The organism is Psychrobacter coccoides (assembly GCF_017498085.1).
In the GTDB taxonomy this organism is placed as follows: domain Bacteria; phylum Pseudomonadota; class Gammaproteobacteria; order Pseudomonadales; family Moraxellaceae; genus Psychrobacter; species Psychrobacter coccoides.
Window position 1 is genome coordinate 1 of record NZ_JAGBKM010000023.1, and the last position, 52,268, is coordinate 52,268.

48 protein-coding genes, 1 other RNA gene and 1 pseudogene are annotated in these 52,268 nt (G+C 43.1%); 29 read left to right on the top strand and 21 right to left on the bottom strand.

What is annotated here, in order from left to right:
* The 7 genes from J3492_RS11130 to J3492_RS11160 form a co-directional block, all read left to right on the top strand.
* Positions 1-898, top strand: an 898-nt coding sequence (locus J3492_RS11130; RefSeq protein WP_207992127.1) for a glycosyltransferase family 4 protein, incomplete at its 5' end; no start/stop codon positions are given.
* 6 nt (positions 899-904) lie between these two features.
* Positions 905-1,510, top strand: a complete 606-nt coding sequence (locus tag J3492_RS11135) for a sugar transferase (protein ID WP_207992128.1) — start codon at positions 905-907, stop codon at positions 1,508-1,510.
* Positions 1,511-1,672: 162 nt separating this feature from the next.
* Positions 1,673-2,857, top strand: a complete 1,185-nt coding sequence (locus J3492_RS11140; protein WP_207992129.1) for a type III PLP-dependent enzyme domain-containing protein — start codon at positions 1,673-1,675, stop codon at positions 2,855-2,857.
* Positions 2,858-2,983: 126 nt separating this feature from the next.
* Positions 2,984-3,967: an ATP-grasp domain-containing protein gene (locus tag J3492_RS11145; protein WP_207992130.1), complete on the top strand. Its 984-nt coding sequence runs from the start codon at positions 2,984-2,986 to the stop codon at positions 3,965-3,967.
* A 117-nt stretch (positions 3,968-4,084) separates the two neighbouring features.
* On the top strand, positions 4,085-6,037 hold the full coding sequence (gene asnB, locus J3492_RS11150; RefSeq protein WP_207992131.1) for an asparagine synthase (glutamine-hydrolyzing): 1,953 nt from the start codon (positions 4,085-4,087) through the stop codon (positions 6,035-6,037).
* A gap of 131 nt (positions 6,038-6,168) precedes the next feature.
* The gene (locus tag J3492_RS11155; protein ID WP_207992132.1) at positions 6,169-7,380 is read left to right on the top strand and encodes a DegT/DnrJ/EryC1/StrS family aminotransferase; all 1,212 of its coding nucleotides are present in this window, start codon (positions 6,169-6,171) and stop codon (positions 7,378-7,380) included.
* Between the two features lie 160 nt (positions 7,381-7,540).
* Positions 7,541-8,254, top strand: a complete 714-nt coding sequence (locus J3492_RS11160) for a GNAT family N-acetyltransferase (protein ID WP_207992133.1) — start codon at positions 7,541-7,543, stop codon at positions 8,252-8,254.
* A 32-nt stretch (positions 8,255-8,286) separates the two neighbouring features.
* On the opposite strand, the gene scpB is transcribed toward J3492_RS11160, so the two are convergent.
* The 8 genes from scpB to mrdA form a co-directional block, all read right to left on the bottom strand.
* Positions 8,287-8,832 carry an SMC-Scp complex subunit ScpB gene (gene scpB, locus J3492_RS11165; RefSeq protein ID WP_207992134.1) on the bottom strand — a complete coding sequence of 182 codons (546 nt, stop codon included), beginning with the start codon at positions 8,830-8,832 and terminating at the stop codon, positions 8,287-8,289.
* 40 nt (positions 8,833-8,872) lie between these two features.
* Positions 8,873-9,679 carry a segregation and condensation protein A gene (locus J3492_RS11170; protein ID WP_207992172.1) on the bottom strand — a complete coding sequence of 269 codons (807 nt, stop codon included), beginning with the start codon at positions 9,677-9,679 and terminating at the stop codon, positions 8,873-8,875.
* Positions 9,680-9,818: 139 nt separating this feature from the next.
* Positions 9,819-10,916, bottom strand: a complete 1,098-nt coding sequence (locus tag J3492_RS11175; RefSeq protein WP_207992135.1) for a tryptophan--tRNA ligase — start codon at positions 10,914-10,916, stop codon at positions 9,819-9,821.
* Positions 10,917-11,007: 91 nt separating this feature from the next.
* Positions 11,008-12,108, bottom strand: coding sequence for an LpxL/LpxP family acyltransferase (locus tag J3492_RS11180; RefSeq protein ID WP_207992136.1), 1,101 nt, complete (start codon positions 12,106-12,108; stop codon positions 11,008-11,010).
* 260 nt (positions 12,109-12,368) lie between these two features.
* Positions 12,369-12,755 carry a 30S ribosomal protein S9 gene (gene rpsI, locus J3492_RS11185; protein WP_207992137.1) on the bottom strand — a complete coding sequence of 129 codons (387 nt, stop codon included), beginning with the start codon at positions 12,753-12,755 and terminating at the stop codon, positions 12,369-12,371.
* Positions 12,756-12,765: 10 nt separating this feature from the next.
* Complete coding sequence (rplM, locus tag J3492_RS11190; RefSeq protein ID WP_207992138.1) at positions 12,766-13,194, bottom strand: 50S ribosomal protein L13; 429 nt, start codon at positions 13,192-13,194, stop codon at positions 12,766-12,768.
* A 194-nt stretch (positions 13,195-13,388) separates the two neighbouring features.
* The gene (rsmD, locus tag J3492_RS11195) at positions 13,389-14,111 is read right to left on the bottom strand and encodes a 16S rRNA (guanine(966)-N(2))-methyltransferase RsmD (protein ID WP_207992139.1); all 723 of its coding nucleotides are present in this window, start codon (positions 14,109-14,111) and stop codon (positions 13,389-13,391) included.
* A 19-nt stretch (positions 14,112-14,130) separates the two neighbouring features.
* Positions 14,131-16,098: a penicillin-binding protein 2 gene (mrdA, locus tag J3492_RS11200; RefSeq protein ID WP_207992140.1), complete on the bottom strand. Its 1,968-nt coding sequence runs from the start codon at positions 16,096-16,098 to the stop codon at positions 14,131-14,133.
* A gap of 554 nt (positions 16,099-16,652) precedes the next feature.
* Here mrdA and J3492_RS11205 point away from each other — a divergent pair.
* The 6 genes from J3492_RS11205 to adk all read left to right on the top strand — a co-directional run bounded on the left by J3492_RS11205 (position 16,653) and on the right by adk (position 23,570).
* Positions 16,653-17,984: a DUF445 domain-containing protein gene (locus J3492_RS11205; RefSeq protein ID WP_207992141.1), complete on the top strand. Its 1,332-nt coding sequence runs from the start codon at positions 16,653-16,655 to the stop codon at positions 17,982-17,984.
* Positions 17,985-18,191: 207 nt separating this feature from the next.
* Positions 18,192-20,213 carry a heme lyase CcmF/NrfE family subunit gene (locus J3492_RS11210; protein ID WP_207992142.1) on the top strand — a complete coding sequence of 674 codons (2,022 nt, stop codon included), beginning with the start codon at positions 18,192-18,194 and terminating at the stop codon, positions 20,211-20,213.
* A 1-nt stretch (position 20,214) separates the two neighbouring features.
* Positions 20,215-20,865 carry a DsbE family thiol:disulfide interchange protein gene (locus J3492_RS11215; protein ID WP_207992143.1) on the top strand — a complete coding sequence of 217 codons (651 nt, stop codon included), beginning with the start codon at positions 20,215-20,217 and terminating at the stop codon, positions 20,863-20,865.
* Positions 20,862-21,434 (top strand): cytochrome c-type biogenesis protein, encoded by a 573-nt coding sequence (locus tag J3492_RS11220; RefSeq protein ID WP_207992144.1) that lies wholly within the window; start codon positions 20,862-20,864, stop codon positions 21,432-21,434. Before J3492_RS11215 ends, J3492_RS11220 begins: the two co-directional genes overlap by 4 nt.
* Positions 21,431-22,714, top strand: coding sequence for a c-type cytochrome biogenesis protein CcmI (ccmI, locus tag J3492_RS11225; RefSeq protein ID WP_207992145.1), 1,284 nt, complete (start codon positions 21,431-21,433; stop codon positions 22,712-22,714). The genes J3492_RS11220 and ccmI overlap by 4 nt, the downstream gene beginning before the upstream one ends.
* Positions 22,715-22,913: 199 nt before the next feature.
* Positions 22,914-23,570: an adenylate kinase gene (adk, locus tag J3492_RS11230; RefSeq protein ID WP_207992146.1), complete on the top strand. Its 657-nt coding sequence runs from the start codon at positions 22,914-22,916 to the stop codon at positions 23,568-23,570.
* A gap of 208 nt (positions 23,571-23,778) precedes the next feature.
* Here the strand turns inward: adk and secB are convergent, their stop codons facing one another.
* The 4 genes from secB to rsgA all read right to left on the bottom strand — a co-directional run bounded on the left by secB (position 23,779) and on the right by rsgA (position 26,520).
* A complete protein-coding gene (gene secB, locus J3492_RS11235; protein WP_207992147.1) occupies positions 23,779-24,231 on the bottom strand; it encodes a protein-export chaperone SecB in 453 nt (150 codons plus the stop codon).
* 104 nt (positions 24,232-24,335) lie between these two features.
* Positions 24,336-24,599, bottom strand: coding sequence for a glutaredoxin 3 (gene grxC / locus J3492_RS11240; RefSeq protein ID WP_207992148.1), 264 nt, complete (start codon positions 24,597-24,599; stop codon positions 24,336-24,338).
* A 237-nt stretch (positions 24,600-24,836) separates the two neighbouring features.
* A complete protein-coding gene (locus J3492_RS11245) occupies positions 24,837-25,289 on the bottom strand; it encodes a rhodanese-like domain-containing protein (RefSeq protein ID WP_207992149.1) in 453 nt (150 codons plus the stop codon).
* A 127-nt stretch (positions 25,290-25,416) separates the two neighbouring features.
* A complete protein-coding gene (gene rsgA, locus J3492_RS11250; RefSeq protein WP_207992150.1) occupies positions 25,417-26,520 on the bottom strand; it encodes a ribosome small subunit-dependent GTPase A in 1,104 nt (367 codons plus the stop codon).
* Between the two features lie 213 nt (positions 26,521-26,733).
* Here rsgA and orn point away from each other — a divergent pair, with 213 nt between their 5' ends.
* Positions 26,734-27,321 carry an oligoribonuclease gene (gene orn, locus J3492_RS11255; protein ID WP_207992151.1) on the top strand — a complete coding sequence of 196 codons (588 nt, stop codon included), beginning with the start codon at positions 26,734-26,736 and terminating at the stop codon, positions 27,319-27,321.
* Between the two features lie 20 nt (positions 27,322-27,341).
* On the opposite strand, the gene J3492_RS11260 is transcribed toward orn, so the two are convergent.
* Together J3492_RS11260 and J3492_RS11265 are read right to left on the bottom strand one after the other, a co-directional pair.
* Entirely contained in the window at positions 27,342-28,172 is an 831-nt protein-coding gene (locus J3492_RS11260; RefSeq protein ID WP_207992152.1) for a UDP-2,3-diacylglucosamine diphosphatase, read from the bottom strand.
* 57 nt (positions 28,173-28,229) lie between these two features.
* Positions 28,230-28,745, bottom strand: a complete 516-nt coding sequence (locus tag J3492_RS11265; RefSeq protein ID WP_207992153.1) for a peptidylprolyl isomerase — start codon at positions 28,743-28,745, stop codon at positions 28,230-28,232.
* Positions 28,746-28,978: 233 nt separating this feature from the next.
* Here J3492_RS11265 and J3492_RS11270 point away from each other — a divergent pair, with 233 nt between their 5' ends.
* From J3492_RS11270 to J3492_RS11290, 5 genes are all read left to right on the top strand, one after another.
* Positions 28,979-30,709, top strand: a complete 1,731-nt coding sequence (locus J3492_RS11270) for a glutamine--tRNA ligase/YqeY domain fusion protein (RefSeq protein WP_207992154.1) — start codon at positions 28,979-28,981, stop codon at positions 30,707-30,709.
* A 115-nt stretch (positions 30,710-30,824) separates the two neighbouring features.
* Positions 30,825-31,838: a patatin-like phospholipase family protein gene (locus J3492_RS11275; protein WP_207992155.1), complete on the top strand. Its 1,014-nt coding sequence runs from the start codon at positions 30,825-30,827 to the stop codon at positions 31,836-31,838.
* A gap of 212 nt (positions 31,839-32,050) precedes the next feature.
* Positions 32,051-32,689, top strand: a complete 639-nt coding sequence (locus tag J3492_RS11280; RefSeq protein ID WP_207992156.1) for a peroxiredoxin — start codon at positions 32,051-32,053, stop codon at positions 32,687-32,689.
* Positions 32,690-32,946: 257 nt separating this feature from the next.
* Complete coding sequence (locus J3492_RS11285) at positions 32,947-33,606, top strand: glutathione S-transferase family protein (protein ID WP_207992157.1); 660 nt, start codon at positions 32,947-32,949, stop codon at positions 33,604-33,606.
* 82 nt (positions 33,607-33,688) lie between these two features.
* On the top strand, positions 33,689-34,576 hold the full coding sequence (locus J3492_RS11290; RefSeq protein ID WP_207992158.1) for an META domain-containing protein: 888 nt from the start codon (positions 33,689-33,691) through the stop codon (positions 34,574-34,576).
* Positions 34,577-34,599: 23 nt separating this feature from the next.
* Here the strand turns inward: J3492_RS11290 and ruvC are convergent, their stop codons facing one another.
* On the bottom strand, positions 34,600-35,184 hold the full coding sequence (gene ruvC / locus J3492_RS11295; protein WP_207992159.1) for a crossover junction endodeoxyribonuclease RuvC: 585 nt from the start codon (positions 35,182-35,184) through the stop codon (positions 34,600-34,602).
* Between the two features lie 134 nt (positions 35,185-35,318).
* On the opposite strand from ruvC, the gene J3492_RS11300 reads away from it, so the two are divergent.
* Complete coding sequence (locus J3492_RS11300; RefSeq protein WP_207992160.1) at positions 35,319-35,939, top strand: FxsA family protein; 621 nt, start codon at positions 35,319-35,321, stop codon at positions 35,937-35,939.
* Positions 35,940-36,065: 126 nt separating this feature from the next.
* Here J3492_RS11300 and ssrS read toward each other — a convergent pair.
* A non-coding RNA gene (gene ssrS, locus J3492_RS11305) (6S RNA) lies at positions 36,066-36,261 on the bottom strand.
* A 294-nt stretch (positions 36,262-36,555) separates the two neighbouring features.
* Between ssrS and gpmI the strand changes: the two genes are divergently transcribed.
* Positions 36,556-38,202 carry a 2,3-bisphosphoglycerate-independent phosphoglycerate mutase gene (gene gpmI / locus J3492_RS11310; protein ID WP_207992161.1) on the top strand — a complete coding sequence of 549 codons (1,647 nt, stop codon included), beginning with the start codon at positions 36,556-36,558 and terminating at the stop codon, positions 38,200-38,202.
* 167 nt (positions 38,203-38,369) lie between these two features.
* Positions 38,370-39,899, top strand: a complete 1,530-nt coding sequence (locus J3492_RS11315; protein ID WP_207992162.1) for a S41 family peptidase — start codon at positions 38,370-38,372, stop codon at positions 39,897-39,899.
* 31 nt (positions 39,900-39,930) lie between these two features.
* Here J3492_RS11315 and J3492_RS11320 read toward each other — a convergent pair whose 3' ends face one another.
* The 3 genes from J3492_RS11320 to J3492_RS11330 all read right to left on the bottom strand — a co-directional run bounded on the left by J3492_RS11320 (position 39,931) and on the right by J3492_RS11330 (position 44,416).
* Complete coding sequence (locus tag J3492_RS11320) at positions 39,931-41,535, bottom strand: sigma-54-dependent transcriptional regulator (RefSeq protein WP_207992163.1); 1,605 nt, start codon at positions 41,533-41,535, stop codon at positions 39,931-39,933.
* Positions 41,536-41,770: 235 nt separating this feature from the next.
* Positions 41,771-43,582 carry a sensor histidine kinase gene (locus J3492_RS11325; RefSeq protein WP_207992164.1) on the bottom strand — a complete coding sequence of 604 codons (1,812 nt, stop codon included), beginning with the start codon at positions 43,580-43,582 and terminating at the stop codon, positions 41,771-41,773.
* A 198-nt stretch (positions 43,583-43,780) separates the two neighbouring features.
* Positions 43,781-44,416, bottom strand: coding sequence for a response regulator (locus J3492_RS11330; protein WP_207992165.1), 636 nt, complete (start codon positions 44,414-44,416; stop codon positions 43,781-43,783).
* A 408-nt stretch (positions 44,417-44,824) separates the two neighbouring features.
* On the opposite strand from J3492_RS11330, the gene J3492_RS11335 reads away from it, so the two are divergent.
* Positions 44,825-45,901, top strand: coding sequence for a serine hydrolase (locus J3492_RS11335; RefSeq protein ID WP_207992166.1), 1,077 nt, complete (start codon positions 44,825-44,827; stop codon positions 45,899-45,901).
* Positions 45,902-46,046: 145 nt separating this feature from the next.
* On the top strand, positions 46,047-46,739 hold the full coding sequence (locus tag J3492_RS11340) for a thiamine phosphate synthase (protein WP_243453232.1): 693 nt from the start codon (positions 46,047-46,049) through the stop codon (positions 46,737-46,739).
* A gap of 143 nt (positions 46,740-46,882) precedes the next feature.
* On the opposite strand, the gene J3492_RS11345 is transcribed toward J3492_RS11340, so the two are convergent.
* On the bottom strand, positions 46,883-47,212 hold the full coding sequence (locus J3492_RS11345) for a TraR/DksA family transcriptional regulator (RefSeq protein ID WP_207992167.1): 330 nt from the start codon (positions 47,210-47,212) through the stop codon (positions 46,883-46,885).
* A 528-nt stretch (positions 47,213-47,740) separates the two neighbouring features.
* Between J3492_RS11345 and J3492_RS11350 the strand changes: the two genes are divergently transcribed.
* The 4 genes from J3492_RS11350 (at position 47,741) to ruvA (ending at position 51,824) form a co-directional block, all read left to right on the top strand.
* Complete coding sequence (locus J3492_RS11350) at positions 47,741-48,955, top strand: phosphoglycerate kinase (RefSeq protein ID WP_207992168.1); 1,215 nt, start codon at positions 47,741-47,743, stop codon at positions 48,953-48,955.
* A gap of 225 nt (positions 48,956-49,180) precedes the next feature.
* Entirely contained in the window at positions 49,181-49,612 is a 432-nt protein-coding gene (locus J3492_RS11355) for a hypothetical protein (RefSeq protein WP_207992169.1), read from the top strand.
* A 444-nt stretch (positions 49,613-50,056) separates the two neighbouring features.
* On the top strand, positions 50,057-51,094 hold the full coding sequence (gene fba, locus J3492_RS11360) for a class II fructose-bisphosphate aldolase (RefSeq protein WP_207992170.1): 1,038 nt from the start codon (positions 50,057-50,059) through the stop codon (positions 51,092-51,094).
* A 109-nt stretch (positions 51,095-51,203) separates the two neighbouring features.
* A complete protein-coding gene (ruvA, locus tag J3492_RS11365; protein ID WP_207992171.1) occupies positions 51,204-51,824 on the top strand; it encodes a Holliday junction branch migration protein RuvA in 621 nt (206 codons plus the stop codon).
* On the opposite strand, the gene J3492_RS13390 is transcribed toward ruvA, so the two are convergent.
* Positions 51,821-51,952, bottom strand: a complete 132-nt coding sequence (locus J3492_RS13390; protein WP_279381163.1) for a hypothetical protein — start codon at positions 51,950-51,952, stop codon at positions 51,821-51,823. The two genes, ruvA and J3492_RS13390, sit on opposite strands and share 4 nt — an antisense overlap.
* Positions 51,953-52,014: 62 nt before the next feature.
* Between J3492_RS13390 and J3492_RS11370 the strand changes: the two are divergent.
* Positions 52,015-52,268 (top strand): annotated as a pseudogene (locus J3492_RS11370) (RNA-guided endonuclease InsQ/TnpB family protein); the annotation flags it as partial.

A 52,268-nucleotide genomic window follows, 5' to 3' on the forward strand; every position in this document is an offset into this window, starting at 1 on the left:
TAGAATAAAGCCAACTTTCATGCTTTCTTATACTATCAAGCCTGTTATCTATGGAACATTAGCAGCAGCGCTTGCTCAAGTTCCAAATCGATATGCTTTAATAACAGGTTTGGGCTATGCGTTTCAAGATGTAGAAGAGACTAGCCATCGCAGCATCCTTCAAAAAATTGTTCAAAATCTTTATCAACGAGCATTATCTAAGGCAAGTAAGGTTTTTTTTCAAAACCCTGATGATCTACAATTATTCAAAGAATTAAAACTTCTAAAATCCAGTACACCTGCTGTTGTTGTTAATGGTTCTGGAGTCAATATGTCAAAGTTTGATGTAATGCCCCTGCCCCATGATGATGCTGGCTACCATAAACCATCATTCTTATTAATTGCTCGCCTACTCAATGATAAAGGCATTATTGAGTATGTCGAAGCTGCCCGAAAAATAAAACAAAAATACCCTGCAGTCGAATTCCACTTGGTTGGAGGGCTGTTTGATAATCCCGCAGCCATTAGTCAGCAGCAACTAGATGCTTGGTTAGAAGAAGGAGTCTTTGCTTATTGGGGAGAGGTAGATGATGTACGTGCTGCCATATCGGAATGCTCAGTTTATGTATTACCTTCATATCGTGAGGGTACTCCTCGAACCGTCCTAGAGGCGATGTCTATGGGGCGTAGTATTATTACGACTGACGCTCCTGGATGTCGCGAAACTGTAGTTGATGGAGAGAATGGGTTTTTAGTACCTGTAAGAGATGTCGATTCCTTAGCACAAGCAATGTTGCGGTTTATCGAACAGCCAGAACTCATGCTACAAATGGGTCAACGCTCACGCAAGATTGTGGAAGAAAAGTATGATGTACATAAAGTAAATGCATATATGATCTCTGAAATGGAACTGGAGTGATGACAAATGTTAAAAAGATTGTTTGATATTACTGCTGCCACTGCTGCTCTGGTTGTTTTATCTCCTGTATATGTCGCTGTGGCTTATAAAGTCAAAAAAAACCTCGGGACACCAGTCTTATTTCGGCAGGTACGTCCAGGTTTAGATGGAAAGCCATTTGAGATGATCAAGTTTCGAACGATGAAAGATGCTGTAGACTCAGAGGGTAACCCCTTGCCAGACGGTGAACGACTTACGGAGTTTGGCAAAAAGCTACGTGATACTAGTCTTGATGAATTACCAGAGCTATTGAATGTCATAAAAGGCGATATGAGTTTAGTAGGCCCTCGACCATTACTGATGGAGTATTTGCCACGCTATAATGAGGAACAAGCACGCCGCCATTTGGTACGCCCTGGGATTACTGGATATGCTCAAGTGAATGGGCGCAATTCTATAAGTTGGGAAGAGAAGTTTAAGCTTGATAATTGGTATGTAGAAAACAACTCAATGTTTCTAGATATCAAAATACTATTTAAAACAGTGAAACAAGTTCTCATTAAAGATGGTATTAATGCTGAAGGTGAAGTAACGATGAGTGACTTTATGGGCAGCCAAAATAAAGAAGGCTGATATTATCGAAGTACACACCTGTGTCTCAACATTGATTTTATTAGAGCCATCATCTCTAGACTATAGAGTTAGTAAAAAAAAGTCTGAGTTTGTTTATTAAAAATAAAGCTGATTAAAGTTATATTAAAAAATTGGATTTTCAGTATCGATTAAGGGGGTAGTATGCGTAAATTAGAAACACCAGCCTATATTGTAAAAGAAAAGGTGTTGGAGAATAGTATTAACTCTTTGAACTCTGCTTTATCTAATAATTTTAAAAATAGTATTTTTAGTTATTCCTTAAAAACCAACTCCTTACCTTACATTTTGGAAAGAGTTAAAAGTCATGGCGGGTTTGCAGAAGTTGTCTCAAGTGATGAGTATGAACTAGCAAGACTGGTTGGTTTTGATATAAATAAAATTGTTTACAATGGTCCTTTAAAGTGTAAAAACACTTTTATAGAAGCAGTAACAGGCGGTGCTATTGTCAATATAGAAACAAAAAGAGAGATTAAATGGTTGAATGAACTTCCTAAAGATCAGAAGTATTCAGTTGGTATTAGAATTAATATAGATTTGGCTGATATTTCACCAGATGATGCAAAAGAAAATGAAGATTACAGCCGATTTGGTTTTTCTTCTGAGAATAATGAGTTAGAGCAAGCGATAACGGATATTTTAAAATATAAAAATATAAAGCTAGTAGGGCTTCATGTGCATAGGACAACACTCTCTAGATCTGTGAATGTGTATGAAAGAGTTGCCAGTTATGTCAGTAATATCGCCAAAAAACACTCACTTGATCTTAAGTACATTGATATAGGTGGTGGGTTTTATGGAATCATGGAGGGCAAGCCAACTTTTGATGAGTACTTTAAAGCGATAAAAAAAGGCTTAGAAGCTTATTTCGATCTTAATCTTATAACTATAATAGTTGAACCTGGAAATGCAATCGTTGCATCAGCAATAGACTTTATCTCTGCTGTTATAGATGTAAAAAAAATTAGGGACTTTTACTTAATTACAACTGATGGGTCTAGAAATGATTTAGATCCCTTTTATAAAAAAAGTAAATACTTTCACTCGCTTATATACAGTGACTCAAAAGAATATCAAGTGCCTTTGCAAATAGTGGGAGGTGGAACCTGTTTAGAATACGATAAGATTTTTGAAGTAGAGAACCAGAACCTGCTTGCAGTTGGAGATGTCATAAAATATGAGTCAGTTGGTGCCTATACAATGACATTATCTCCATTATTTATTCGTTTTTTTCCAAACGTATACCTGAAGGATACGAATGGGTATCGATTAATTAGAAAGAAATGGTCTGCATCTGATTTTTACAATATCTATAAAACTGAAGAATAACAAGTTAGTTGTTTTTATGATGCGTTTATATTTTATATATAAATTATAAATACATAGAGTGGTGAATAAATAGTTTCCTACGCTATGAGATTATAAAATAAAACCTTGAAAAGGATTACCAGTATTATGAACATATTATTCTGTAGTGTTGGTCGTAGATCAAAGCTTCTGTCTAATTTTAAAGATAGTAATAGTGATATTAAAATTTTAGCAACTGACTGTAGTCCTTATGCACCTGCATTATATTTTGCAGATGAGCAGTTTATATCTCCTAGAGTGGACGACCCTTCTTATTTACCGTATATAACAGACCTATGTAAAAATAATAATGTACGCGCTATAACAACGCTTATAGATCCTGAAATAGAGCTTTTAGCGAAGAATAGATCTTATTTTATTGAAAATAACATTCTACCGCTTTGTCCTTCATATGAGACATCATTACTGTGTTTTGATAAATTCAAAATGTATGAGTTTCTGAAGAAAAATAATATTGATACGGTTTTGACTTACGATAATTTATCAGACTTTAAGGTTGGTTTAGAAAGTAAAGAAATAGATTTCCCTGTATTTATAAAGCCACGGACAGGTAGTGCAAGCGTTGGAGCTGAGAAAATCAGTGACATAAGTCAGCTTGAAGAAAAGTTTGAAGCCAATCCGCAATATGGTTACATTATTCAAGAGTTAATGGTTGGTGATGATCTAGATGTTGATGTCTACGTAGACTGTATAACAAATAAGCCTGTCGCAGCTTTTTCTAAAAGAAAAATTGAAACGAAAATTGGTGGGGCAAGCAAAACAATATCGTTTAAAGATGCGGCTTTATTTGAGCTTGTAAAAGAGATAGTACCCAATTTTGAGTTTTATGGTCCAATTGATATGGATTTCTTTTATAGAGATGGAAAGTACTATCTTTCTGAGATAAACCCTCGCTTTGGTGGTGCATACCTTCATGGGTATGGTGCTGGCGTTGATTTCTATAAAATGATAGTAAATAACGTGAATGGTATTGAGAATAAAGAAAGCTTTGGAGACTATGAAGAAGATATAGTGATGATGATGTATGACGATGTTGTCATTAAGCATAAGTCAGAACTGGCCAAAAGCTAGCTTAGATTTTCTGAGCCTTTTCTAACTATCATTGTATCTTCTTTCAATACGGTAACTGTTTTAAGAATTGGGCATTTACAATATCTATCATAATGATTAAAACGAGGTGACCTAGCCATGTGTGGTTTAAATGGTTTTTTCAATACCCAGACAGCAATGTCTGCTCAGACTGTAATATCCAAAATGAATACTGCTATATTTAGTCGTGGTCCAGATGATGGCGATAGTTGGCAAGATGAGGTTGTAGGTTTAGTTTTAGGTCATCGGCGGTTGGCTATTCAAGACTTATCTGCTGCTGGTGCACAGCCGATGCATTCTGCTTGTGGTCGCTATGTTCTTGTATTTAATGGTGAAATATATAATCACTTAGAGCTGCGTGAGCAGTTGATGACTGAGCAAAAGGCGCCCAATTGGCGTGGCCATTCAGATACAGAGACCATGCTTGCTTGCTTTATAGCATGGGGAGTTGAAAAGACGTTGCAAGCTATGGTGGGCATGTTTGCTATTGCTTTGTGGGATCGTCAGCAGAAAGTATTGAGCTTAGCTAAAGATAGAATGGGCGAAAAGCCACTGTATTGGGGTTGGCAAGGTCAAAGCCTGTATTTTGGCTCAGAGCTGAAGGGGCTTAAAGCACATCCTGCTTTTAAAACGGATATTAACCGTGATGCCATCACTTTGCTATTGCGTCATAATTGTATACCTGCACCTTATAGTATATATAAGGGTATTGAAAAGCTGCGTCCAGGTCACTTTTTGCAGCTTCCGTTAACAGACTTGAAAACAGCCCAAAAAACGCAACCACAAGCTTATTGGCGTTTTAATGATATAGTTGAAGCAGGATTAGCTAATCCATTTACAGGTAGTCCAGAGCAGGCTGTAGACGCTTTGGAATCGGCTCTTACTCGAAGTGTTGATGGTCAGATGCTCTCTGATATGCCGTTAGGTGCCTTTTTAAGTGGTGGTATCGATAGCAGTGCAGTGGTTGCGTTGATGCAAGCACAAAGTACGCTTCCAGTGAAAACTTTTACCATAGGTTTTGATGACAAAGGTTACAACGAAGCTACTCATGCGAAAGCTGTGGCAAAGCATATTGGTACGGAGCATACCGAACTTTATGTACGTCCTGAGGATGCTTTATCTGTCATACCTAAACTATCATCTATTTATTGTGAACCGTTTTCAGATAGCTCACAAATTCCAACCTTTTTGGTTAGTCAGTTGGCTCGTCAGCATGTTTCTGTTGCCTTAAGTGGAGACGGAGGAGATGAGTTGTTTGGTGGTTATAATCGATACTTGATGGGTCATCAGGTTTGGAATAGGAGTCGTAAGCTACCTAAGCCATTACGACTGTCTTTAGCGTCCGCTATTACTTCTTTATCACCGAAAAGATGGGATACTCTTTTTAATAAGTTTGGCTCAGTACTGCCCGAGCGCCTGCAACTAAACACCCTAGGAGATAAATTACACAAATTTGCAGGTGTGCTAGATATCAATAGTGAGCAAGATTTTTATCAGAGGCTAACCAGTCATTGGCAACAACCAGATCAGTTAGTTATTAATGCACAAGAACCAAAAACCTTAATTAACGATTCAAGTTGGCCTCAAACAGATAGCTTTCAGCATGCAATGATGGCTATGGATGCTCAAACTTATATGTCTGATGATATCTTAGTAAAAGTTGATCGAGCGGCTATGGCAAATAGCTTAGAAACAAGAGTACCAATGCTCGACCATCGTATTGTTGAGCTTGCTTGGCGCATGCCACTAGATTATAAAATACGCAACGGCGAGGGTAAATGGCTATTAAAACAAGTTTTATTCCGTCATGTACCACGAGAGCTGATTGAGCGGCCTAAGATGGGCTTTGGTATACCTATATATGATTGGCTGCGTGGTCCCTTACGTGATTGGGCTGAAGCTTTACTGGATGAAAACCTCTTGCGACAGCAAGGTTACTTTAATCCTGAACCTATACGCACTTTATGGAAAGAACACTTAAGCGGGATGTACAATCACCAATATCATTTATGGGATATACTGATGTTTCAAGCTTGGCTAGAAACACAATAAACTCTTTTTAAATAAAAAACCGGTAAAAGTCTCATTTATATAGGCTAATTTCTAAATGATACATTTGTTATTAAAGACAACATGTGAGTCATTGATTAAACATAACCAGAAATTACTTTCAAGGAAGACATATGCTAAACACTCCTTTTTCACCATGGCCAAGCTTTACCCAACAAGAAGCCAATGCTGTTAGCCAAGTACTGTTATCTAATAAAGTCAATTACTGGACAGGTACTGAGTGCCGTCAATTTGAAAAAGAATTCGCCGAATGGGCAGATAGTAAGTATGCCATTGCATTAGGTAATGGTACTCTAGCGCTAGATGTGGCTTTAATCGCGCTCGGTATAGGTGCAGGCGATGAAGTCGTCGTAACTCCACGTACCTTCATTGCAAGTATTTCTTGTGTAGTCAATGTGGGGGCAACTCCTGTCTTTGCAGACATTGATGAAGCAACAGGAAATATCACGGCAGAAAGTATAGCGGCTGTTATAACAGACAAAACTAAAGCGGTCATTTGTGTGCATTTGGCAGGTTGGCCATGTGACATGGATGGCATCATGACATTGGCAGACAAACATGATTTGTATGTCATCGAAGACTGTGCACAAGCTCATGGGGCGCTTTATAAAGGTCGTAGCGTTGGTAGTATTGGTCATATTGGCGCATGGAGCTTTTGCCAAGACAAGATAATGACTACTGGTGGCGAGGGCGGTATGGTCACTACTAATGATGAGCAACTATGGCGCAAGATGTGGGCATATAAAGATCATGGTAAGAGCTACGCTGCCGTATACGAAAAAGAGCATCCACCTGGCTATCGCTGGTTACATGAGAGCTTTGGCACTAATTGGCGCATGACTGAGATGCAAGGGGTTATCGGACGTATTCAACTTGAGAGAATGCCTGAATGGACCGCCAAGCGTACAGCCAATGCACATGCAATATTACAAGCTTGTAATCAATGGGTAGATAAAGGTTATCTGCATGTGCCACAATTAGAAACATCTAAGCAGTTTGCAGACTGTAAACATGCGTATTATAAGTTGTACGTCTATGTTAATACTGATGGCTTACCAAGTGAGTGGTCGCGTGATCGTATTATCTCAGAAATCAATCAGTTGGGCGTGCCATGCTTTTCTGGCTCTGCTTCTGAGGTTTATTTAGAAAAGGCTTTTGATGGGACAGGGCTGCGTCCTGAGACAAGACTACCTATTGCCAGAGCGCTTGGAGATAGTAGTTTAATGTTCTTAGTACATCCTACACTTACTGACAAAGAAATTGCAGAAACGTTACAGGCCATAAACATGACTTTTTCTAAGATGTGTAATACTACCGCAAGTTAGGTAGCATTGGTTTTGGTTATATTGGCATTTACCAAATTGGTATTTATCAAAAAGCTTGAAGATAGTTTGCCTAACTTTAATTAAAATCATTTAATATATGCGTTACTTTTTAACGGTAATCGTAAATATATGTAGTGTTGTAGGCAACTGGGAAATAATGATGAAAGTTACAAAACTATCTTCTGATTATGCTAATAAAATCAGTGAGTTATGCAACCAGGAACTTGATCAGCTTTATCTTTTGGGTACAGCCTATCAAAGTCCAAAGTTAAGTAACTATTTAAAGTTTATCTGCGAAGAAAAGCTAGAAGAGTTTTATGGGGTGAAGGACGGTGATGAATTGGTTGCAGTCATTCAGTATAGAAAACCTGACAGCTACTTGCATATCAATCACATGGTAGTTACTTCTTCTCATCAAGGACTTGGTTTGGGTAAGAAGCTGCTGTTTTGGGCATTCAAGCAAGCTGAGCTGAGTAATCTTGATGTTTCTTTAGATGTGGACTTAATTAATAAAAAAGCTTTTGATTGGTATTTGGCCAGTGGTTTTAAAGTTGCCAGTGAAACGAAAACTTCTATTTTAGACTTGAAAAGTCAAAACCCTAATACTATTGTATATCATGATAAAGAAAACCTTGCTAACTTTGGATTCTCTAATGCCAATATTGAAGGGCTTGAGGGCTTAAGCTTCTATTTTGTAGAGCCCAACACTTTATTGCTAAAAAATATCACAAAGCTAGAAAACGATACTTTAGATAAGTTGTATGATGCTGTCAATGGCTTACTGGTGGTGAATTCAGATGCCTTACCCGAAAATACTTTATCTGCTTCTATTTACAATAAAGTAATGATCGGCATGGTAAAACCTATGAATTGACAGTCAGGTTTTTTCATTAAACTTATAAGTTTTTAGTTTACTCCACCAATAGCTGCCAAGTCAGGCATTGGTGGCAGCTCGTCCAAGCTCGTCATTCCAAAAGCATCTAAAAACTGCGGGGTGGTATGGAGAAAGGCTGGACGACCGAGTGTATCTTTATAGCCGTCTTCTTTTATCCATCCTCTATCGAACAACTGTCGCAAGATATTGCTCGATAGCGTCACACCACGCACATACTCGATATCACTACGGGTTACAGGTTGTTTATAAGCAATGACACTTAGTGTTTCGAGTAATGCTTGGCTTAGGCGTTCTTGCCGCTGAGGGAAGATCCGTTGTATCAAGGCGCTATAACTGTCTGCTATCTGCAAGCGATAGCCGCTGGCGGTTTCGTGTAAGCGCAACACTCCAGTATCTAAGCGCTGTCGCAATACATCTAATGCTCGTTGTAACTCTGTAGTAGACAACGACAAATGCTGCTTGATGGCGTTTGCAGTGAGCGAGGTTTCGGAGGCATGTAATAGCACCTCGATCTGCTTACTTATATTTTCAAGAGATGGATTTTGAGTGTCTGTCATTAAAAATAGTCTCTATTAACAATCATTAAGCTAACAGTCATTAAGCCAGCCATTCCAAGGTTAGGGGTTCAATAACATGCTTACTTACAGTCTCATTATCAGTATTTTTAGGACTGTCTAAATGAGTGCTGACCAGCCCAATTAAATGACGCTTCATGAGTTCAAGTACAGCAATGAAACTGACTACAATGCCAACTTCACCTTGTTTTTTATCGAGCAGATCATAGAATGAGTGCGCACCTTTAGTGCTGAGCTGCCGGCTGATACTGGCAATACGATCAGCCAATGGCACAGTATCAACTTTAACAGTATGCATCTGATAGTCTGGCTGTAGTTGCATTTTAAGTAGGCTATCTACCAATAATGTTGGCGAGTAACTTGGGAGTTCGGCGTTCATAACGTCAGCACTGGGCATACTGACCATCGCTAAAAACACATCACGCTCCAGACGTACTAGGTTATCTAAGCGCTGACTGACCGTTTTAATCTGTGCGTACTCTTCAAGACGCTCAATGAGCTCCGCTTTTGGATCACGTTCATCATGTGGTATTGCAGGAGTGGGCAAGAGTAGCTCGGACTTAATGGCGATCAATGTTGAGGCCATCAATAGATAGTCACCTGCCAGCTCAAAATACTCAGTATCTAACTCATTGATATAAGACAGATACTGCTCAGTGATAGGAAGGATTGACATCTGAGTCAGATCAACGTTGTTTTTTTTGACCAGATACAACAAAAAATCCAATGGCCCTGCAAACTGTTCTAGCCAAATCTCAAAGGCTTGTGGTGGCACATAAAGATCATGCGGTAGCTGCTGCACTGGTGTTTGGTATATACGTATCGACATATCTTGCGCAGGCGTGGCTTTATTGGTGGATAAGCCAGAGACAGGGTTTGTATCTGGCTGATCATACTCAGAGTGCATACGCTGCTGTGAAGAGGATGTCGGCATGGTTACAGTTTGCTCTGTTTGCAAAACCATACCGTTATTTAAGTTTAGCGAGCGGGCGGATACCAATGGCACGACGGGTCTTATCCAACTGCTTGCGACTATGGCGACGAGCTTTATCTGCCCCCATGCGCAGAATTTCTTCTAGCTCTTTTGGATTGGCCATCAGCTCTTCGTAGCGTGCACGAAACGGCGCAATCTCGGCGTTTATTGTGTCAAACAGTGTTTGTTTGGCATCGCCCCAGCCAATACCTGAAGCGTACTGAGCACGCATTTTATCAATTTCTTCAGGGGTTGCGAAGGCTTTATAAATCTCAAAGATGGCCGAGTCGTCTGGATCTTTTGGCTCATCTGGCAGCTGTGAGTTGGTCACAATTTTCATGATGGCTTTATGCATCTGCTTTTCAGAGCTGACCTGCGGGTTTGGCTCGCCAAATAAAGGGATGGTATTGCTATAGCTTTTGCTCATCTTGCGGCCATCAAGCCCTGTGAGTAGCGGTATGTCTTCGTCCACAACGGCATCAGGTAAGGTAAATAGCGGCTTGTATCTGTGATTAAAGGTACCGGCAATGTCACGTGCCATCTCAATATGCTGTACTTGATCACGGCCGACGGGCACATGAGTGGCGTTGAACATCAAGATATCAGCAGCCATCAATACTGGGTAGCCAAATAAGCCCATGTTGATTCCTTGATCAGGATCGACATCACTTTTTTCCATATTAATATCGACAGCGGCTTTGTAAGCATGAGCACGATTCATCAGACCTTTGGCACATGAGCAGTTCAATATCCATGCCAGTTCTGGAATCTCAGGGACGTCTGATTGACGATAAAAAGTCACACGTTCAGGATCGAGACCACAAGCAATCCACGTCGCTGCAATCACTTTGGTAGATTCATGGATGATAGCGGGATCATAACAGCCAATAATGCCATGATAATCTGCCAAAAAGAAAAAGGCTTCATCATTGCTGTTCTGAATAGATTGAATGGCTGGACGAATGGCACCAACGTAATTCCCTAAGTGGGGGATGCCCGTTGGTTTGATACCTGTGAGAATGCGTTTGTTAGATTTTGCGTGGCCAGATTGGCTATCAGCATTTTGACTAGCAGAATTAAGGTTATTGCTCATGAAGAATCCATTGTATTTTGTTATAGATAAGAAGTATAAAGATGCAAAAAATTATAGCAAATTTTAGGGTTGTTTTTACGTCAAAAAACGCTTACTTGTAAATATCGGTGCGGCCTTCGGGACTATTTTTAAAACGACGATGGAACCACATCCATTGAGTTGGGTCAATACGAATTAGGCTCTCTAGGATTTCGTTGACACGAGTCGCATCAGCAACTTCATCATTGCTCGGATAGTCCTCAAGCTTTGGTGTGATTGTCAGGTGATAATGTGGTCGTTTGCCTTTAGGAAGGTTGTCTGGAGTCTGTCTGTAAGTGTGCAGCGCCATAACTGCCGGTGGCTTATCTTTGCTACCAAGTTTTGCCAACCGCCTCGACATCGTGATCGTTGCGGCGGGCACACCAAAGAATGGTGCCATCACGCCTTGTTTTAAACCGTAGTCTTGATCGGGAGAGTACCAGATAACATGTCCATCATTGATAGAGTGCACCAGACTGCGCATGTCACGGCTAGAGATTTGCTTACCAAAGATAGTGGTGCGACCATTATAGATAAACCATTCTAACAGCTCGTTGTTCTGCGGCCGATACATACAATCTGCGGCAAAAAACTGGGTACATAATCTACCCCCTAGATCTAGCATCGTATAATGCGCCCCTAGTAGAATAACCGCTCGTCCTTCATTCTGCGCATTTACTAAATGTTGCAGTCCTGATATAGAAAAAGTACGAGTAAATAGGTTAGGGCGAAACCAAGCGCACAAGGTCTCAAAAATACCAATACCTTGATTGACAAAGACTTGCTTTGCCATTAGCTCATGCTCAGCTTCAGACTTTTCAGGGAAAGCCAACTTTAGATTGGTTAAGGTGTCACGGCGCCGAGAGCCAATGGCTTTATAGCTTAAAATACCCAGCTTACGGCCGAGCCAAAACTGCCAACGTAATGGCAAATAAATCATAGGTACAAAAATCGCCAGTAACAACCAAATCCCCCAATATTTAGGCAATAAGAACTGCCATTGAAATGGCTTTTTATCAGCTTGTGCTGTGCTCTTATGCGTTTGAGTAATTGTAGGGGTACCAACAGGAATGGTAGGTGACTTAGGCAGCTGACTACTATCACCTGGCTTTGAGGATGCAGTACTGTTTTTTGATGAGGATTTATTAGGGTCAAATTGTTCGGGCGCTTTCATAGTATCCCTTTGCGCTATCAAGCTAATAATAAAAAGTTAATATCATCATGGGGTAGTAGGCAAGGCTTTGCAAGGTGATTTAGGTCTCAGCGGTAAGATAAGGCCCAACACTTATTGTACAATAAGGTCGTTAAACATAAAAAAACCTTATAAGCTGTAAGTAGCTTATAAGGTTTCGCAAATCTATGGCTTTGTCTCTAGCTGCTACTGCATATTTACAATAAGTACAGGAGCAGCAAGTAGATGAGCAATAGCTTTGATTAACGCTTTGAGAACTGAGGACGTTTACGTGCTTTACGTAGACCCAGCTTCTTACGTTCAACTTTACGCGAGTCACGAGTCACAAAACCAGCTGCTTTTAGGGCAGGCTTTAAGGTTTCGTCAGCTTCGATCAAGGCACGAGTGATACCATGGCGAATAGCACCCGCTTGACCACTAACACCACCACCGGCAACGGTGATGTATAGGTCATATTCGCTAGCAGATTCTAGTAGCTCTAGAGGCTGGCGAACAACCATGCGTGATGTTTCGCGGCTGAAATATTCATCAAGTGGCTTGCCGTTTACAACGATGCTACCAGTACCTTTTGCTAAAAAGACACGTGCAGTAGAAGTCTTGCGGCGACCTGTTCCGTAATTGCGTTCCATAAGTGACTCCTTAGATGTCTAGTTCTTTAGGTTGCTGAGCAGTATGTGGATGCTCTGTACCTGCATACAGCTTTAGCTTCTTGATCATGGCATAGCCAAGAGGACCTTTTGGAAGCATACCTTTAACTGCTTTGTGTAGAACATCTTCAGGCTTATGTGCAAGCAGCTTAGTGAAGTTGGTTTCTTTAATACCGCCTGGGTAGCCACTGTGACGATAGTATTTTTTATCTTGTGCTTTTTTACCCGTTACCGCGATTTTATCAGCATTAATGACAACAATGAAGTCACCAGTATCAACATGAGGCGTGTAACAAGTCTTATGCTTGCCACGTAAGCGGCTAGCAATTTGAGTGGCTAAGCGACCAAGGGTTTTGCCGTCAGCATCGACGACATACCAGTCATGGGTCACTTCAGCTGGTTTTGCACTAAGTGTTTTCATGATAAAACCTTAAAATTAAAATTCGTTGAGAGTTTGTCTGGGAACGGGGCTCTCAAAAAACAGACTGCACATTATAAGCAGTAGTGCTTAAGCTTGCAAGCTGCATTGTGGTTTATTTTTGTCTGCTGAGTATAAAAGTAAGCATATAGATTGATTTCTAGCAGATTTTGGCACTTCTTAATAGAGTTGGCCAATTATGACGCTGTAAGCCGATAAAGTCCAGCGACAACTTGTCCCACTTTGGTTTGTTTAACACATTCAAAGCGGATACGGCTGGGTTTCGTTTGCTCCAAAGCGTTCGCTTGCTGATGGATTTCGTCAGCCAGCTGTTGCAGTTGGGCCTCAAGCGCCTTGTCTGCTTCCAAATAAATTAAAGTATTACTATCAATAAGCGACTTACTGATAAGGGCCGTCAAGATAGGCTGCCACAAATCCTGCGCATAAGGCGGATCAATAAATACGATATCAAAGTGATTTTGTAGCAACTGGTCTTGCTTCAATACTTGCTGGGCGGTGCCCTGAAGGATTTGATAAGAGGTGGCCTCTAGATGTAACCGTTCAGCACTTTGTTGTAGCATCTTATGCTGATCAAGATTGGGCTCAATAAAGGTGGCGTGCGCTGCACCACGTGATAGTGCTTCAAAGCCCAGCACACCACTGCCGGCGCAGCTATCAAGTACACGAGCATCATGAATGTCGGCCAACAACCAATTAAATAAGGTTTCGCGCAGACGATCTGGGGTCGGGCGTAGACCGTCTGCGTCAATAAAATCGATACTACGCCGTTTATACATACCGCCGATGATACGTACACGACCGGTAGCGCTTGATCTAGGCTTGGTCGTGGTTTTTGTCTTCAGCCGGTGAGATTTTGATTTTGAGTATTTGGATTTTATAGGCGGAGACTTTTTTTTCATGGCATTTAGGTCTGTTTTATTATTCAATATTATCAGCTGTGGCTTGCTGCTCTTTTAGAGCTTGTTCTTTGTCACGTAGCGCATCTCGTTCGGCTTTTTCGAATGCTTTTTGGCGTTTGATTGCCTTTAGCTCTTCAGCACTCGGTGGGGTAATAGGGTCAGTATCTCGTTGCAGTACCCAGTAGTCAAATAGAGCTCGTCCAATCGGTGCAGCAACAGCGCTACCACCACCACCGTTTTCGACCAGTACCGCCAGTGCGATTTGTGGGTCTTCTACGGGGGCAAAGCCATTAAACCAAGCATGATCCCAATGACGCTTATCTATCGCTGATTTATCGTAGCGCTTACCCTGAGCGATAGATTTTACCTGTGCTGTGCCCGTCTTACCAGCGATACGATAGTGCGGCGTATAGATACGGCGAGCTGTACCCCGCTTTATCGTTTCTTCCATAGCGTCATGCATGCGTGTCCAGTCAGAAGGATTTCCATCAAATTCAATTTTGCCATCTGGCTTGCTAATGATATCAACATCGGCTGCGCCGTCACTACTTTTTAGAAGGTGAGGCGTGATATGTTGGCCTTTGCTGGCAGTCATGGCAGTTGCATTGGCGACTTGTAGTGGAGTAGCTAAGAAATAACCTTGGCCAATACTGACTGAAATGGTTTCGCCTGGTAACCATTTTTTATTATAGGTCTCTTCTTTCCATTTGGGAGAGGGCATGATGCCTGACTTTTCATGGGGCAAGTCAATGCCGGTTTTTTCACCAAAGCCAAAGCGTACCATCCAATCATGCAAACGTTGAATCCCCATCTCATAAGCCAACTTATAATAATAGGTATCAACTGACATGACGATAGACTTTTCAAGATTTACTGAGCCATGACCGCCTCGTTTCCAATCACGGAACCGATGACTGTCTCCAGGTAGACTAAAGTAACCGGGATCATAAATAGAAGTGTTCCAGTCACGTAAACCATAATGTAGTGCACCTAGACCTTCAAAGGGTTTGATGGTAGAGGCAGGGGGATACATGCCTTGCAGCGCACGATTGTATAGCGGTTGATCGATATCATCTCGTAGAGCGCCATAATCTTTGAAGGAAATACCAGAGATAAAGGGATTGGGGTCATAACTTGGGTTACTGACAAATGCCAATACATCACCAGTTTTGGGGTCTATCGCTACGATTGCGCCACGCCTACCATCGAGTTGCTGCTGAGCTACCGTCTGTAAGCCATAATCTAGGCTCAGGGTAATGTCATTCCCTGCTATAGGTGGCTCAGTCTCTAACTGCCGTAAGATATTGCCATGAGCATCGGTTTCAACGGACTGATAGCCTGGCTGGCCGAGCAATATGTCCTCATAATGTTGTTCAATACCAATCTTACCGATAAGGTCAGTACCAGCATATCGACTTTTATCAATGCGCTTGGTTTCTTTGTCATTGATGCGCCCGACATAACCAATCACATGAGCAAACAGCTCATCATAAGGGTAAGCACGAGTTAATTTACTCTGAATGGTGACGCCGCGAAAAAAAGGCTGGCGCTCACTAAACTGTGCCAATTGTTCGTCAGTTAGGTCAATTTTGACAGTGACAGGATCATTATTGCTTTTGTTTAGACGGGCTAAAATGTCGGTGATGTCTGTATCACTCAACTCGAATATCGGCGCCAGTAAGTTTAACGTGCGCTCAGGGTCCTCTACTGCATCAGGGCTAAGCATGGCAGTAAAGACAGGCTGATTATCAGCCAGTAAAATACCGTTACGGTCATAAATATAGCCACGACTTGGTGGGGCTGATATCAACTTAATACGATTATTATCTGCTTGTGTTTTATATTTTTCATGTTCATAGACTTGTAGATAGCCATAGCGCAGCAGTAATCCACTTAAACCCAAAAAAATCAACAAACCAAAAATAAGGATACGCCGCATAAAAATGCGCGTGTTTTGATCGGTATCTGAGGTAAGTGTCTTATTCATATAAAGCAGTACCAGTGAGCGTGCTGAGGGGCAATATAGACCTGAATTATTAGAGGGTCAAGAGGGTTTAGCAATATAACATTATAGGAAGGAGATAACTGATGGTTTTTATGGTGTTGGCTCGTTTTTTTACTATATTATTTTTTACTATATTAAGAGTGTCTTTATTGGATCTGCTGATGAATTATAACAGACTAAATAATAAGTGATAAAACAAAACAATCAAACGTGCTGCGCTTATGAGGTTGAATCAGTGTGCTTTTTTGAGCGATTTTCATACTGCAAGTACGATAAGTAGCAAGTAAATGACATATTAAAGCATCACACAATATAGGCAAACTTTAAATCTGTTATCAATAGTCACAACTTGCAGGCGTTACTGATGTGCTAATAAATGGCAAGTATGTTAAAATCAGGCGATTTATTTACTGGCATCTTGAATGGGTAAGACGTCCATTTACAGACGTTTGCCAAGCGGCAATAGCGACACTGCTGATAGCTTAAACAACCATAACCTATATAACCACAACGATTACTCAGGGGCATACAGAGTCATGGACGCAACTTCAATATGGCAGATGTTCGCTGAACACCCAGAGTTTTTTGCGATGCTGACCATTCCGCCTGTGACTGCCTTTGTGACTTGGGCACACGTGTGGATGGCTTTAAAAATGCTGTTTTATCCCATTAGATTTTGGGGTATCCGCATTCCCAACTTTCCATTTTTCGGTTTGCCTGGGCTGGGCTGGCAGGGCATTGTGCCACGTAAAGCGGGCAAGATTTCAGGGGTGATCGTCGATCAAACGCTCTCCAAGCTTGGCTCACTTGATGAATTTGTTCAAGCGATGGAGCCTGAGCAAATGGCGATGTTTATCACTGATACCGTCGATAAAAACCTAGAGTCCTTGATTGACGAGATCATGCTTGAGCGTTCTGATGTGCTGTGGGCCAATACCCCTTATGCCATAAAACGCCGTATTTATGCCCAAGCTCATGACGTGTTACCTGAGATCATGCAATCAATGGTGACAGACCTGACGTATCGTGTTGAAGATTTGGTCGATATGCGGCAGATGATCGTTAATAAGATGGAAGGCGACCGCCGCTTGATGGTCAATATGTTTTTGAAGGTCGGTCAAAAAGAGATTGATTTCATTTGGCATATTAGTGCGCTGATCGGTTTGGTGTTCGGTATCATTCAGATGTTTATCTTTTTAATAGTGCCGCAGCATTGGACCGTGCCATTTTTTGCCGCTATCTGGGGACTGTTGACCAACTGGATCGCCATTTGGATGGTGTTTAATCCTATCGAGCCGCGTCTAATACCTTACCTTAAGTTTTTCTCAAAGGCTAAAGGCTTTCCGTTTATTAAACTGCAATGGCCGCACATCGCACATTTTCGCTGGCAAGGCGGCTTTATGAAGCGCCAAGATGAAGTGTCGGACGTGTTTGCTGAGATTGTGGTCAATGATTTGGTGACGCTTGAAAATATCATGAATGAGATGATGTATGGGACGCGTGCTGCGCAGACCCGTGAGCTTATGAAGTCACATCTTTATCAGATCTTAGAGTCGCCTGTGGTTCGAACCACGCTACGCTTGAGCTTGGGTCGCCGAGAGTTTGGTCAACTTAAAAACACAATTATCGATAAATCTATCAGCGCTACTATGGTGCCCATCCGCGATCCTGATTTGAATAAGAGCCGTGCCAGTAAAATATTTGGTATGTTTCGTGATCGATTGCGGGCATTATCTCCCCACGAGTTTCAAAACTTACTGCGGCCAGCATTTCGTGAAGATGAATTGACGCTCATTATCTTGGGTGGTTTGACTGGGTTTTTAGCAGGTTGGTTGCATTTGGTTTTGGTGTTTTTTCCAATGATGTAATCGCATGAAAATAAGCTTAAATTAAATATGTCTAAAACTTAAGTTTTCATGGGTTTTCTACATTGCAGATACAGAGTAGAGACGCCCCAGTGACAAGTTGGCGATAATGTACGTCAATGTAAATTTTTTGTATTTAAACCATAGCCACATTTAAACCGAAATCATATTTAAACGATGACCGTATTAAGGTAAACAAGGTTAGACCATATGTTAATCACAGAATTGGGTTATTTTGCCTTGCTCGCCGCCTTTGTGCTGGCGATTTTGCAGGTAGTGTTACCAACCGTTGGGGTCATGCATGGCCAAGTTTCATTGCAGCGGTTGGCGCCAAGTTTGGCTTGGGCGCAATTTGTGGCAATGACATTCTCATTTGCCACCCTGATGGCGGGCTTTTACTATAATGATTTTAGCCTTGTGTATGTTGCACAGCACTCAAACAGCTTACTGCCTTGGTACTATAAGCTGTCGGCAACATGGGGTGGTCATGAAGGCTCATTGTTATTGTGGATGACGATCATGGCGACATGGTGTGCACTAGTGTCCTACTTCAGCCGTGGTCTACCATTGTCGATGCGTGCACGAGTATTGGTCATTTTAGCGGGTGTTCAGGTGATGATGATGGCGATGATGATTTTCACCTCATCACCATTTGAACGCACTTTACCCAATCTGATTGTTGATGGTGCTGACCTAAACCCACTGCTACAAGATCCAGGGTTGATTTTCCACCCACCGATGTTGTATATGGGTTATGTGGGCATGGTGGTGCCATTTGCGTTTTGTATGGCTGCACTATGGGCTGGACGTTTGGATGCTGTATGGACACGTTGGTCACGCCCTTGGGCGTTAGCGGCTTGGGGTTTCTTGACGATCGGTATCTCTCTTGGTTCTTGGTGGGCGTATTATGAGCTTGGCTGGGGTGGTTGGTGGTTTTGGGACCCTGTCGAAAACGCCTCATTAATGCCATGGCTTGCTGGTACGGCGTTGATACACTCTTTGGCTGTGACCGAAAAGCGTGGGGTGTTTAAAGCGTGGACCATTATGCTGGCTATTTTTGCCTTTGCCCTTAGTTTGCTTGGTACTTTTTTGGTACGCTCTGGCGTCATTACCTCTGTGCACTCGTTTGCGGCAGACCCTACTCGTGGTCTGATTATCTTAATTATCCTAGGTATCATCGTGGGTGGCGGGCTATTGATGTTTGCGATACGTGGCTGGCGCTTGACGGTTGAGAGCCAATATCAGCTGCTATCACGTGAGTCGTTTTTAGTCATTAACAATGCCATTATTTTGATTGCAACTCTAGTGGTACTGCTGGGTACGCTTTATCCTATCATTGCTGATGCCTTTAGTCTTGGTCAGGTGTCTGTAGGCCCTCCATACTTTAATGCGTTGTTTGTGCCTTTGACGTGGCTGTTGTTAATTGCTATGGGCATGGGCTCTAATATTCGCTGGAAGCAAGACAAGCGTCCGCTGCTTGGTGTTGGTATCGCCATTGCTGCTAGTAGTATTGTCTTGGCGGCTATTATTGCTTACTTCACCAGTCCATCTGCTATGTTTAATATTGGCGTGACCTTAGCGATTAGCTTTTGGGTGTTGCTGTGGATGGTGGTTGATTTTAGAGACAAAACAAAGAACGCACCCAGCTTATTGAAAGGTCTAAAACAGCTACGTCTTAGCTACTGGGGACAGCAAACGGCACACGTTGGGGTGATTGTTGCCTGTATTGGTGTGGCTTTTGTCACCAGCTTAGATATTGAGCGTGATGTGGCTATGGGGATTGGTGATACGGTGCATGTACAAGGGTATGACTTTACTGTTTCAGACTTCCATGAAGTCAAAGGCAGTAACTATGACGGCATGCAGGCACAGATCGATATCAGCAAAGATGGCCGTGAAGTCACTACTTTATATCCTGAAAAACGCACTTATATCATTAGTATGATGCCGATGACAGAAGCGTCAATTGACGGCAAATTCATGCGAGATTTGTACGTAGCGCTAGGGGAGCCGATCGCAGATGGCAGTGACCAGTGGGCAGTGCGTATCTATGTCAAACCCTTGATTCGTTGGATTTGGCTGGGCTCTATTATTATGGCGTTAGGTGCATTGCTGAGTATGTTTGATAGACGCTATCGCATCAAAAAAACCAAAGGAATGCGTGAAATAACGATTGATCATGCGTTAGATCCAGCAGCTGTAGATTCAGTCACGACTGTGAAGGAGAGGTAGTATGAGCCCATCACAAAATACTCCTGACCCAAGTAAAAATGCAAATGGCCATAAAACGATGAATAAACAACAAATAAAAGTATGGTTTTTGATTCCACTCATTGTGTTTTTTGGTTTGGTGATCATACTGTATATGCGTTTGGGTAAGCCTACAGATATTATACCGAGTACTGCGCTTGAGCGTCCGGTACCGGCGTTTGAGCTGCCACTATTGTCGGATACATCACGCATTATGACCAATGAAAATTTGCCTGATGAGCCTTTTTTGATGAACGTGTGGGGCTCTTGGTGTCCCACTTGCATCATCGAGCATCCGTTTTTGATGGAACTTGAAGACCGTGGAGTTAACCTCGTTGGGGTTAATTATAAGGATGAGATTGGTGATGCCTTTACCTATCTGAATCAAGGCGGGGATCCGTTTTCGATGTCAGTACAAGATTTATCGGGTCAGTTTGCCTTAGACTTGGGATTAACTGGCGCACCTGAGACCTTTATAGTCGACGGTGAGGGCATTATACGCCAACATATCGTTGGTGAAATCAATGAAGCCAACTGGCAAGGCCGTATCGCACCTTGTATGATGGTGCTCAATGATGCGCACAAAAACAATGTCAGCTTAGATTCAAGTCAGCTTGCGGAGGCTTGTCAATGAACACAACCTATACTCAGCCCTTTTCGATAAAGTTTGCTGTAGTCTGGCGCTTAGCAGGTTTTTTTCTGGCCTGTCTGTTAAGTATCAGCAGTCATGCTGCTATCGATGTCTATGACTTTGATTCAGAACGACAAGAAGCTCAGTACCGAGGTCTTATTGAAGAGCTACGTTGTCCAAAGTGTCAAAACCAAAATTTAGCCTCTTCTGATGCGCCTATTGCGCAAGATCTTAAGCAAAGAACTTATGATTTGGTAAAAGATGGGCGTAGTGATACTGAAATTCGTAATTATATGCAAGAGCGTTATGGTGACTTTATCAGCTATAAGCCGCCCGTGCGTCCATCGACGTGGGTATTGTGGTTTTTTCCACCATTACTATTGATAGTACTTGTTATTGGTTGGTTTTGGCAGACTAAACGCCGTCAAGTGGTGGCAAGTGGTAAAAGCGGTGCGACAGTAGAGGATACTGTAAAAGCGCTTACGCCTGATGAGAGAGCGGAGCTCGATCGCCTGCTTGCTCGTACTGATACTGCCGATCATGACATCACAAGCACCGAGGACAAAAAATGACCCTGTTTTCTACTTTTGGCTTATTTGTTGCCCTAAGCTTATTCATCGCCTTAATATTGGCGGTTATTGTCATCGCACCTTGGATGCGTGCAGCACGACTAAAAGCCAATCCCGTCGATAACCAACTGCTAGATATCAACGTAGCCGTCTTTCGTGAGCGTCTGGCAGAGCTACAAACAGATAAAGAAAGCGGTACGATTGATGATATCCATTATCAAAATCAAAAACTTGAGCTTGAGCGCCAGCTGCTAGATGTTCAACGCCAAGTCGCTACGATGACACCCCCTGGTATCAAAAGCCGTATGATGGTTTTTGTTTGGGTTCCTCTATTAGCCGCCTTAGCGTACCTATTGGTTGGTGATCGTCAGCCAGTATTTGAGTTTTGGGAAGCCAAAGACACTGTCGGTCAAGTGGCTGATGATTTACTTACTGGTAAAATTGATCAGCCACCTGAGTGGGCAATTGGGCAAGATGGCCGTCATCTGATTACTGCTATGCAGGCCAATGTCCATCATCACGCTGATGACCCCAATCGCTGGATGCGTTTATCTGAGCTGTTTTTATCACTAGAAGCGACAGATTCGGCGTTAGAGGCGTTGTCTCGTGCTTATCGTTTATCACCAAATAACGAAGAGATTGCGACCACATATGCGCAAATCAGCTTTTTTGCCAATAACGGGCAATTAGATGCAGATGGTCGCCGTGTCTTACAAGATGTCCTGCGCAATAACCCACAGCATGAAGGAGCACAGATGCTGATGGCCATGGGGGAGGCACGAGCCAGTAACTTTGAACAAGCAGAAAGCTGGATTCAAAGACTACGTGAGAGTATCGCAGCCAAGCCTGGAGATCATACGCAAGCACTGGCAAGCTTGGATGAGTTAAGCGCCAGTGTTAGTGCGCAGCAAGCGCAAGCGGCAGAAGGAATTGATGTGACCATCACGGTCAACTCTAGTCTCTTGCCACTTATTCAAGGTGATGATGTGCTATTTGTAGCGATTCGTGATGTCAATGGTGGCCCGCCTTATGCCGCCAAGCGCTTACCCATCAGTGTCATCAAACAAGGTGAAGCCAATGTCAGCTTGAGCGACCTTGATGCCATGATGCCTGAGCGTACGATACAGTCAGCACGGGCCGAAAAAACACAGTTGGCCGTTATCGCTCGCATCAGCCATAGTGGTAATGCTGGAGCAGAATCAGGCGATTTGTCTGGCAACCCAGTAGTGATTACCAGTGATCAAAATCAGGTCAATGTTGAAATCAATCAACAAATACCTTAATGCTAAGAACCTATCATAAAAGTAGCGCTGTGGCTTGATATTGCAGCGCATGCTTATGTGATATGAACAGGTAAGTCATTTGTCCGTATAAAGCTTATGATAAAAATACTTGAGCTTTATAAAGGCACAATGTAAGGTAGTCATGGCATTTGAGCAGTAAACCAATCCCTAAATCCCATCTATTGAGGAGAGACGTATCATGATGCGTATTATTTTGCTAGGACCACCTGGCGCGGGTAAAGGTACCCAAGCACAATTTATCTCTAAAGAATTCGACATTCCACAAATTTCGACAGGCGATATGCTACGTGCAGCAATCAAAGAAGGTAGCGAGCTTGGCAAACAAGCTGAAGGCGTTATGAATGCAGGTGGGCTGGTCTCTGATGATCTTATTATTAACCTAGTAAAAGAGCGTATCGCTAAGCCTGACTGTGTAAACGGCTGTATTCTTGATGGTTTCCCACGTACAATCCCTCAAGCCCAAGCGCTTGCTGACGCTGATGTTGCGATTGATCACGTCATCGAAATCAGTGTGCCTGATGACGAGATTGTCAAACGCTTATCAGGTCGTCGTCAGCATCCAGGCTCAGGTCGTGTATATCATGTCGACCATAATCCACCAAAGGTCGAAGGTATCGACGACGTCACTGGCGAGGCGCTGATTCAACGTGAGGATGATAAAGAAGCGACCATTCGTGATCGTCTGGCCACTTATCATCAGCAAACCTCAGCTTTGGTTGGTTTCTATCAGGAGAAAGCCAAAGAGGGCGAAAACGCACCAAATTACGATAAATTCGATGGTACGCAAGCCATTGATGAAGTTAAGCAACAAATATTAGCCGTTTTAAAAGGCTAAATATCGGCTTTAAATAGTTGATGTCGTTATTGGAAGCCCTGTTTATTAGCAGGGTTTTTTTATATCTGGGTTTTATATTTAGTGGTTGTTACGTGTAATGGTCAACCGATAAATCAGCGAAATAGCTGCACAAAAAAAACCGTCTACTTATCATAAATAAGTAAACGGCTATTAGACGGCATCTGCTAAGGCATCCGTCAGTCAAAGCTTACGCATTACCTTGAGCATCGACTTGCGCTTGTTGCTGGCTCTGTGCGTAGGCTTGGTCAAAATTCACTGGAGCGAGCAATAACTGCGGGAAGCTACCACGAGTGACGATATCACTGATGACTTCACGAGCATAAGGGAAGAGTACGTTAGGGCAGTAGGCACCTAAGATTTGTCCGATCTGATCTTCTGGAATATGCTTGAGTAAAAAGATACCGGCTTGATGCACTTCAGCGATAAAAGCAGTCTCTTCAGCATTTTTAGCGGTCACACTGACCGTCAATACCACTTGATAATGGTCTTCATCTAGCTTTTCAGCATTGCTGGATAAATTGATGTCTAATTCAGGGTTCCATTCTTTGGTAAATACACCCGCACCTGGCACCTCAAGCGACATGTCTTTGACATAAATACGTTCTAAAGCCAGTTGTGGTTGTGCTTGTTCTTCAGCCATGATAATTCCTCAAATATTAATAAAAGTAATCGCATTGTTAGCGCAATAGCAATAAATGGCTCAATGCTCATTGTTATCAGTCAATAGTTGTCTAGGCTAGTAGATTAGCCCGCTAACATCTCATCTAGTTTACCTTGTTGGTTCAGCTGATTCAGCTCGTCAAAACCGCCCACAAAAGTATCACCCACAAAAATCTGTGGCACAGTGCGATAGTTGTCGGTTTTTTGCATCAAGGCTCGGCGCTCATCGCTACTCATATCATGCATGCCGATCTCTTCATATGCAACGCCTTTAGATTGTAAAAGCTGTTTTGCATGTGAACAATAAGGGCAAATAGGAGTGGTATAAACCTTAACAGGGACAGTCATGAAATATCCTTAGTTGATTTTGAAAGTATTTAAAGCGCCATTGATCTTATTATAAAAGGTTCAATGACCAGTATGTGTTTTATAGTGCTAACTATACAGTGGGGATATGAGTGCCGAATTCAAGCGAGCCGCTCTAAATCCTTGTAAAAGAGTAACAGCCATTATATAAAAAAGACACCGTTTTATTGGGTGTCTTTTGATGAAGCGCTAGGTAGCAGTTAGAGCCTGTAGTTATGGTTATTTATGCAAGCTGGGTTTGCTTTTACCTTTTTTAGGCTGCGCATCTTTTAGACCCACTAATGGCATGCCAGCCCCTTGCCAGCCACCAATACCGCCTTCTAGGCGATAGACGTTTTCTTTGGCGATCATCTGTACGGCTGCTCCTGCCTGTATACCCATATCACAAATGATGATGACCGGCTGTTCGATAGCACGTATCTCTGCTAAACGGTCTTTAAGCTCAGTAAAAGGAATGTTACGACTGCCTTGGATGTAGCCTGTAGTGAACTTCTTTTTGGCGCGAATATCAATAAGCTGCGCATTTTGAGAGTTGACCATCATGCCAAGGGTATTGGGCGATACTTTTTTGCCGCTGCGTTTATTTTCAATAGCAAAGAACAACACCGCCAAGACAGCTAAAATACCAAATAAAAATGGGTGGTTGCCCACGAATTCAAATGCACGATCCAAAGCAGACCTCCAAGGTTTAAGTGTTCTATTGGGCTCAAAATCAAGCCTAATAGACAGGAACAAGGCGCTATTATACCGATTAGCCTGTCCATAGTAAACGCACGATGATTACTCTAATGGTCAGGCACTAATAAGGCTTGGTATCAGCTTCAGCTTGTAAAGTCACTAGGTTTTCAACACGGCGCTGGAGTACCTGTCCGTCTTTGACCGCCTGCCATAGCGCACAGCCTTTACTATTATGAGTATGTTTACAGTCACGGAATTTGCAGTCCGCTGATAAAGGGGCCAGCTCAATAAAGCCTGAAATAATATCGTCAGGCGTCAGATGCCAGATACCGTATTCACGGATACCTGGCGTGTCGACGATACCGCCTTGAGCTAAGTCCTCTGGATTAAAGGGTAATAAGCGACTGGTGGTGGTGGTATGTTGACCCAACTGAGAGTTTTCAGAGATGATATTAACGCTTTGCTCAGACTCTGGCAGTAACGCATTGATAAGACTGCTTTTACCAACCCCAGATTGACCTGCAAAAATCACCAGCTTGTTATCAATATAGTGTTTTAACTCGTCGAGGCCCTGTTGCGTCGCAGTATCAGCGATATTTTCTGGGCAGTCAACAGAAGTTAGGACACTATCATAACCCAGTGCTGCATATTGCGTCAGCAGCGCCTTAGTATCTGCATCATCCTCTTGTGCCAATAAGTCTGCTTTGTTGAGTACCAATAGCGGCTGTACGCCAGCATGGTGGCAGACCACTAGATAGCGATCGATTAAAGTCGGAGCAGCCGCAGGTAGCGGCGCAAATACAATAGCGAGAATATCGACATTGGCGGCGACAGGCTTAAGTTTATGATAACGGTCCGGTCTTGACACGAGAGAGGTACGTGGCTGTACAGATTCGATACGTCCAAACCCAGTATTAGGGTCAGCAGTCCAGCGCACACGATCACCTGTTGCGAGCATAGGCAAATTGGTACGCACGTGACAGCGCCATATATCACCCAGTTCAAGCGCTTGCCAAAACGGCTCAGGATCGTCAGGCGCGATCTCAGGCTGAACCGGTATGACAGCAGGTAAACTGGTCATTTGAACCTCTAGTTGTTTACCATAATGGGCCATGACAATGCCATCCATCAAGCTGTCATCGATGCTGTCTTGGTTGGACTGTTGTTGTTTATCGATGCGACGAATCTGCTGTTTGGTCAGTTTGCGTTGCCGAATGAGTGCCATGGGTGTATACCTATAATAAAAATATTGCTAAGTGTAGCGTGAAAATTTGTTAACATACAGCCTAAAGCGAGCGCACCAGATAGAGGTTTTGTAACGTTTAGGGGTTTTTGCAAATGAGCTTATAGAGTAGCTACTCATGCGCCCATTGATATAGTATACCTACTATTTACCCATGATTTCATTTATTCAAATTGATTGATTATAGGATATTTTATGACTACCACTGACCATCCCAACAAAATTAAAATCAAAAACCAAGGTAAAAAAGGGTTGGTATGGATTGATTTAGAGATGACTGGGCTCGATACTTTAAATGATGAAATTATTGAGATTGCCACGGTTGTTACTGATGAGGATTTAAACGTACTGGCAGAAGGCCCTGTGTTTGCTATTAAAGTATCCGATCAAGTGTTAAACAAAATGGATGAGTGGAACACCAAGCAACATGGGCAGTCCGGGTTGGTTGACCGTGTACGCCGTAGTACGGTGACACTGGCAGAGGCTGAAGCGGAGACCATTAAGTTTTTGAGTAAGTGGGTCGATAGCGGCAAGTCGCCAATGTGTGGCAACTCAATCTGTCAAGATCGGCGATTTTTAGCACGGCAAATGCCTGAGTTGGAGCGGTTTTTTCACTATCGCAATTTGGATGTGTCGTCAATCAAAGAGCTGTGTTTTCGCTGGCGTCCCGATATTTTAAAGAACTTTGAGAAAGGAGGGAGTCATTTGGCACTAGATGATATTCGTGACTCTATACGTGAGCTTAAGCATTATCGTCAGCACTTTTTTAAATTGATGGATTAGGAGTGTAATCTAAGCAGACTCTACACCAAAGCCTGAAACTCAACCAAACCAAATTCTGTACCATCATAATCTTCTATTGCTGTACCAATGACCGCGCTGACTTTAGGTTGGCGCATCTCTTCATCTAACAACCGCCAATCTCCCAGTACGTAGCGTTTTTTATCTTTGGTCGCTTGATGAACGTGTGGACGATGGGTATGGCCATGTAATAGAGCATCATTATTTGTCAACGCCGTCTGTACGGCCGTATCATTGACATCCATAATATAAGTGGCTTTATTGGCATTACTGCGCTGGCTTCTATCACGCATTTTATCCGCAATTTTTAGGCGTTTTGTCAGCGATTTATTGAGCAAATACCATTGCGTTAGACGGTGGCGCATGATTTTACGAAAAAACTGATACTTTTTGTCATCAATACAAAGCGCATCACCATGCTCGAGACGATAGTGTTGCTGACCCACAGCTAAGCTATACGGTTCATCAATCAGCTCGCCCCCGAATAAATTACAAAATGGCTGACCCAATAAAAAGTCACGATTGCCATGCATCACCAAAATCTCACAGCCAGCTACCCGCAGTTGTTTTAATTTGACGATCAGGGGGGTGAGCCAATGCGTTTGGCGTGCGGCAGCTGACAGCGTCAAATATGCGTCATCACCGATCCAGACTTCAAACCAGTCGCCTAAGATAAATAGGCGTTTGAGCGCAGGTAGGGCGAGGCAGTCATCAAGTAGCGCTAAAAAAGCCTGCACTAAGGCAGGCTCCTCGGCCGATAAATGCAAATCGCTGATGAATACTTGCCGTACCTCGTGAGGGCGGGTCGTTATCAGATGATTGAACGTTTGCATTTATCATAATCCTTGTCATTTATTATCAGACTATAAGTAAAGCTTACTTATCACGACTTACTTAGAAACGATGGTCGCAGAGTTGATAACCACTGGCTTTTTTGGCACATCAGCATGCATACCGAAGCGACCGGTTGGTACGCCGCGCATTTTGTCGATCACATCCATACCGCTGGTGACTTTACCAAATACCGTATAACCCCAGCCTTGCATGTTTTTGCCAGAATGGTTTAAGAAGTCATTGTCTTTGACGTTGATAAAGAACTGGCTGGTCGCTGAATGTGGATCTTGCGTACGCGCCATGGCGATGGTGCCTTTGTCGTTCTTTAGGCCATTGTCCGCTTCGTTTTCGATGGGGGCGTTGGTCGCCTTTTCATTCATGTCAGCGTCCATACCGCCGCCTTGAATCATAAAGCCGTCGATGATGCGATGAAAAATCGTACCGTCATAATGGCCAGATTTAACATAGTTTAAAAAGTTTTCGACCGTTTTTGGCGCTTTTTCTTCGTTGAGTTCGATAACGATTGCACCCATATTGGTGTCTAGTTCTACTACTGGTGGCATGTCTACCATGTGATATTCCTTTTTGATTGTAGCGCCTAAATAGCACTATCGTGAGTGGGGGTTAAAAAGTTATGGCTAGTCTAACGGCTTTTTTGTCGTCTGTCATGTATCAGGCTGTTAATGCGTTTACGAAACCTGATAGAATAATGCAACGTTATCTTTTATCAGACTTTTTTAGTTATCATTTTTGAGCGTGATGATGCACGCTACAAACTGAATATTTGCGCTAGGAGCAATGAGCAATGAGTGAGCACTCAAACAATAATGTACAAAAAAACGATTTTATACGTAACATCATTCGTGATGACGTCAATGCGCAAAAATATCAGCAAATTGTGACACGTTTTCCACCTGAACCAAACGGCTATTTGCATTTAGGCCATGTCAAATCCATCTGCCTGAACTTCGGTATCGCTGAGGAGTTTGGCGGGATTTGTAACTTGCGCTTTGATGACACCAACCCAACGGCAGAAAAGCAAGATTACATTGATAATATCGAGAACGATGTAAAATGGCTTGGGTTTGAGTGGGCAGGTGAGGCACGTCATGCCTCAGGTTACTTTGATCAACTGTATGCATGGGCATTGCAGCTTATCGAGCAAGGCGATGCCTATGTGGACTTACAAAGTCCTGAACAAATTAAAGAGAACCGAGGCTCATTTAATGAGGTGGGCACACCCTCGCCGCAGCGTGATGCCAGTGTCGCAGAAAACTTAGCCCTTTTTAATGATATGAAAGACGGTAAGTTTGCCGAAGGTGAAGCGGTGCTGCGTGCCAAAATCGACATGGCCAGCCCCAATATGAATATGCGTGACCCTGTCATCTACCGAGTGATGCATCAAGCGCATCATCAAACCGGTGAAAAGTGGTGCATCTATCCCATGTATGACTTTGCTCATCCTTTATCGGATGCTATCGAAGGCATTACTCACTCGATCTGTACATTAGAGTTTGAAGATCATCGTCCGTTTTATGATTGGGCGGTAGAAAAAATCGGCTTTGATTTGCCGCCGCATCAGTATGAGTTTAGCCGTCTTAATGTCGACTACACTATGACCAGTAAGCGCAAGCTCAAACAGTTGGTCGATGAAGGGGTGGTGAGCGGCTGGGATGATCCACGTATGCCAACCATCGCTGGCATGCGTCGTCGTGGTTATACACCAGAGGGTCTACGCGACTTTTGTGAGCGTGTCGGTGTGACCAAGGTAGATAGTGTGGTTGATTTCCGTCTACTAGAATTTAGTATTCGTCAATCACTCGAGACCACCACAGCTCGTGGCATGGCGGTACTCAAACCCTTAAAAGTGACCATTACCAACTTCGATGAAGCGGTCAGCAGCTGGGAGTCACAAAAGGCCGATAGTGTCAATGCACGCTGGGATGAAGATGCTCAGACTCTATGGCTCAAGCAGCCAAAACATCCTAACGTCGATATGGGTGAGCGTGAGATTCCATTTACTGAAACCCTTTATATCGACCAAGGCGACTATGAAATTGAGCCACCAGCAGGCTATAAGCGTCTGTCACCAGAAAAACCAGAAATCCGCCTGCGCAATACCTATGTGCTGGCCGTGACTGAGCATATCACTGATGCTGCTGGCAACGTGACCGAACTTAAAGCGACGATTGATCCAGCGACGCTCGGCAAAAATCCTGAAGGTCGTAAGGTCAAAGGCGTGATTCATTGGGTATCGGCCAGCCTTGGCGTACCTGCGACTGTACGTATGTATGAGCAGTTATTCAGCGCTGAAGACCCAAGTAGTGTCAGTGATGTCCATCAGGCACTCAACCCTAATTCTTTGACCGAGCTTGCAGCAGTGGTTGAGCCGTCACTTGCCAACGCTGATGCTGGCACACGGTTTCAGTTTGAGCGTGAAGGCTACTTCATCGCCGATAGTGAAGAGCACACCAGTGACAAGCCAGTATTTAACCAAATTGTCAGCTTACGTGACAGCTATAAGCCGGCTTCATAATGGTATAACAGTAGGTTGCTTTACGGTGTCATAGCTGTCTTATATCGTCTTGTTGGTCATCTTAGAGGGCCAACAAAGCCGATAACTTGAACGAATAAAGAAGAGTACAGAGATTATGGTTAAAAAGTCGATTAATCTAGCATTGCAAGGTGGTGGCTCACATGGCGCCTTTACTTGGGGCGTACTGGACTACTTTATGGAGGATGGGCGTGTCAGCGTAGAAGGGATTACGGGCACGAGTGCAGGAGCGATGAATGCAGCCATGCTGGCACATGGGTATATGGAGGGCGGCGCTGATGGTGCCCGTGAGGCGCTTGAGACCTTTTGGCGACAAGTAGCCTACTTGGGGAGTATGAGCCCTGTTAAGCGCAGCCCTTTAAATATCTTGACAGGTGACTGGGACTTGGATAACTCGCCCGCTTACCTGATGCTTGATCTGTTTAGCCGTATGGCGTCTCCTTATCATACCAACCCTCTAAATGTTAACCCACTACTTGATTTGGTGGACTCTACTATTGACTTTGACAAGGTTAGAGCGTGCAGTCAACTCAAGCTATTTGTAGCGGCGACCAATGTGCACACAGGTAAAATAAAAGTGTTTAACCGTGAGGAGCTGACTGCCGACATGTTATTGGCTTCAGCGTGTCTGCCCACTTATTATCAAGCGGTTGAAATTGATGGTGTGCCGTATTGGGATGGTGGTTATGTGGGCAATCCGCCCCTGTATCCGTTGTTTGATACCACTAAGTCCAGAGATGTCATTATCGTTCAGATTAACCCTATTGAGCGTAATGAAACTCCAAAAAGTGCGCAAGAAATACAAAACCGTATCAATGAGATCTCATTTAATTCCTCATTGCTCAGAGAGCTGCGGGCGATTGAGTTTGTGACCCGCCAATTGCGTGAGGACAAACTAGATACGAACCGCTATTCAGAGATACTGGTACACCGTATCGAAGCCACCGAGCAGATAAACCCATTGTCAGCGTCTAGTAAAATAAATTCAGAATGGGCCTTTTTGACTCATTTGCGTGATATTGGTCGGGCGTCAGCTAAGGCGTTTCTTGATCAGCATTATGACAGCTTGGGTAAAGCCTCTACTTTGGACTTACGGCGTGAGTTTTCTTAACGGCTCTTATCTACAAACGGAATAAGCGCATTACAATCTCTCACAAGACATTCATAACCAATTTGCTAAGATAGAATGGATTTTTTGCTGACGTACTCTGATTTGTTTGCTACTATCTGAGTGCGTTGATAACAAATAAAGCGTGTGATTATATCCAAACACGCCCTATATAATGGTTTTATAACTAAAGTTTTATAAACAAGGAGTTAAGCATGGCACATTTACGTTTAGGTGATACTGCACCAAACTTTGACGCTGCAACGACAGACGGCGATATTAACTTTCATGATTGGGCAGGTGATAATTGGGTGGTATTTTTCTCACATCCAGCAGACTTTACGCCTGTATGTACCACTGAGCTTGGCCGAGCGGCTGCGCTAAATGGTGAGTTTCAAAAACGCGGTGTAAAGCCAATCTGTATCTCTGTCGATAGTCTAGAAGATCACCATGAGTGGGCTTCAGATATCGGTGAAACTCAGGGTACGGCGCTAAACTTCCCAATCATCGCCGATCCAAACAAAGAAGTCGCCGAGCTATATGACATGATGCATCCAAATGCAGACAGCACCCATACGGTACGTAGTGTATTTGTCATTGATCCAAACAAAAAAATTCGTCTAACACTGACTTATCCCGCCAGTACGGGTCGTAACTTTGATGAGATCATCCGTGTTATTGATGCACTACAGCTCTCTGATGAATATAATGTTGCGACACCAGTTGACTGGGAAGATGGTGATGATGTTATCATTCCCCCAAGCGTAAAAAACGAAGATATTCCTGCTAAATATCCTAAAGGCCATACTGAGATTAAGCCTTATTTACGTACCACACCTGCACCAAACAAATAAGCTGGCACGTTAGGCTTAGGCACAAAAGCCCCATAACACTAAGTTATGGGGCTTTTTTATGGCTTTTTATCTGGCTATTTTTACCATACTCCTAACAAGCTGCTATGGGGTTTTGCTATCATGATGAGAGCAGTGCTGATATCGAGTATTGCTAAACCCATAAGCCGTGTTTTTTTAATACCTTAACTATAATAATAGTCACCGACAAAACCCAGCTATGCTCAGCTGCTGTTTGACTTTTTTACAAGGAGTTTGCCATGAAGACACTATACGTCACCCGTACCGCACCCAATCCACGTAAGGTGCTTATTTTGTTAGCCTCCAAAGGCATCGATGTCGATGATATGGCTGATATGAGGGTAGTGGATATTGATTTTGCTGCCAATGAGCAAATGTCAGATGAGTTTACGCAGATGAACCCAATGCAGACGGTTCCTGTATTAACATTGGATGACGGCACTATACTCAGAGACTCACAAGCCGTGTGTGAATATCTTGATCGTGTCTATGGTGAGCGCTCAGTCATGGGCAATGATGTGGTACAACGTGCGCAGGTCTGCTCTATGCGCCGTATTGCTGAGTTTGAGGTGTTGTATAACTTGATGTTAGCATTTCAACACAGTCACCCTTCTAAAGCAGAGCGGGTTGAGCAAGTACCAGAGTTTGTCGCCCCTTCTATATCTCGTGCGGTCAAAGCCATGGCTTATTTTGAGACCTTATTAGAAGGTCGAGAGTATTTGGTCGGTGAGCAGCTAAGCTTTGCTGATATAGTGCTGTATTTAGGACTGGATTTTGGCAAGCTGCTGAAAGTAAAGCCAGATGAGCAAGGCGAGAACTTGGCACGTTTTTATCAAAGGATGAATGAGCGCTTTAGTATTCAAAAAATGGCAAAAGCCATGCCTACAGATGCTCAATAATATATTACTCAATAATAATGCCTTTAGTCTCCAAATGAGGCTAGAGAAGCATTGATAGATTTGCAATACAATAGGTGTCATTATGAAATCGATTCTGAAACTTGGATTGTTGTCTGGTTTGTTAGCGACAAGTATGCTCTTAAGTGCCTGTAACGGTACTTCGACCGCAAGCGATGAGCAGGCCAAAGACAAACAAGCTGATATCACTGAAGAAGCTGTGGTGACTGAAGATGTAGCAGAGTCTGCTCCAGATAGCGTAAGTGTTGAGCAGCAAATGATAAATGAGCTGGTGCGTTATCGTTGGACATTAGCCGAAGCAACTGATAACAGCATGCAACCGCTGACGTCACTAATGGATATTAAAGAGCAAGTCACCTTGACGTTTAATCATCGTCAAGGCCAAAACACAATCAGCTATAGTGTAGGGTGCAATCTGATCAATGCCACGTATCGATTACAAGACCAAACGATGTTAACTGAAAACAGCATGAGTACTGAAATGCTGTGCGAAGATCTAAACCAAGCTGAGGATGAGCTTAATCAATTGATGCAAGGTGAGAGCCAGTTGACTTTGGCCAAAAGTACACCGCCTACCTTGACTCAAGTTACTCATGACGCCAACACCTTGGTGTGGCAAGGTGCGTTGACCGCACAAGCGAAATACAATACCAAAGGCGAGACGATATTTTGGGCAGTACGCTCTGCCACTCAGCCTTGTATGGGTAACAGTACACAGTCCTGTTTACAGATCAAGCCGATTACTTATGATGATCAGGGACTAAAGACACATGAAGGCGAATGGACAGAGTTTGCAGGAACCATTGATGGTTATCAGCACGATACTGCGCATGAGCAAGTATTGCGTCTACAGCGTTATAAACTAGATACTAGTGGTGCAGCAGCTAATAGCTCAGCGGAAAACTACGCTTATGTCTTGGACTCTGTGATCGAAAGCAAAGTGGTTGAATAGCCCAGTGCCGCTATAAAAGATCGTTAGCGCAAACTGCCCAAGTCTTCCTCGGTTAAGCGCCAACGTCCTTTTTTCTTGGAAGCACCCCGCCCGCGCAGGGCACTATTAAGTATGAGCTTATTCATGGAATGGCTTGAGTGCGCATGGCAAATGGCGCAGGCAAGCCCATCAGCCGCATCCTGCTGTGGTACCACTTCTAAAGACAATATACGGCAAACCATCTCTTGTACTTGGTCTTTAGCAGCAGCACCATAGCCACACACGGCTTGCTTAATCTGACGGGCGGTATATTCAGACACCTCTAAATCTAACGCCACCATGGCTGCTATCGCCGCCCCTCGTGCTTGTCCAAGTTTGAGCGCTGAATCAGGGTTTTCTGCCATAAATACCTGTTCGATAGCCGTATGAATAGGTTCATTGGCATATTTTAAATGATGCTCAGTGATGCGTGTTAACCCGTTAAAAATACGCTTGAGACGTTCAGGCATCTCTTTAGTTTCGGTGCGAATGGTCCCTGCATCAATAAAGGTGAGCTTATCCCCTGTTTGCTGAACGATCCCATAACCCGTCATACGAGAGCCCGGATCAATCCCGATTATAATTGCCATAATTTTCCATATTTCTTAAAAATCAATCTTAAGTTTGATAGTATAGCAAGCCATCCCCATATACATGACAAGTTAACCAATTTAATTTGCATAGCACTTCATTTATTCAGTTTAAAAATATAGGACGACACTTTATGGGTCAGATAGTCGGTATAGCCATTGTTTGGTTTATTATAGAAATGCTGCTGTGGTACTTAATTGCACAGTTTATCAGTGGCTGGTGGGTTTTTATTTGGTTTATTATCGCCGCTGTTATCGGTATTTCACTGATTCGCAAAGGTATGGCTGCTCTCAATCCGATGGCGCAGCAGATGAAAGCTGGTGGCATGATGAATCCGGCTATGCGCCCTCAAGAGTCCACTATGATTAAGAGTGTTGCCATGGCCGTGGCTGGTATCTTATTGCTGATTCCAGGCGTGCTTAGTGATTTATTGGCGCTGTTGGTGATCCTGCCACCAGTCCAAAAAAAGCTCAAAGATATGGCCAACAACTATGTCATGAATAACCAGCAGAAAATGATGGAGATGATGGCCAAACAGATGGGTGGACAAATGGGCGGTCAAAATCCATTTGGTGGTATGGGTGGCCAAAACCCGTTCGGCGGTGCAGGTGGTATGGGTGGCCAAAACCCCTTTGGCAATCAGCAGCAAAACCCATTTGGTGATGTCTATAAGCAAAACACGACCGTTGATGGTACGGCCAAAACTGTGCCGAAAGATGTCAAAAAGATTACCAAGTCAGCCAATGATGAATAATTTTAAATCGACCGCAATACGATCATAAGGGTATAAGGTTTATATACAGTCAACATAATAAAAGCCCCTCTCGCCAATGACGAAAGGGGCTTTTATTGGAAGTTACTAAAAAGCTAACCACCGAATTTGACAACCGAAGTGCCGCCGTAAGATGGTGACCCATGAACCGTGAAGTTCAAGGCGGATACGTCATTGCCTCTATAGGTTTCCTGATACACCGCAAGCGGTGCAGGCATACACAACGAAGCAATAGATAGCGCATCCTAGTAAAGCATTATCGGCTCAGGGAATAAACATCTACTAGCCAACACTTCAGAATAGTTTTATCTTAACCAATGATATTGATGATTGCAAGTCTGATTTACGTTTGTATTTTAAAACCAACCTTTACGCCAGCATTGAAACGAGCATCAGCCATCATTCCCATTTATAACCTGAGTAGAGTGTTGTCATTTGTATAATGGCTTAGTGATAAGCCTATTAATAATAAGCCTGCTTTGTGTTAAAAAGTGTTGAATTTTTAGCTATTTTGAGATATGTGGTAAGATAGGGAGCTTTCAACACCTTAAATAAGTTTAGTACAGTAGGCGTTCATTCACATGAGGAGCGGTAATCTATGACCAATAAGCAGCAACAATCAAAGAATATTAACGACAATCAAGCACAAGATGGGGCAACACAGAATAAAAAAATACCAAATGTCTTGATGATATTAGATGGTTTTGGCCATCGTGAAGATGAAAAGGATAATGCCATTGCCGCTGCTAATACGCCAAATTTAGATAAGATTTATGAGCAGTATCCACATGGGTTGATATCAGCCTCTGGTGAGGACGTGGGTCTACCAGACGGGCAGTTTGGTAACTCAGAAGTTGGGCATATGAATCTGGGTGCAGGTCGAGTGCTGTACCAAGACTCTACTCGTATCTCTAGTGAAATCGTTAATCGAGAGTTTTATAAAAACGAAGCTTTAGTCGATGCTGTCAAGGCTGCAAATGACTTGGATGGCAACGTACATATCATGGGCTTGCTCTCTGATGGTGGTGTACACTCACATCAAGATCATATCGAGGCGATGTGTCACTCAGCATTGGTGCATGGTGCAAAAAATGTGTTTGTACATTGTTTCTTAGATGGGCGTGACACCCCACCTAAGTCCGCTGACAAATACATCAGTCGTCTAAAAGATCATATCAATCAATTGAATGCTCATTATGAGGGTGGCCGAGTAAAAATCGCAAGTATCATTGGTCGCTACTATGCTATGGATCGTGACAATCGTTGGGATCGAGTACAAAAGGCTTATGAACTACTTACCGAAGGCAAAGCAGATCGCCTAGCAACACGGGCGGACGGAGCGGTGCAAGCGGCTTATAAAGCACGTGAGACGGATGAGTTTGTCAGCCCAACGACAGTGATTGGCCGTGATGAGGTCCCTTATACCGTTGATGATAATGATGCTCTGATTTTTATGAACTTCCGTGCTGATCGTGCACGTGAGTTGGCTCAAGCTTTTGTATTACCAGATCATGAGTTTTCAGGATTTTCTCGCCATAAGCAGCCCAAGCTTGCAGCATTTGTTATGTTGACCAAATACTCAGATGAGCTGGCTGACAACCCCAAAACCAGTGTTGCTTATCACCCAGCGTCATTGTTAAATACATTGGGTGAGTTTTTGCAAGATGCAGGAAAAACCCAGCTGCGTATTGCTGAAACAGAAAAGTATGCGCATGTCACGTTTTTCTTTAGTGGCGGACGTGAAGAAGAGTATGAGGGAGAAACCCGCATCTTAGTCCCATCTCCAGATGTGGCTACCTATGATTTACAGCCTGAAATGAGCGCCCCTGAAGTTACGGACAAGCTGGTCGCTGCTATCGAATCAGGCAAATACGATGTGCTAATCGTAAACTACGCAAATGGTGATATGGTTGGTCATACCGGTGTCTTTGAGGCCGCTGTACAGGCAGTAGAAGCACTAGACGTCTGTGTGGGTCGTATTGAGTCTGCGGTTCGTGCTGCTGGCGGCAACATGCTCATCACTGCAGACCATGGTAACTGTGAGCAGATGCAGGACTATGAGAGTGGACAAGTACATACCCAGCATACAACCGAGCATGTGCCACTGATTTATGTGGGTGACAAAAAGGTATCGGTACGCAGTGGTGGCAAGCTTAGTGATATTGCGCCAACTATTTTGACCTTGATGGATATCAATCCACCAGCTGAAATGACAGGTAAAAATCTCTTGGACTCTGCTTCCTGATATTTATACTTCAAATTAGAGAGGTTATTAGGGCGTGCTGAACATTCGATCATGGTACAGACAATGTCTATTTTTGAATGTTCAACAAGCCCTATTTTTCTTGTTTATAATGACCGCCTCAAACGGTGCTAATATTTCCCTGTTTCTGATTTAATACGAGCCTTATTATGCGCTTATTTGCTCTAAAGACAGCCACCAAGCCAACTGCTTTAGCATGGATACCGCCTGCTTTTTTTAGAATGGTATCTGTATGTAGGAGCGCAGCTTTAGGCTTGGGCTTACTAGGTTTTGTGGCTGGCATTCATGCGCAAGCAGCCAGTCCTGACTCAGGCAATACTGCTAAAGGTCATGACAATCCCACAGCAGATTTGCAGCTCATTGATCTCAATGCTAGTGAGGCGCCGGTAAATAAAAGTCTTGACGATCTGTCTGAGATTGATATGGTGAGTGCTGCCGATGAGACAGAGGGGTGGACAGATGATATAGATGCTCAAAGAGACCTGTCAGCGTTAGATGATTCAGACGTCAGTTATGCTGAAGTACCCGAAGACGTTGCACAAGTATCTTTGAGCGCCATCTCACCTGAAACACTCAAGACATTTGTAGCGGCCATAGATTTAGTGCGCAAAGAGTATATAGAGCCAGTCAACGATGAGACGCTTTTTAATAACGCCATGAGTGGTATGCTGACCAAGCTCGATAGCCATGCTGAGTTTTTAGACGCAGAAGCGTACGAGAATTTGCGTGCCTTTACTCAAGGAGATGTGGGTGATATCGGAGTAAGTGCTGAGTATCACTCGGATGAAGGACATTGGGTAATAACACAAGTGCTCCCCGACTCTCATGCCGATAAGAAAGGTATCGTGGTTGGTGATTATCTCCATCAGATTGATGAGTTTAAACTGGATGAGTACAAGCAAGCCAATGATATCAAACAACTGCTAAATGGTATCGCTGGTACGCAAGTTGATGTTATTACTTCTAAAGCAGGGCGTCGTAAGCGTACCGTGACGCTGCAGCGTAACAACAGCCACCCACAAACTATAGATATAAAGCTAGTCGATAGGATGGCTGTGATTAAGCTGCCTGCTTTTCAGGATAACAGTCGTGAACAAATTTTACATAGCTTAGCAAGCCTAGAGGCTCCTGTTGCTGGCATACTGCTTGATTTACGTGACAATCCAGGTGGTGTATTGACATCAGCTGTTAAGGTCGCAAGCTTATTTATGAGTGATAAGGAAGTGGTGCAGGTTAAGAGCCGGCAAGACCCACTACATATTTTATCCACCCAAGGCAATGCGGTACTCAAGCCATTACCTGTCGTTGTTTTACAAAACCGCTATTCTGCATCGGCAGCAGAGGTGGTAGCAAGCAGTCTACAAACACAAAAGCGTGCAACCATCGTCGGTGAAGTCAGTTATGGTAAAGGCTCGGTACAATCGGTACTGCCACTGAATGATGAACAAGCTATTAAGCTCACAGTCGCACACTATCTAACCCCAACAGGTAGAGACATTGACAAGGTCGGTGTACAACCTGATGTTTCTTTGTCTGGTGAGCAAAACATGTGGGAGCACCAAGCACTTGAGCTCTTGAGTCAGCAGCTACACTCATCTGGTATACGTTTTGTACGAAAGGGTCAGGCTGAGCAGGATGCGTCTACCCAAAACAGTATTCAACAAGAAACTGCACCATAAAGTCAGTTAAAAGCATCCGGTCTTGCCAAGCTCAATCTTCATCAATCTCAAGCTTTTTCATACGATAGCGTAATGAGCGAAACGTCGTACCTAGCAGCTCTGCCGCCTGAGTTTTATTGCCTTCTGTTTCCTCCAGTGCCTGAATAATCAATTGCTTCTCTTGCTCTTGTAGATAGGCTTCTAAACCTTGCTTTGGCAATGCCACCTCAGAGCGATCTGGTGATGATGATCGTTGATTGTCATCATTATGAGATGATGATGGTTGCTTGATATGAGTGGCATGAGCACTGGAGGCTTGTATGGCAGATATATTATATTGCTGATTATGAGTACGGTAGGGATGTAAGTTACTGGTCGTATATCTGGTACTATTATGAGCTTGGTCACTTGCCATCACAGGACTTTGACGACTGTCTCTTACAGCGGCATCGCTTTCAGTATTGTGTTGAGGCGCAGTATCATCACTTAAGGGTGGTAGACCTAAATGCTCACTATCTATGACTGAGGTTTCAGCTAAGGTGATCGCTCGTTCTAATATATTGCGCAGTTCCCGAACGTTTCCAGAAAACTCATGGGCTTGTAGGCGCTGGCGGGCAGTATCTGTTAACTGTGGCGGGAGATCTAACTGCCATTCACTAGCGATCTGTGCTAAAAAATACTCTGAAAGTACAGGAATATCATCACGACGTGCTTTTAGTGTTGGTAGCTTTAATTCGATAACATTAATACGATAGTACAAATCTTGCCGAAAATCGCCACATTTGACTAAGTTATTAAGATCTTTATGCGTGGCAGATAATATACGAATATCGACAGGAGTCTCTTTAGTATCGCCAATAGCACGGACTGTCTTTTCTTGAATAGCACGCAGTAGTTTGACTTGCATGGCCAAAGGCAAGTCTGCCACCTCATCCAAAAACAAAGTACCTCCATTGGCCTGTTGGAAAAGCCCTTGCTTATCTGTCACTGCTCCAGTAAAGCTGCCTTTTTTATGACCGAAGAACTCTGACTCCATCAGCTCTGAAGGGATGGCACCACAGTTGACGGGTACAAAGCTACCATCACGGCGTGGACTTAAGTCATGAATAAGTCTGGCGACCACCTCCTTACCTGTCCCTGAAGCGCCTGATAAAAATACCGGTGCTTGCGATCGAGCCAATTTAACAATGGTCTTTTTTAGCGCCTGCATTACTGTGGAATCGCCAATCAAGCGACTGTCTAACAAATCCTGCTCTGGCGTACGTTCATCTGATGTTTGGGTTGCGTTGTCTTGTTGGACGACCTTAAGTGCGTTTTCGACCAATTGGCGTAGTCGTGGTAGCTCAAGTGGTTTATTGACAAAGTCAAAGGCACCAAGTTTGAGCGCTTCAATTGCCAAGTCCATACTGCCGTGAGCTGTGATGACAGCGACAGGGGTGTCTGAGTGTCGATTGATATGCTTTACCAAGTCTAGACCAGAGCCATCTGGCAGCTTTAAATCAGTTAGGCAAAAATCGTAATCATTGTCATCCCAGTAAGATTTTGCTTGCGATAATGTGTAAGCAACATCACTTTTTATGCCCATCTTTGTCAGCGTAATTTGCATGAGTCGGCATAAATCCACCTCATCATCGACGACCAGTGCGGTTGCTGCCATTTGTTATCTCCTGCCTTAAATAAATAGTGGCTAATAAGTCGATCTATGAAACATAAAGACTAATTGCAGATTATATTGACTGTACTTCTTTTATCCAATACTCACTATAAATAGATATTAATATAAAAGCGACGTTAGGTACATTGAAAGCCACCTTAATCGGTGATTTCGTTTTATGTTTAGTGTGTGTTTTAAGCTTTTGCTCAACAGCAATCAGCTGATTTGATGAAAGTAGTTATTCAGTAGAATACGTGCCCTTAGGTACAATCAGTCTAAAGCAGGTTTTTTCATGCTGCTCGACATAGAGCAGTCTAGCATGGTTTGCCTCACTAAATGCTTGAGATAAATACAAACCCAATCCTGTACCGTTTTTGTCTGTGGTAAAGAATGGGTCAAATAAGTGTTCAATATCATCTACACTGACACCTTTGCCGTCATCCAACACGTCGATTATGACATCATCATTTACATGATATATCTCGACTTCGACATAGGCATGCGGATGAGATTGACTGCTATAAAATAAACCATTATTAATAAGGTTGATCAAAATTTGTTCCAGTTGATGGATATCAAACTCTATGACGGGTTGTTTAGAGATCTTTAGAAAGACATCATGATTACGAAAGTGGTTTTCTAAAAGCAGTGGTACCCAGACGGCAAGCTCTATGGTTTTTTTGTGAGGAGACTGTTGCCGCGAGAGCTTAAGAACATCTTCAATGATACGATTGACACGTTTGGTCTGCTCAAAAATCATCTGATACAGCTCAATATTGGCATCACTATTACTGGTGCTGGTGGGCTGTAGGGAAGTGTCGTCTGCTTGATTGGAGTCGCTAAAACCCTTGCCTATAGGGTCTGAGCTGTCAAAAACATCCTCCATCAGTAGCTGACTGGCTTGTGAGATAGCGGCTAGAGGATTACGAATCTCATGAGCAATACTCGCTGTCAGCTGTCCCAGATAGGCAAGCTTTAATTGTTGTGCGTTGGCCTGCTCACGGCGCAAGTCTTCGAGCAAGACCAATTGACTGCCATCCTTTAACGGGATGACTTGTACCCGCAGCTTACCTACCAATGAGGTATCAGCTGTTTTGGGCAACTCATATATGAAGCTGTGAGTTTGTTCAGGAGCGACAGATAGGCAGTTGTTGAGTAGCTTGTCATGAAGCTGCCCCAGCTGCTGCTCAAACTCAGTGAGTGGGTTATGGTGGTTTTTAAATTTCCGCTGTCGCTGTCGCAAATTACCAGGCTCTTGTAGATGCTCGCTAGAATATATAGGTACGGAGAGTGACATCGAGTCCTGTACTTCAGTCATGCCGAGCAGCTGATAGGTGGCGTGGTTTGCTAAGACAATATGTTGTTGGTCGATAACCATCACACCATTTAGCATATGACTGATGACTTCTTTATTAATGGCATTCAAGCGCTCGACTTCTTCTGCTTGCCGTAGAGCGAATCTTTCGACTTGTACCAAGCGTTGAGAGATAGACCAGCTTAAAAGACCCACAGCTAAAAAGCTTGCTGACATCAGTAAGGCGTCCCCTAAGTTGGTCAGACTAAAACTGTTGGCAATAGCATAAAAAAACTGCTGATAGATAACAAAGATAATCGCCAGTAGGGTGATAGCAAGGGCTTTTGCACCTCGCAATAACATAAAACTTGCTGCAACCACGACCATATAAAGCATGGTCAACTGTAAATCTGGTGCACCACTAGTATACAATAGCAAGCTTAATATCACGACATCGAGCACCAAGCCAAGGGCCAGTTGCTGCCTTTGCTGTTTAGTTGTTACATAAAAGAGTGCAAGTAAAATCAGACTGATAACTAAATAAAAGGCTAGAGCGGTTTGCTGTACCAAGCTGGGTAAAAACTGGCTAGCGTCTGATTTTGTTTCGATGTATACCATCAATAGAAAAAAAGCACTAAGTACCAACCGATAAGTATTATAAATAAGTCCAAGCTTACGCAGCTGTTCTACAGGTAGGGTATCCCCGTGTTGTAGTAATCTAACAATGGCAGTAATTTTTTTGGCAGCAGGTTTCATGTAGCGCTCAGTATAGTTTGGCTAAATAAGTAGGGATGTATAGCGGACTGAATAATAGCAAAATATATTTATCTAATAGCGTATAAAAAGCCATTTAGCCGAAATATATCGAGCAATAATACTATAGAGAGTGATTAAAAATAAGAGTGGCTTGGTGAGTTATATCTTTAGCAGGTTATATCATTGAAGTATAAACTTCTAAGGCTGTATTAATCCATGGCGTATGGCCAAATGAGTCAGTTTCACATCGCTATCAACACCAACCTTTTCATAAATACGATAACGGTATGTATTGATTGTTTTTACACTCACAAACAGCTGATCTGCAATTTGTTGCGGGCTTTGGCAGTTAACCACCATCATGGCCACTTGTTTTTCACGAGCGCTTAGTAAATCAAAAGGGGAGTTGGCATTGTCTGATAACAACACCTCTGCCAATTGTTCTGCAACATCTTGACTAAAATAGCGTCCTCCTTGATATATTTTTTTGATAGCCAGTATCATCTCATCAAGCGGTGTGCCTTTAGTAATATAGCCATTAACACCAGCTTTGATTAACATTGAAGGGTATGGCTGTGCTGCCATGCTACTTACTGCCAAAATCTTGATACCCATATCCAGCTGAATCAGACGTTTGGTCGCCTCTAAACCACCGATATTAGGCATATTGACATCGAGTAAAACGACATCTGGTTTTAGCTGCTTGGCCAGCTTGAGCGCCATATCGCCGCTGTCGGCTTCACCGACCACTTCAATATCAGCGCTGTCAGCTAACATACGACTGATGCCCATACGTACTAAGTCGTGATCATCTACTACCAATACTCGAATCATAATTGAACTCTTTATTATTTAATAATCGTACTGCTTATATGGTTATACAAACCGTCATTTATATCATACTCATAAAAGGTATTGCATAAAATATCTATCAACCCAGTTGCAAAATAATTCATATAATGCTTGCTGATATCAGCAGAATCTGAGAAAGTAAGCTATAAATAAGCCATATTGCTCAAATGTTAATCAATATCACACAAGCCTAAATAGAGTGTAGCAAAGATTAACAATTCACAATAAAGCTTGAGAAGTCAAGCTGATAGATTAAACTAAAACGCAAACCATGATACACTAAACGTACAAAAACTCTATCTGAACACCTTTAATCATACTTAGATATACAATACGTGTTAAGCGTTTACAATTTTAGTTACTGATGCGATAGCCATAGCAGGGGGAATAATGAAAAAATTACCATTAACCAAACAGCAGTTAGTCGCTGCTATGATTTCTTTGAGTTTGGGCAGTGTGGCACAGGCTGCGCTCAGTATTAACAATAACACTGTTTCTGATTCTAGTGCTCGTATTGGTTGGGGCGGTGCTGATAGCTTAACCGAAGCCCGTAATATCATGTATAGCAGTAAAACAAACTCCTCTGCTATCAGAAAAGTGGATAACGGTTATGGGACAACCAACCTAACCAATACAAACAGTTTTGGTAGTAGCAATAACAGCTACAATACGACGTATCGCGGCAGCTTCGGTAGCAGTGATATGATACCGATTAGTACAAACTCCCGTAGTGTGGTCGTGGTCGATGCCCAAACAGGCGAATCTATCTATGAAAAAGACGCAGATATCGCACGTCCGATTGCCAGTATTACCAAGCTGATGACTGCTATGGTAGTACTAGATAGCGGTCTAGATATGCGTGAAGAGATTATCCTTGATCCAGAGGATTTTGTAGGTCCTAAACGTGCCAGCTCACGTCTGAAGTCCGGCGATCGTATGAACCGTGCTGAGCTATTGCTGATGACCTTGATGAAGTCAGAAAACCCTGCTGCAAAAAGCCTAGCGCGTAACTATCCAGGTGGCTATTCTGCTTTTATGCGTGCTATGAATCGTAAGGCTAAAGAAATAGGCATGACCACAGCTTACTTTGGTGATCCAACTGGCCTTGATAAGCGCAATGTATCGTCACCAAATGACTTGGTAAAAATGGTACGTGCTGCTGGCGAGTATGATGTGATCCGTCGTTTTTCTACCACTAAGAGCTATGACTTCTTTGTTGCCAACTATTCGAGCGGCAACCGTACTTACAAGGCCAATAACACCAGCAGCTTAGTGCGTGCCGGAAACTACCCAATTGGTATCTCAAAGACAGGCTTTATCAATGAAGCCGGTCGTAGCGTGGTCATGGAAACTCATGTCAACAACCGTCCAGCTATTATTGTTATTTTAGGGGCCAATAGCTCTGCCACCCGTTGGGGTGATGCCAAAAATATCTTAACCAGTCTGGCGACTCGCCGTACCGTATAAGTACTTTATGATCTCATTAGCGTTTGATGTGATTGAGATCTGTTTAAATGATCAACGTATGCCAGTAAGGTTTTAGTGATACGAAAAAGGTCGTTATCTATGATAATGGCCTTTTTTTAGCTTTTTTAAAATGTAGAGGGTTTATATGACGATGCCATCGACCTTAAATAAAATAGCGGCACCTATACTGTATTTGCTGACCAACGATGATGACTTTAATCTATTGTACGCCAAGCTAGAGGTTGCGCTTGCTACAGGGGTAGTTGGGTTATTACAAATCAGGCGCAAGCAAGTACTGGCACTGTCTGATGGGAAGGTTAAGCTGTTTGAAGAAGCGCAAAAACTAGTGGCATTGGCAGATCAGTATTCAGTACCTGTCGTAATCAATGATGACATTGCTTTGGCGGCAAAGCTGGGCGTTGGTGTGCATTTAGGCCAAGGCGATGGCGATATTGACAAGGCAAAGCAGATGTTAAGCCCTAATCAGATTATTGGGCGTACTTGTCATGGTGATATCACATTGGTAAAAAAAGCACAGCAAGAAGGCGCAACTTATGCCGCAATGGGGGCGATTTTTACTTCTACAACCAAACCTCAAGCCCATACCATCTCATCTCAACAGCTCACAGAAGGCTGTCAACAGAGTATTGATATCTGTGTGATAGGTGGTCTAACTGCTGAAAATATCAATCAACTAAGCCCGCTTCCACTAACTTATATCGCAGTAGTGGGTGATATCATGGATTTACCGATAGACGCCATCGAAGGGCGCTGTCAGCAGTGGCAACAGGCACTTGAGAATTGGCAGCTACCTACGCCACAAAGTCAAAGTCTGTAGAGTGTTTAAAGATAATACTCATAAAGACCACCGCTTGAGTGACTCAAATACACAGCGTAAAAGATACAGATTGTGAATGCAGCTACTTCGACGCCTATCTTTAGTAGCGATAAAAAAGTGCTTTTATAAATGTGAATAAAGATTTATTCGGCATGTTTCATACATAAGGTGGCATACGGTAGGGCTTCTAAGCGTTTAACTTCTATATCTTCACCACATACCTCGCACTCTCCATAAGTACCGTTTTCGATACGGCTTAGAGCATTCTCTACATAAATAAGGCTTTGACGGGCTTCACCTAATAAGGTTTTGCGCATATCGTTTTGACGATAAGAGATGGCTTGGTCATCCCAGTGTTCACTCAAGTCATCTTGCGGATGCTGAATGTGGTCTTCGATCTTATCGATGCGAGTTTGGTACTCTTCTTTGAGCTTTAGTAGTTCTTTTTTTGCAATATCAAAATCAATACTCATGATAATCTCCTAAATTGATACTTTTTCTGATGATTTGATCGTTCTCCACTTTATTATTGAGCGTCTATAATAACGTACTTAAACCCGTCAGACAGCTGAGATTTTGTCTAAGCCATTATCGATAGCTACGTTATTGATAGGCACTGGTTAAGATAATATTGGAGAGCGACTATTGGGTATTATTGTTATTTGATGCTTTTATCATAAGGGGAATAAATGCCGTGCGCCACCACAAAATGTTAATGAGCGCTTTATGGTGTATGTCAGGTTTTAAATAATAGATTTCCGACAAACGGTTATGAATGGTAGATGTACTGAATAACATGAGGCTATTTGATACTTCAGACGAATGCAATCATAGGCCACAGTGATAGTAATGCGTGTGGGTCATTAAGAGCTGGCAAATAGTCTTATTTAAAAAGCCAACGTTATGATAAACTCTTGCCTAAAATACGCGCTATATGACAGCTATCAAGTGTCGTAAATAAACTTAGTAATCGATATATACACATAGGAGTGGGACTGACAATGAACTTTTTGCGTATGAGCGAGCTGACGTTGACAGACAAAGTAGTACTGATTCGTGAAGATCTCAATGTGCCTATTAAGGACGGAAAAGTAGCAAGCGATGCCCGTTTAAAAGCGAGTCTGCCAACGATCAAGATGGCTTTAGATAAAGGCGCTGCAGTGATTGTTTGTTCGCATTTAGGCCGCCCAACAGAAGGGACGGTAGAAAAGAGATACTCTCTTGCTCCGGTTGCTGATTATTTAACGCAGCAGCTAAACGAACAACTCACAAAACCGGTGAGTCTGAGCGGTGACTATTTAGAGACAGGGGTCGATATCAAGGCTGGCGAGGTCGTATTGTTAGAAAACGTACGCTTCAATAAGGGTGAAAAAAGCAACGATACGACATTAGCAAACGCTTATGCGGATCTATGTGATGTGTTTGTGATGGATGCTTTTGGCACAGCACATCGTGCGCAGGCTTCTACCGAAGGCGTGACACAAGCGATGCGGCAGGCTGGAAAAACAGTTTGCGCAGGGCCACTCCTCGCAGCAGAGCTCGATGCTTTGAGTCTAGCGCTAGAGACTCCCGCACAACCGATGCTCGCAATAGTAGGTGGCTCAAAAGTATCTACTAAACTTGAGGTGCTGCACAGCTTGGCTGAGGTGTGTAGTCAAATTATTGTGGGTGGCGGGATTGCCAATACTTTCTTGGCGGCACAAGGCCATAGTGTCGGCTCATCTTTATATGAAGCAGACTTGGTAGAAACCGCCCGTAAAATCATGGAAAAAACCGAAATATTACTGCCTGAGTATGTCGTGGTAGCGGACAAAAACGAGATCAATTTTGATGATTTTGTTGGTTCGCTATCTCAAGTAAAAGCAACCGTTAAAGCAGTAAGCGATATCGGCGCTGATGATATGATCCTGGATATCGCAGCAAAGAGTGCTGAGCAACTGGCTGCTGCTATCTTAAATGCCAAAACGATCTTATGGAATGGTCCGGTCGGTGTTTTCGAAGTCGATGCGTTTGGTACTGGTACTGAAGTTTTGGCAACAGCGGTACAGAATAGTACAGGGTTCTCAATCGCTGGTGGCGGTGATACTTTAGCAGCGATTGATAAATATCAAGTTGCTGATGGGGTGAGCTATATGTCGACAGGCGGCGGTGCTTTCTTGGAATTTGTTGAAGGTAAGACGCTGCCAGCGGTAGCAGCATTACAAGTTGAAGATTAATACATAGCTTAGAAATAATAGATATACAAAAACTAAACCAATGCTGTTATAGTTTACAAATGACATTATCTATGTCATGTAGTATTAGGAATCGTAATTAATGACTATTATCAAGTAGTTATTATTTGTTAATGTGCTATAAACAATTATTGCATGTGTGATTTGCTATCTATAAAATAGCGCTACCTTGTATTTTTAATATGTATCATTTATTAGAGGTTTATTATGTTAAAACGTCATTTACTACTTGCTAGTGTCTTGGCTGGTACTTTTGCAGTTACCGCTTGTAGTCAACAAACTGAAGAGCAGGCTGAAGTGGCTGCCGCAGAAGCCGAAGTGGCTGCTGAGTCAGCTGGTGACGATATTGCTGCCAATACAGATGCCGCTGCTGCAGAAGCAGAAGCTGCTGCGCAAGACGCTGAAGCTACTGCACAAGAAGCAGGTGCTGAGCTGGCTGACAGTGCGGAGACTGCGGGTGCTGTCGCTACTGGCGCTGCTATCAATGCTGGCGAAGCCATCACTGAAGGTGCTAATAAAGCGGTTGAAGGCGCAGCCTCAGCGGTCGCTGACGGTGCTGATGCGGTCGAAGGTGCTGCTTCTGATGTTGCGGCCGATGCTGAAGCAAATGCCGAAGTTGCTGAAGACCAACAGTACTAAGTTAATATTTAGCAGCTAACTATATTAGTAGCTCATGATATATAGTCAGTATGACATAAAATCGACACACTGATATGAGTATTAGCCCTATATTCGTCTAATAGCGATGTCGCTCTAGTACGGTTAGCCTATCCTTATAAGCCTCACTGTCATAAAGCCCTGGTCATGACCAGGGCTTTTTCTTTTTTTGACCATTGTAAATGGCTTTAACCTCATGAGCAGTGGTAAACAGCGGTTAAATACTCTGCTAATCGCTACGAGAGCTGATGAATATTTGCTATAATCACGGGGCAATAAAACTGAGTGTATATTTATAACAGCTTTTATTATTTACCGTTATATCTAGATGTCATTATTCAGGCAGCTTGAGGATTCACCCGCTGGCGGCATTTTTTTATTGCGATTCATTTATCATTAAGTTACTTTTTAACCTGAGAGCGTTTTATGGCTTTAATCTCTTTACGTCAACTTTTAGATCATGCCGCTGAGCATAGCTATGGTGTACCTGCCTTTAATGTAAATAACTTAGAGCAAATGCGAGCGATTATGATGGCGGCAGATGCCTGTGATTCACCGGTCATCGTACAAGCCAGTGCTGGTGCACGTAAATACGCAGGCTCAGCGTTTTTACGTCATTTGGTGACTGCTGCTATTGAAGAGTGGCCACATATCCCAGTCGTTATGCATCAAGACCATGGTATGTCTCCAGCTATTTGTCAGCGCTCAATCCAGCTTGGCTTCTCATCTGTAATGATGGATGGTTCGCTCGGTGAAGATGGTAAAACGCCCATGGACTATGATTATAATGCCCGTGTTACCCGTGAAGTAGTCAAGCTAGCCCATGCTTGCGGCGTGTCTGTAGAAGGTGAGATTGGCTGTTTGGGCAGTTTAGAGACAGGTATGGCCGGTGAAGAAGATGGTTCTGGCGCTGAAGGCGTACTGGATCAAGAGCAGCTACTCACCAGCGCTGATGAGGCTGAGCAATTTGTAAAAGACACCAATGTAGATGCCTTGGCAATCGCTATCGGTACCAGTCATGGCGCATATAAGTTCACACGTCCACCAACAGGCGATATTCTATCTATTGAACGAGTAAAAGAGATTCATGCCCGTATTCCCGATACTCATCTAGTCATGCACGGCTCCTCATCAGTACCGCAAGAGTGGCTAAAAGTCATCAATGAGCATGGTGGTGATATTGGTGAGACGTACGGCGTGCCAGTTGAGCAAATTGTTGAGGCAATCAAGCATGGTGTACGTAAAGTAAATATCGATACGGATTTGCGTTTGGCATCAACAGGCGCTATCCGTAAATTTTTGGTAGACAACCCAAGTGAGTTTGATCCACGCAAGTACTTTAAAGCCTCTATGGTAGCGATGTCAGATATCTGTAGTGACCGCTTTGAAGCATTTGGCTCTGCAGGTCAAGCCCACAAGATTCGCCCGATTAGCCTCGAAGCAATGGTAGACTTTTATCAATAAACTATGTTGTTGATAAACAATTGGTTTTACGGCATACGTTAAGGCGTGAAAGAACACTCAATACGCCTTAATGAATGCTTTAACGAATAATGATGAGAGAGAATAAGTGATGATAGGGTTGATTATTGGTCAAGTGCATTATCTGATGGCGCCGACAGCCTGTATCATGACTGCTTCTGGTGTAGGCTATGATATTGAGTTGCCGCTACCTTCATTTTGTCAGTTGCAGCTTGAACAGCAAGCCAGTATTTGGACGCATTTTCATGTGCGTGACGATGCCCAGCTGTTGTATGGGTTTATTGACCGTAAAGAGCGGGATGTGTTTCGGCAGCTCATTAAAATAAATGGTGTCGGGGCTAAGATGGCATTAGCCATGCTGTCGGCCATGTCTCCTGCTGAATTAAAGATGCATGTTGAGCAAGAATCGGAAGCAGCATTAACGCGTATACCTGGTATCGGTAAAAAAACCGCCCAACGCTTATTGATCGAGCTCAAAGACAAGCTTAAAAATATCGAAGTGGACAGCAGTGGTCTTGAACCAGTTCAGCAGCCAGTCGCTGTGTCTCATGAGGGTAGTGTCATCGCTGAGGTGGAAGGTGCTTTGATTAGTTTAGGCTATAAAGAAAAAGAAGCCCAACAAGCCATTAAAGCTGCTAAAAATAATGGCGATGTCTATGAAGATACGCAAAGCTTGTTAAAAGCGACCTTACAGCAGTTGTCTGGTTTTTAGTACTGTTCATGATAGCAGGGCAGTACTGATTTGGTTTTATGTGCAAATAAGCGACACTGGTTGTCGCTTATTTTATCATCCAGCGCCGTAAAACCACGTCCTTCTAGAGCGTAGATATCAGGCGTCATCTGTTGTCACCTAAGATTGAACATGCCTTGATAACCAAACGCATTGAGATCATAATTACTCCATGAAAACGCTCAAACTACGCATCAAAGACAAACATGCCACTCAGCTCAATATCTTAGCTGGAGCGGTTAACTTTGTCTGGAATTACGTTAATGAGCTTAGTTTTAAACATTTACAGCGCACTGGCAAATTCTTTTCAGCCTATGACTTGGCCGCTTACACTAAAGGGGCGGGTGACTACCTGAATCTGCACAGTCAAACCTTGCAAGCGATCAGTGAGGTTCACGCTAAATCCCGTAAACAGTTTAAAAAAGC

Coding starts and splice junctions, on each gene's coding strand:
- J3492_RS11290 (WP_207992158.1), top strand. CDS start 33,689: ATGAAATCGATTCTGAAACTTGGATTGTTGTCTGGTTTGTTAGCGACA.
- J3492_RS11220 (WP_207992144.1), top strand. CDS start 20,862: ATGAACACAACCTATACTCAGCCCTTTTCGATAAAGTTTGCTGTAGTC.
- J3492_RS11315 (WP_207992162.1), top strand. CDS start 38,370: ATGCGCTTATTTGCTCTAAAGACAGCCACCAAGCCAACTGCTTTAGCA.
- grxC (WP_207992148.1), bottom strand. CDS start 24,599: ATGACTGTCCCTGTTAAGGTTTATACCACTCCTATTTGCCCTTATTGT.
- J3492_RS11215 (WP_207992143.1), top strand. CDS start 20,215: ATGAGCCCATCACAAAATACTCCTGACCCAAGTAAAAATGCAAATGGC.
- J3492_RS11180 (WP_207992136.1), bottom strand. CDS start 12,108: ATGAAAGCGCCCGAACAATTTGACCCTAATAAATCCTCATCAAAAAAC.
- secB (WP_207992147.1), bottom strand. CDS start 24,231: ATGGCTGAAGAACAAGCACAACCACAACTGGCTTTAGAACGTATTTAT.
- J3492_RS11280 (WP_207992156.1), top strand. CDS start 32,051: ATGGCACATTTACGTTTAGGTGATACTGCACCAAACTTTGACGCTGCA.
- J3492_RS11335 (WP_207992166.1), top strand. CDS start 44,825: ATGAAAAAATTACCATTAACCAAACAGCAGTTAGTCGCTGCTATGATT.
- J3492_RS11285 (WP_207992157.1), top strand. CDS start 32,947: ATGAAGACACTATACGTCACCCGTACCGCACCCAATCCACGTAAGGTG.
- J3492_RS11320 (WP_207992163.1), bottom strand. CDS start 41,535: ATGGCAGCAACCGCACTGGTCGTCGATGATGAGGTGGATTTATGCCGA.
- J3492_RS11205 (WP_207992141.1), top strand. CDS start 16,653: ATGGACGCAACTTCAATATGGCAGATGTTCGCTGAACACCCAGAGTTT.
- J3492_RS11325 (WP_207992164.1), bottom strand. CDS start 43,582: ATGAAACCTGCTGCCAAAAAAATTACTGCCATTGTTAGATTACTACAA.
- fba (WP_207992170.1), top strand. CDS start 50,057: ATGGCTTTAATCTCTTTACGTCAACTTTTAGATCATGCCGCTGAGCAT.
- J3492_RS11170 (WP_207992172.1), bottom strand. CDS start 9,679: ATGTCGATACGTATATACCAAACACCAGTGCAGCAGCTACCGCATGAT.
- J3492_RS11135 (WP_207992128.1), top strand. CDS start 905: ATGTTAAAAAGATTGTTTGATATTACTGCTGCCACTGCTGCTCTGGTT.
- scpB (WP_207992134.1), bottom strand. CDS start 8,832: ATGACAGACACTCAAAATCCATCTCTTGAAAATATAAGTAAGCAGATC.
- J3492_RS11300 (WP_207992160.1), top strand. CDS start 35,319: ATGGGTCAGATAGTCGGTATAGCCATTGTTTGGTTTATTATAGAAATG.
- rsmD (WP_207992139.1), bottom strand. CDS start 14,111: ATGAAAAAAAAGTCTCCGCCTATAAAATCCAAATACTCAAAATCAAAA.
- J3492_RS11260 (WP_207992152.1), bottom strand. CDS start 28,172: ATGCAAACGTTCAATCATCTGATAACGACCCGCCCTCACGAGGTACGG.
- J3492_RS11330 (WP_207992165.1), bottom strand. CDS start 44,416: ATGATTCGAGTATTGGTAGTAGATGATCACGACTTAGTACGTATGGGC.
- J3492_RS11270 (WP_207992154.1), top strand. CDS start 28,979: ATGAGTGAGCACTCAAACAATAATGTACAAAAAAACGATTTTATACGT.
- ruvA (WP_207992171.1), top strand. CDS start 51,204: ATGATAGGGTTGATTATTGGTCAAGTGCATTATCTGATGGCGCCGACA.
- J3492_RS11160 (WP_207992133.1), top strand. CDS start 7,541: ATGAAAGTTACAAAACTATCTTCTGATTATGCTAATAAAATCAGTGAG.
- J3492_RS11140 (WP_207992129.1), top strand. CDS start 1,673: ATGCGTAAATTAGAAACACCAGCCTATATTGTAAAAGAAAAGGTGTTG.
- rpsI (WP_207992137.1), bottom strand. CDS start 12,755: ATGGAACGCAATTACGGAACAGGTCGCCGCAAGACTTCTACTGCACGT.
- J3492_RS11155 (WP_207992132.1), top strand. CDS start 6,169: ATGCTAAACACTCCTTTTTCACCATGGCCAAGCTTTACCCAACAAGAA.
- ccmI (WP_207992145.1), top strand. CDS start 21,431: ATGACCCTGTTTTCTACTTTTGGCTTATTTGTTGCCCTAAGCTTATTC.
- rsgA (WP_207992150.1), bottom strand. CDS start 26,520: ATGGCACTCATTCGGCAACGCAAACTGACCAAACAGCAGATTCGTCGC.
- asnB (WP_207992131.1), top strand. CDS start 4,085: ATGTGTGGTTTAAATGGTTTTTTCAATACCCAGACAGCAATGTCTGCT.
- J3492_RS11345 (WP_207992167.1), bottom strand. CDS start 47,212: ATGAGTATTGATTTTGATATTGCAAAAAAAGAACTACTAAAGCTCAAA.
- orn (WP_207992151.1), top strand. CDS start 26,734: ATGACTACCACTGACCATCCCAACAAAATTAAAATCAAAAACCAAGGT.
- ruvC (WP_207992159.1), bottom strand. CDS start 35,184: ATGGCAATTATAATCGGGATTGATCCGGGCTCTCGTATGACGGGTTAT.
- rplM (WP_207992138.1), bottom strand. CDS start 13,194: ATGAAAACACTTAGTGCAAAACCAGCTGAAGTGACCCATGACTGGTAT.
- J3492_RS11350 (WP_207992168.1), top strand. CDS start 47,741: ATGAACTTTTTGCGTATGAGCGAGCTGACGTTGACAGACAAAGTAGTA.
- gpmI (WP_207992161.1), top strand. CDS start 36,556: ATGACCAATAAGCAGCAACAATCAAAGAATATTAACGACAATCAAGCA.
- J3492_RS11355 (WP_207992169.1), top strand. CDS start 49,181: ATGTTAAAACGTCATTTACTACTTGCTAGTGTCTTGGCTGGTACTTTT.
- J3492_RS11265 (WP_207992153.1), bottom strand. CDS start 28,745: ATGGTAGACATGCCACCAGTAGTAGAACTAGACACCAATATGGGTGCA.
- J3492_RS11340 (WP_243453232.1), top strand. CDS start 46,047: ATGACGATGCCATCGACCTTAAATAAAATAGCGGCACCTATACTGTAT.
- adk (WP_207992146.1), top strand. CDS start 22,914: ATGATGCGTATTATTTTGCTAGGACCACCTGGCGCGGGTAAAGGTACC.
- J3492_RS11275 (WP_207992155.1), top strand. CDS start 30,825: ATGGTTAAAAAGTCGATTAATCTAGCATTGCAAGGTGGTGGCTCACAT.
- J3492_RS11175 (WP_207992135.1), bottom strand. CDS start 10,916: ATGAGCAATAACCTTAATTCTGCTAGTCAAAATGCTGATAGCCAATCT.
- mrdA (WP_207992140.1), bottom strand. CDS start 16,098: ATGAATAAGACACTTACCTCAGATACCGATCAAAACACGCGCATTTTT.
- J3492_RS11210 (WP_207992142.1), top strand. CDS start 18,192: ATGTTAATCACAGAATTGGGTTATTTTGCCTTGCTCGCCGCCTTTGTG.
- J3492_RS11145 (WP_207992130.1), top strand. CDS start 2,984: ATGAACATATTATTCTGTAGTGTTGGTCGTAGATCAAAGCTTCTGTCT.
- J3492_RS13390 (WP_279381163.1), bottom strand. CDS start 51,952: ATGACGCCTGATATCTACGCTCTAGAAGGACGTGGTTTTACGGCGCTG.